A 54,704-nucleotide genomic window follows, 5' to 3' on the forward strand; every position below is an offset into this window, starting at 1 on the left:
GAAGCTTGCAGCATCCGGTTTTTTGCGACCGCTCCAGAAGCCGGTGAGGCACTCCGCTGCGGTGACACCCCTCTAGGCGGGGTTCCGATTCGCGTCAAACACAATCTTTCACATTTGTGGCAATTTTCTCGGATTGGCGCGTTTAGGACGCCCCACACCCCTTCCAAGCCGCTGATCACAATACGTTCGACGATCGCGTCCCGCGCCTTTGCCGCTGCACGTCACGTCCGACGCCTTGGCTCGATCGTCCCTACGTCATCGCCTTAAGCGCTCTACGTCATCGCCTTAAGCGATTGTGAAGGCCATTACCGCTACATGCCCGATACGATGGACACCGTGAGCCCCGCACCTGTCGCCGCCACTCCCGTTCCCGGCGAGCCAAGTTCGCTCGCCGGACAGGTACGTAGCGCGTTGATCTGGCGGTCGGGGAGCCAGATCGTCGCGCAGCTCGTGCAATGGAGCGCCACGTTCCTCGTCATTCGTATCCTGGCGCCTTCGGATTACGGGCTGTTCGCGATGTGCCAGGTCATCCTGACCTTCATGGGGATGCTCAACGGCTATGGCCTCGCCAGCGGATTGATCCAGCAGAAGACGATTACCGAGCGCGAAGTTCGCCAGCTGTTCGGCATGCTGATCCTGCTCAATGTCACGCTGGCGATCATACAGGTATCGTTGGCGCCGCTTGCGTCGGCCTATTACCGGCAGCCGATCGTCGGCGAGATGCTCCGAGTACAGGCTTTGCTATACCTGACGACGCCCTTCATCGCGCTGCCGTACGCGCTGCTGTCCAGGTCGATGGACTTTCGCCATCAGGCGAAGGCGAACATCACCGCGTCGATCGCCTCCGCCAGCGTGGCTTTGGGTGGTGCGCTGTACGGCCTTGGCGTCTGGACGCTCGTGATCGCGCCGATCGTGCTGTTCAGCGTGCGCGGCGCGATGATGACGTGGAGCGCGCGGTCCCTCGTATGGCCGAGTTTCGACTTTCGCGGTGCTGGGACGATCGCGCGCTATGGCGGCGTGATGGCGGCGGGGCAGCTGTTCTGGTTCCTGCAAAGCGAGACCGACGTGTTCATCGCCGGACGCAGCTTCTCGGCGCATACGCTCGGGATTTACACGACGAGCCTGTTCCTGACGCAGATCTTCGTTTCGAAGTTCGTGCCGCCGCTGAACGAGGTCGCCTTCTCCGCCTATGCGCGGATGCAGGCCGATCCCGATGCGATCGGGCGCGCGTTCGTGAAGGGCGTCCGGATGGTGATGATCGTCGCGATGCCGTTCTACATGGGGTTGGCCGCGACCGCCGAGCCGCTGGTACTGACCGTGCTGGGTGACAAATGGCGCGAGACGGCGCCGATCGTCCACCTGCTCGCGCTGGCGATGCCGTTCATGACGTTGCAGGTGTTGTTCACGCCCGCGTCCGATGCGCGCGGCCGACCAGGGATCGGCGTCCAGAACGGCGCGGTCGGAGCGCTGATTTTGACCACAGCATTCCTGGTCGGTGTCCAGTGGGGTCCGACCGGGATGGGCGTGGCGTGGATCGCGGCCTATCCCCTTTACCTGGGGATCAGCGCTTGGCGGACGCTGCCGGTGATCGGCGTTCGTGCACGCGACGTGGCGCGCGCGGTCGCATCGCCGGCACTGGCGGCGATCGCGATGGCGCTGATCGTCGGGCTGGTGGATCGCGCGCTGCCACCGCTCGATGCGCATTGGCGGCTGATGATGCTCGTGGCGATCGGCGCGGCGGTCTATGCGGCGTGGATGCTGGTCTTTGCGCGGGCGACCGTGCGCGAACTGATCGCGGTCGCGCGGAAGCAGCCGGTCGCCGCCTAGTTACGCGGACTGGATATATTCGCGCATCGCCGCGGCATCGGCCTCGATCCGGTCGATGCGGTATTTGACCAGATCGCCGATCGAGACAAACCCGACCAGCGTTTCGCCCTCGATCACCGGCAGGTGACGGATGCGTCGCTGGGTCATCAGCGACAATGCGCCGATCGCCGACTCGTTGGGCCCGATCGACTTTACCGCGGTGGTCATCACGTCGCCGATCCGCCGTTCGAGCGCCGCTGCGCCATCCGATTGCAGGCAGTGGATGACGTCGCGTTCGGAGAAAATGCCGACGACCTTGCCGCCATCGAGCACCGGCGCCGCGCCGATCCGCTTCTCCGCGAGCAGGGCCACCGCCTGGGCCACGGTAGAATCGGGGGTCAGCGACTGTATGTCGCCCTTGTCCTTCAGGATCGCCGCGATCGTCATCTTCGCCTCTCCTCAACTGCGTCTAGTGCGCCCGGCTTGAGGAAACCATGTTTGCGCGGCAATGTGAAGCGATGACCGATCGACTGCCTGAACCGCCGGCCGGGTTGGACGACCCGCAATACGCTGCATTCGCATGGGCGCGGTTCCGGGCGATCATGGCGTGGATGGTGCTGGCGGCAGCGATATGCGTCGCGGCGATCATTGCGGCGATGGCGCATGTGCAAGGTCCGCTGCACCTCGTGACGATGCTCGCGGTGATCGGCGGGGTCGGCGGATCGGTGATGATGGCCGGACTGTTGATGGGGCTCGCGTTCCTCAGTTCGGGAAGCGGGCATGACGAGGACGTGACGCGGCTCGATTGAGCGCGCGGCGCTGATATGGTCGGGCATGAAAAAGGCCGGTGTCGCGTGAAGCGGCACCGGCCTTTTCAAGTCTCAGCGTGATCCCGGAAAAGGCCGGGATGACGGCTTCAGCCTGCGACCTCGTCCGGTACCGCACGAACGCGGCGACGGCGGGGCTTTTCTTCGGGCGCAGCATCGGCGGCGGGCGAGTCCTTCGCAGGTGCTGGCGCCGGCGTTATTGCCGAGATCCCGAGCGATGGCGGCAGGCGGTCCGCGTCGAATGCGGTCGGTGCCGCATCTTCGGTCGCGCCCTGGTCCTGTGCGACAGGTGCGTCGAGGCTGCGATCGCGGCGCGGGCGACCGCGACGGCGGGGCTGTTCCTCGGTCGCAGCGACCGGCATCGCCGTCTCGACGGTTTCGGTTGGCTGAGCCACCTGCTCGGGGGCTTCGGTTACCGAACGGACCGCATCGGCTTCCGAATCCTGGTTGGCGTTGGCGACCGGTGCGCTCACGCGGGGCGTGCGGCGGATCGTCTCGCGCTGCGGCGCATCGCGGTAATCGCTGCGGGGTTCGCGGACCTGCTCGTCACGGGGCTGGGTCTCGTGCGACTGAGTCTCGCGTGCCTGGGCCTCACGGGCCTGATCCTGCTCTTCGCCGTTGCGGTCGTCGCGGGGCTGAGCATCACGCGACTGGGCGTTGCGCTGGTTGCGCGGATTGTCGCCACGGACGCGATCTTCGCGCTGACCCTCGTTGCGCGGCTGAGACTCGTTACGCTGACCCTCATTACGCTGGCCCTCGTAGCGGTTGTTCTCGTACCGCGGGCGCTCTTCGCGCTGCGGACGATCTTCACGCTGAGGGCGGTCCTCGCGGTTCTGGGTGTCGCGAGGCTGGTTCTCACGATTCTGACGGGGCGCGTTCTGGTACTGGCCGTTCTGCTGGCCGCCATTCTGCTCGCCACGCGACTGCTCGGGCGTACCCTGCTGCTCGCCGGAACGGATCGGTTCGCCCTCGTCGCCGTAATCGTCGTCGCCGTCGAGATCGAACGGCTGCTGGCGGCGCGGCTGCTGCTGCGCCTGCGGCTGGCTCTCTTCGAAGCGGGCGCGGGTTTCGCTCAGGACGCGGAAATAATGGTCCGCGAACTGGAGGTAATATTCGATGTTGACGCGGTCGCCCTGCTGCTGCGCGTCGCGCGCGAGGTTCTTGTACTTCTCGTACAGCTGGCTCGCGTTGCCGCGCGCGCGGCTGTCGATGCGGTTGCCGGTATCGCGACCACCCTGGCCGCCGCCGCCGCCGCCACCCTGGCGTTGACCGCCACCACTACCGCCGCCGCCATTATTATTGTTGCCACGACCGCGACGGCGGCCGGCTTGCCGGTTGTTGATCAAGCTTGTGTCCTCAGTCGTCGAACCAAAATCTGGTCGTGCTCCGAAATGCGGTGCAAACCCCCGTCGCGCACCGACGATCTAGACGAGATCGGTACGTCGAACTTGCCAGGGCCGCCGGACTGCAGCGACCTCAAAGCGAAGGATGCGGGTCATCGCTCTAAACCGACCAATCGTCGAGAGTGCGTGCCCCTGCCCGCGTGATAGCGTCCGCAAGGGACCTACTACAAGCGAAATGTGAGGTTTAGCGCCATATTGTTCAAGTCGCGGGGGCGTGGGTTGCGACCAGCGCGCGCGGGTTGTCGCCATAGTCGTGGTGAAGCGCGACGTGCAGGCCCTGCGCTTCGAGCAGCGCCGTGACGGGGGGAGCCTGCGTCGAACCGATCTCGATCACCGCCGCGCCGCCGGGGGCGATCAGTGCGGGGAGCTGTTCGGCGAGGATGCGGTAGTCGTCCAGCCCGTCTGAGCCGGCGTAGAGCGCGGCGTGGGGTTCGTGGTCGTGGACTTCGGCTGGGAGGCGTTCGTCGGTGGCGATGTAGGGGGGGTTGGCGAGGATCAGGTCGAACTGGCCGGCGATCGCGCTGGCCCAACTCCCGCGGATGAAGCGCGCGCGGTCGGTGACGCCGAGGGTTGCGGCGTTGGCGCGGGCGTAAGCGAGCGCTTGGGGGGAATAGTCTACGCCGAGGCCTTGCGCCGGCCATTCGTCGAGCGCGGCGAGGAGCAATGTGCCGGGGCCGGTGCCCAGGTCGAGTATTGTCGCGGGGGCGCGGCCGGCGAAGTGCGCTTGGGCGGCGATCAGGAGCGTTTCGCTGTCGGCGCGGGGGACGAGCGCGCCGGGGCCTACGGCGAGGTCGATCGACCAGAAGCCGCGGGTGCCGGTGATGTACGCGATCGGTTCGTGGTTGAGGCGGCGTTCGACGAGCGCGGCGAAGGTCTCGGGGACGGTGTAGCGATCCGGATCGAGGAGGATCGCGTTACGCTGGACGCCAAGTGCGTGCGCCATGAGGAGTTCCGCGTCGAGGCGGGGGGTGGTGGAGAACGCGAACTGTGCGGCGGCAGTGGCGAGCGCTGCACTTACTGCTCCCCTCCCGCTTGCGGGAGGGGTCGGGGGAGGGGCTGTCACCGAGCGATGCCCTTAGCAAGAAGCCCCTCCCCTAACCCCTCCCGCAAGCGGGAGGGGAATGCCGTTGCGGCTGGGGAAAGCTCAGCCATCCAGCTGCGCCAGGCGGTCCGCTTCGTCCTGCGCGACCAGCGCGCCGATCAGTTCGTCCATCTCGCCCGCGACGATCTCCGGCAGGCGGTGCAGCGTCAGGTTGATGCGGTGATCTGTCACGCGGCCTTGCGGGAAATTGTACGTCCGGATCCGCTCCGAACGATCTCCTGAGCCGACCATCGACTTACGCGCCCCTGCCCGCTCGGCATGCAGTCGGTCGCGTTCCGCCTCGTACAGCCGCGTCCTGAGCACGCGGAGGGCCTTGGCCTTGTTCTTGTGCTGCGACTTCTCGTCCTGCTGGATCACCGTCAGCCCGGTCGGGATGTGGACGATCCGCACCGCGGAGTCCGTCGTGTTGACCGACTGGCCGCCGGGGCCCGACGAGCGATAGACGTCGATGCGCAGGTCCTTGTCGTCGATCTTGACGTCGACCTCCTCCGCCTCGGGCAGCACCGCGACGGTCGCTGCCGAGGTGTGGATCCGGCCGCCGGCCTCGGTGGTCGGCACGCGCTGGACGCGGTGGACGCCGCTTTCGAACTTGAGCTTGGCGAACACGCCCTGGCCGGTGACGCTGGCGACGACTTCCTTGAAGCCGCCCGCGTCGGACGACGATCCGGAGATCATCTCGACCCGCCAGCCCTGGGATTCGGCATAGCGCTGGTACATCCGGAACAGGTCGCCCGCGAACAGCGCCGCCTCGTCGCCACCGGTGCCGGCGCGGACTTCGAGCATCGCCGAGCGCTCGTCGGCGGAATCGCGCGGCAACAGCGCGAGCGCGAGTTTGCGGTCCGCGGTCTCGAGCAGCGTGCGGTTCTCGTGCAGTTCGTCCGACGCCATCGCGCGGAGTTCGTCGTCGGCATCCTCGGCCATGAACGCGAGGCTCTCCGCCTCCTGCCGAAGCCGGCGCACCTCGGTGGCGGCTTGGGCGACGGGTTCGAGCTCGGCATATTCCTTGGACACCGCGACGAAACGGTCGGAGGGGAGATCGCCGGTCGACATCAGCGCCTGCAGCTCGTCACGCCGCGCTTCGATCGCGCGGATGCGGTCGGGGGAGATTTGGGTCATTCAAGACCGCCGGTAGCCGAGTCGATGATCGCCCTGAACTGGTCCGGCTGGAATTTAGCTCGTAAGCCACGTTCGCTAACGCTCACGAGACCGTCTCTGCGAGACAATGAAATAGCGTAGGCCGGGTTTGTCTTAAGCGCCTTTTCGTACCGCTTTTTCGGGTTTCCGGTGACACTCGCTTCCACAGTAAAGCCTGCTCGCCGAAGTGCTGCCGTCAGCTTAGTAGCCGCAGACTCAAACTCTTGAGCTTCGGCAACAACCGCGACGTCGACCTCGGGCACCGCTGGCTCATCAATCAGCATAGCGAGACGCTCGACACCCGCAGCCCAGCCAACGCCTGCCGTCTCGGGCCCACCGAGCGACCCGATCAGCCCGTCATACCGGCCGCCGGCTAGGACCGTCCCCTGTGCACCCAGCTTGTCGGTCACGAACTCGAACGCGGTGTGACGGTAGTAATCGAGCCCCCGCACCAGCCGCGCGTTGCGCTCCCACGCGACACCCGCCGCATCGAGGCCGGCGGTCACCGCCTCGAAGAACGCCCGTGCCTCGTCCGTCAGATACGCGTCGATATCGGGCGCGCTGTCGGCGATCGGGCGGTCGCGCGGGTCCTTCGAATCGAGGATCCGCATCGGGTTCTTCTCGAGCCGGGTCAGGCTGTCCTCGGACAGTTCCCCGCGATGCGCCTCGAAATGCGCGACCAGCGCCTCGCGCCATGCGTCGCGCGTCGCCGCGTCGCCCAGCGTGTTGAGCTGCAACGTCACGCCCTCGGAAATCCCGAGTTCGCGCAGCAGTTGGTCCGCCAGCACGAGCAGCTCGACGTCCGCCGCTGGTTCAGCAGCACCGATCACCTCGGCGTCGATCTGGTGGAACTGGCGGAAGCGCCCCTTTTGCGGGCGCTCGTAGCGGAACACCGGACCGCTGGTGGTGAGCTTCAGCGGCGCGAACTGCTGCCAGCCTTCGGTCAGGTACGCGCGCGCAATACCGGCGGTGAACTCCGGGCGGAGCGTCAGCGAATCCCCGCCGCGATCCTCGAACGTGTACATCTCCTTCGACACGACGTCGGTCGTCTCGCCGAGCGAACGCGCGAACACCGCCGTCGACTCGAACACCGGGATATCGACGCGCTGGAAGCAATACAGCGCCCGCACGCGTTCGAACGTCGACAGGACATGCGCGAACCGGCGCTGCTCGTCGCCGAAAATGTCCTGGGTGCCACGGATGCGGCGCGGGGTTTCTGTCTTGGCCATGATGCGCGCGTATCTAGGCGACGTCCCCGCTAAGCGCTAGCGCTGTGGCATGAACGACAAACCCAGATATTGGGGCCTCGGCCAACGAGTCGCCCCGCCGCGGTTCATCCTGTTCGTGCTGGTCTTCGCGATCGGGCTGGCCGCGCTGATCCCGCGGTTCGGGCTCGGGCGGGGCACGATGGCGGCGTTCGACGTCGCCGCGGTCGTGTTCCTGATCGCGGTCTCGACCTTGTTCCGCAACGCCACCGCCGAGCGGATGCGCCGCGCGGCGGAAGAGAACGATGCCAACCGTGCGGTGCTGCTCGGGTTCAGCGGGACGATCATGCTGGTCATCCTGGTCGCGGTCGCCAAGGAATTGCAGGGCAAGAACGACGCGGTCGGGATCGCGTTGACGATCTCGACGCTGGCGCTCGCGTGGCTGTTCTCGAACATGATCTACACGCTGCATTATGCGCATCTGTTCTATGTCGACGATCCGGACGGCAAGGATGCGAAGGGCCTCGATTTCCCGAGCTGCGACGAGCCCGATTACTGGGACTTCGCCTATTTCGCCTTCACGCTGGGGATGACGTTCCAGACCTCGGACGTCGAGATCACCTCGCGCCGGGTGCGGAAAGCCGCGCTCGGCCAGTGCATGGCTGCGTTCGTGTTCAACATCGGCGTGCTGGCGTTCACGATCAACGTGCTCGGGAGTGCTGGCTGAGGATACCGGGTAAAGGACTGGACGGCTGCCCTTTATCGCGATTACACCTCGTGTCATCGTCTCTCAGCCGGAAGGCCCTTCCTTGATCCGCAAGCTTCTCGTCGCGTCCCTGCTCGCATCCGCCGTACCCGCCTTCGCGCAAGTCCCCGCCGGCAATACCGCGCCGCAGCCCGTCCCGTTCGTCGACACCATTCCCGACGCGGTCGACACGCCCTATCCCGGCACGCTGTTGCTCGACGTCGATGCGACCGATACCGAGCGTGGCATCTTCCGCGTGAAGCAGACCATCCCGGTCGCCAAGTCCGGCCCGATGGCATTGCTCTACCCCAAGTGGCTGCCCGGCGCGCATTCCCCGCGCGGCGAGATCGAGAAGCTCGCGGGCCTCGTGATCCGCGCCAACGGCAAGATCGTGCCCTGGACGCGTGATCCGGTCGACGTCTTCGCGTTCCACATCGACGTGCCTACCGGCGCGAAGTCTGTGGTGGCCGAATTCCAGTTCATCTCCGCGACCAAGGGCGACCAGGGCCGTATCGTGATGACGCCGACGATGGTCAGCCTCGAGCCAAACCTCGTCAGCCTCTATCCGGCGGGCTATTTCACGCGCCAGATCCCGATCAAAATGACCGTCACCTACCCGGCCGGCTGGACTGCGGCGGGTGCGGTGCCGGCCAAGGTGTCGGGCTCGACCTACAGCTACGACACGACCAACTACGAGATCCTCGTCGATTCGCCGACGCTGGCAGGCAAGTACGGCAAGGTCTGGCCGCTCTCCCCCCGCGTCGACCTGAACGTGTTCGCCGACAGCCCCGACCAGCTCGCTGCCAAGCCCGAGCAGATCGATGCACACAAACGGCTCGTCGACCAGGCGGTGAAGACCTTCGGCGCGCAGCATTACGATCATTACGAGTTCCTGCTGTCGATCACCGACCAGCTCGGCGGGATCGGCCTGGAGCATCATCGCAGTTCGGAGAACGGCGTTCGTCCGGGCTATTTCACCGAATGGGAAACCGGCGCAGCTGCGCGCAACCTCCTGCCGCACGAATACACGCATAGCTGGGACGGCAAGTTCCGCCGCGGCGCCGACCTGTGGACGCCCGATTTCCGCACGCCGATGCGCGATTCGTTGCTGTGGGTGTACGAAGGCCAGACGCAGTTCTGGGGCTATGTGCTTCAGGCGCGCTCGGGGCTGGTCAGCAAGCAGGACACGCTCGACGGTTACGCCTCGATCCTCGGTATCTACGACACCGCGAAGGGTCGCGAGTGGCGTCCGCTGATCGATACGACCAACGATCCGGTGATCTCGGCCCGCAAGCCGAAGGGCTGGACCAGCTGGCAGCGCTCGGAGGATTACTACAACGAGGGCCTGATGGTCTGGATGGAAGTCGACGCGATGCTTCGCCAGAAGTCGAACGGGACCAAGTCGATCGACGATTTCGCGCGTGCCTTCTTCGGCGTCCGCGACGGCGATTACGGCGAGCTGACCTACACCTTCGCCGACGTCGCGAAGACGCTGAACGGCATCGTCCCCTATGACTGGGCGACGTTCCTGAATACGCGCCTGACCGAGACGGGCAAGCCCGCGCCGATCAACGGCTTCGCGATGAACGGCTACAAGCTGGTCTATGGCCCCGAGCAGAGCCCGTATCTGAAGCAGGCCGAGAAGACCCGCGGCACCGATGTCAGCTATTCGCTGGGCATGGTGATCAACAAGGACGGCGTCGTGACCTCGTCGATCTGGGACAGCCCGGCATTCAAGGCGGGGCTAGACGTCGGCACCGAGATCGAGGCGGTCAACAGCGAAGCCTATTCGTCGGACCGGATCAAGGCGGCGATCCTGGCCGCTAAGGGTACGAAAGTGCCGATCCGCCTGACTGTAAAGAACAACGACCGTTTCCGCGACATCTTGCTCGATTACCATGACGGCCCGCGCTATCCGCGGCTACAGAAGGTGGGTACAGGTGACGGCGGACTGGACAAGCTGCTGACGCCGCGCTGACCAGAGACTAATCCAACGTGGTGCCGGCCGCTCCCCAGACGAGGAGCGCCGGCATCGTCATATCGAAAGGACCGCCATGCGTATCGACCTCATCCCGACCGGCAAAAACCCGCCTGAGGATCTGAACGTCATCATCGAAGTGCCGACCGGCGGCGAGCCCGTGAAGTACGAGTTCGACAAGGCATCGGGCGCGCTGTTCGTCGATCGTATCCTGCACACGCCGATGCGCTATCCGGCGAACTACGGCTTCGTGCCGCACACGCTCAGCCCCGATGGCGATCCGTTGGATGCACTGGTGATCGCGCGCTCGCCGTTCATCCCCGGCTGCGTCGTTCGCGCGCGGCCGATCGCGGTGCTGAACCTGGAAGACGAAGCTGGCGGCGACGAAAAGCTCGTCTGCGTCCCCGTCGATGCGGTCTTCCCGTACTACGCCAACATCGGCGAGCGCGGCGACATGCCCGAGATCGTGTTCGAGCAGATCGAGCATTTTTTCACCCACTACAAGGACCTTGAAAAGACGAAGTGGGTCCGCGTCGGCAAGTGGGGCGACGCCGAAGAAGCAAAGCGCGTCACGATCGAGGCGATCGAGCGCTACAACACCGAGAAGGCCAAGGGCGAAGAGCCGATGAACGCGGACGACGCCGCAGGACGCTGATAGCATGACGACGGCGTCTCGCCCGTTCGACGGTATCCGCGTCCGCGCGGCGCAGATCGGACTGTACGAGACGCCGATCCTGCACGGACGGCTGGCCGACGCCGCCGCCCTGACTGCGGCATTGCGCACCGCGATCCTCGATCGCTACGCCGCCGCGCCCAGCTTGGCTCGATCGAATGTCGGTGGCTGGCATTCCGCTACCGACATGCTCGACTGGGGCGGGCCGGCAGCGGTCGCGCTCGCCGATACCGCGGTAAAGATGGCGAAGCGCGCCTCGCATTTCGATGGGCGCGATGCGGCGACCGTCGAGTGGACCGTCAAGATGTGGGCGAACGTGTCGCCGCCCGGCGCGCTCAACATGAGCCACGCGCATCCCGGCGTTTTGTGGGCCGCTGTCTATTATGTCGACATGGGTACCCCGCCTGCGGAGGGCGAAGCGGGCGGCGAGCTGTTCTTCGAGGACCCGCGCTTCCCGGTGCCGTTCATGCGGCTGCCGGGGTTTCGCCTCGTCGGGATCGACGGCCAGCCGCAGCCCATCGAACGCCGCCTGCCGACCGAGGCGGGCGACCTGATCCTGTTCCCCGCCTGGCTCCGCCACGGCGTCCGGCCGCACTTGGGCACAGGCGACCGCATCTCAATCGCGATGAATATCGACGTGAAGGGCTAGGCGGGCGCAACGGACAATCCTCCCCCGCCAGGGGGAGGTAAGCGCCGACCGACGTTCCGTGTCCTCCCCCTCCGTCACCTGCGGTGACACCTCCCCCTGGCGGGGGAGGATCGTTTGCTGCCCTACCGTCCAGCGAGCTTCACCAAAGCATCCCCCGACATCCGCTGGATCGTCCAGTCCTCCATCCCGACCGCGCCGGCCTTCCGGTAAAACGCGATCGCGTCGGCGTTCCAGTCAAGGACGGACCATTCGAACCGTGCACAACCGCGATCGAGCGCCACGCCAGCGAGATGCGCCAGCAGCGCACCCCCGACCCCCTGCCCACGCGCTTCCGGCGTCACGTAGAGATCCTCCAGATACAGGCCGAGCTTGCCCGTCCAGGTCGAGAAATTGTGGAAGAACAGCGCGAACCCGAGGGGGCCTTGCGCGGTCTCTGCAATCACAGCTTCCGCGGCAGTCCGCTCCCCGAACAGCGCCTCTTCCAGCATGGCCTCGGTAGCCTCGACCGCATCCGGTTCGCGTTCGAACGCGGCGAGTTCGCGGACGAAGCGCAGGATCGTGCCGACATCGGCGGCGGTGGCGGAACGGATGACGGTCATACAGTGGCCTCGATCGATGTCTGCGCGATGTCACGCCGCCGCGCCGCGTACAGGCACGCGACGACGATGATCGCCGCGCCCGCCAGCGTGAACGCCGATACCCGCTCGCCAAACACCAGGAAACCCAGCACTGCCGCATAGACGAACGACGTATATTCGGTGGTCGCAAGGAACCCGGTATCGCCGTGCGCATAGGCCCAGCCGAGCAGCCACAGCGACGCGGTCGCGAGCCCCGCGGCGAGTATGAGCTTCGGCCATTGCGCCGCTTCGGGCATCACCGCCAGCCACGGCGCGGCGAGCCCCAGCGTGACGGTGATAACGAGCGCCTGGAAGAATGCGATCTCCCCCGGCCGCGCCGCCTGGCTCTGCATCCGCGCGATCACCAGGTTGACCGCATACAGCACTGCCGAGCCCAGGATCGCCAGCGTCCCGTGGAACGTTCCGGGTCCAGGCACCTCGCGCCCCTGCCCGATCATCACCACCAGCACGCCACCCAGCGCGGCGATCGAGGCGACGAACGTTTTCCACCCGACCCGCTCACCGAGTGTCACCGCCGCGAGCAACAGCGCGAGAATTGGCGCGATGTAAGTCAGCGAAATCGCCTGCGCCATCGGCACGCGCGCCAGCCCCCAAAAGAACAGCACCGCCATCGCCGTCGTCACCAGCCCGCGCGCCAGATGCAGCTTGAGCGCCCGCCCGCTCGGTCGCCCGCTATTGCCCAGCTTCCACGCGACGGCACCGAGCCCTACGCTGATCATCTGTCGCCAGAGCAGTGCATTATAGACGCCGATCGCCAGGACGAGCGACTTCATCACCGCATCCATCATGGAGAACAGTCCGATGCCCAGCGCGGCAACCGCAAAGGCCAAGGCCGGCGAAACGCCGCGAGGGGTCACCGGACTAAACCGCATCGTACACGATCAGTGTTTGGATCATCCGCATGCAATCCGCATAACCGGCATCCCATCGCTACGCTATCGTCGGCGCGGGAACCGCCGTTGCGGTTCCGTTTCGCTGGAGCGGTCTCCACGCTTTTTAATCGTTGTTCCCTCGCGAACGCGGGGCCCCAGGACCACGAACGCTATCGTCTCTTACCCTGGACTCCCGCTTTCGCGGGAGAACGAGAAAAGGCGCCTGCCTCCACACGGCGTCATCCTGACGGGATTCAAAATAACGGATGTTGGAGCCGCTCGCGTAAATCGTTATTCCGCCGCCATCTCCGGCACCAGCGCGGCTATCGCTTCATCCGCCGCGTCGATCTCCGCCGCCTTCGCCTCGACCAACCGAACGATGTGGTCGACCATGTCGGCGTCCTGGACGTGGTGGTCGGTAACGCCCGACAGATACACCATGTGCTTGCCGTTGCCGCCGCCGGTGATGCCGATATCGGTCTCGCGCGCCTCGCCGGGACCGTTCACCACGCAGCCAAGCACCGACAAGGACATCGGCGTGCGGATGTGCTGCAACCGCTCCTCGAGCGCCTGCACCGTACGGATCACGTCGAAACCCTGGCGGGCGCATGACGGGCACGACACGACACGGACGCCGCGGTTGCGGATGCCGAGCGCCTTCAAAATCTCGAAGCCGACGCGGACTTCCTCCTCCGGTTCGGCAGAGAGCGAGACGCGAATCGTGTCGCCGATGCCGTACCAGAGCAAACTCCCCATCCCGATCGCCGACTTGACCGTGCCGCCGACGAACCCGCCTGCCTCGGTAATGCCGAGATGCAGCGGGCAATCGACCTGTTCGGCGAGCTGCTGATACGCCGCCACCGCGAGGAACAGGTCGGATGCTTTCACCGCGACCTTGAACTCGTGAAAGTCGTGGTCCTGCAACAGCTTGATATGATCGAGCGCCGATTCGACCAGCGCATCGGGGCACGGCTCGCCATATTTCTCGAGCAGGTGCCGCTCAAGCGAGCCGCCATTGACGCCGATCCGGATCGCGCAGCCATTGGACTTGGCTGCATCGACGACTTCCTTCACGCGCGCCGCCGAGCCGATATTGCCCGGATTGATGCGCAGGCAGGCTGCACCCGCATCGGCGGCTTCGAGTGCGCGCTTGTAGTGAAAATGGATGTCCGCGACGATCGGCACGCGGCTCGCGCGGACGATCTGCTTCAGCGCAGCAGTCGATTCGACGTCGGGGCAGCTCACGCGGATGATGTCGACGCCCGCGTCTTCGCAGCGCCGGATCTGGTCGACCGTCGCGCGCACGTCGTCGGTCGGGGTATTGGTCATCGTCTGCACCGTGACCGGCGCATCGCCGCCGACGGGGACGTTGCCGACCATGATCTGGCGGCTCTTGCGGCGGGTAATATCGCGCCAGGGACGAAGGGACATGGAGATTCCTCGGGAGTTCGAGGCCTATATAGCGACTTGCGCGCTGGAACGGAACATCGCTGGCCGGAGTAGCGATCGTCGGCCATAGCGGCGCACGGCCTTTGGAGCGAACGCGATGACCCTGTCCCTGTACGATGCGACGATTCCCTCGAACCTCCAGATTCTTCGTGCGGTCGACGCGCTGCTCGACAAGGCGGAAGCGTTCGCCGTCGAGAAGGGTATCGAACCGGCGACGCTGATCGATGCAAAGCTTGCCGACGACATGCTGCCGTTCGGCTACCAGGTGAAGTCGTGCGCAGCGCATTCGGTCGGCGGGATCGAAGGCGTCCGCTGCGGCACCTTCTCGCCCGATCGATCGGCCTGGCCGACCGACTTCGCGGGTCTCCACAGCGTGATACGCGATGCGATCGCAACGCTGGAGGGGATCGATCGGGAGACGTTCGACGCGCTTGCCGACAACGACACGACATTCGAGTTCGGCACGTTCGTCATGCCGTTCACTGGCGCGAACTTCCTGCTCTCGTTCTCGCAGCCCAACTTCTATTTCCACGCCAGCACCGCCTACGCGATCCTCCGCGGGCAGGGCGTGCCCATCGGCAAGCGCGACTTCATGGGCACGCCGCGCATGAAGGCGTGAACCGGCGCGGGGAACGCCTTAGCCGCCCGACGCTTGCGGCACCGGCCCCCGCCCCGTAGGGCCGCGCGATGATGCGGCATTATGGCATGGACTGGCTGCGGATCGGGGCGTTCGCGCTGCTGATCCTCTACCATATCGGCATGGTCTTCGTGCCGTGGAACTTCCATGTGAAGTCGCTCCATGTCGAGGACTGGGTGCGGTTGCCGATGCTGGCGAGCAACGCGTGGCGGCTGACGCTGCTGTTCGTCGTCTCGGGCTATGCCAGCCGCGCGCTGCTCAACCGGTCGAGCGGCACAGGCGGATTCTTCGCCAATCGCTGCTACCGCCTGCTGGTGCCGCTGCTGTTCGGCATGGCGGTGATCGTCCCCCCACAACCCTGGGTCGAGCTGGTCACCAAGCACGCCTATGCCGGCAGCTATCTGACGTTCTGGAGCCACGACTATTTCCGGTTCGGCAAGCTTGTGGGGCTGTCGCTGCCGACCTGGAACCACCTCTGGTTCGTCGTCTATCTCTGGGTATACACGAGCGTTTTGACGCTCGGGCTGGTCGTCGTCCGCGGCGACTGGCTGCAACGCGCGTTCGACTGGGTCTTCGGCAGCTGGGCGGTGCTTGTCCTCCCCGTCGCGTGGCTCGTGTTCGTCCACGCCTGGTGGTTCCAGATGGCCGCCGAGAGCCAGGCGCTGTTCGGCGACTGGGTCGCGCACGTCACCTATTTCCCCGTCTTCCTGTTCGGCTTCGGCCTCGCCCGTTCCGAGCCCGCGATGGCGGCGATCGCACGCTGGTGGAAGGTCGGCGCGGTCGCCGCGGTGCTCGGCTATGGCGCGATCATCGGCGTCGAGCTCGAATGGCCGGGCGACATCGTCGCGCCGCGCTGGATCTACCCCGGCTACGGCGTCGCCCACGCACTGGAGCAATGGGGTGCGATCGTCGCGCTGATCGGGATCGCCGAGCGCCACTGGAACCGCGACCATCGCTGGCGCCGCACGCTGACCGAGGCGGTATTCCCGTTCTACCTGATCCACCAGACGATCATCGTCCTTGTAATGTACGCGCTGCTCCCCGCCGACCTGCCGGGCTGGGCGGAGTTCGCCTGCCTGCTCGGGGCGACGACGATCGGCTGCATCGGCTTCTACTGGATCGGCCGCTGCATCGCGCCGCTCCGTCCCCTCATCGGCCTCCGCGCCCTACCCTCGAAAGACACAGCATGACCTGGACCCTCGTCATCCACGGCGGCGCCGGTAAACTCGACAGCGAGATGGTCTCGCCCGAGCAGGATGCGGGCGCGAGAGCCGGCCTGTCGCGCGCGCTCGACGTCGGGTCGAAGGTGCTGGCGGACGGCGGCGGCGCGCTGGATGCGGTCGAAGCGGCGGTGCGCGTGCTGGAGGACGACCCGCACTTCAACTCGGGGCGTGGCGCGGTCTTCACGCATGACGGCACGCTGGAGCTCGACGCCGCGATCATGGACGGTCGCACGCGGGCGGCGGGGGCAGTCGCTGCAGCGACCGCCACGCGCAACCCCGTCGGCCTAGCCCGCGCGATCCTCGACGACGGGCGCCACGTCTTCCTCGCCGGCAAGGGCGCGGATGCGTTCTCGCTCGAACACGACCTTCCCCAGGCCGATGCCGACTGGTTCGCGACCGACGAACGCCGCCGGCAATTCGCCGAGTTCCAGGCCGATGGCGGAGGGTTCGACGTCGACATGAAATACGGCACGGTCGGCGCAGTCGCGTGCGACACGCACGGCCATGTCGCCGCCGCCACATCGACCGGCGGCGTGACCGGCAAGCGCTGGGGCCGGATCGGCGATACGCCCGTGATCGGCGCGGGGACCTTCGCCGACGATCGCGCGTGTGCCGTGTCGTGCACCGGCTCGGGCGAGTTCTTCTTCCGCGTCGGCGTCGGCCACGAGATCGCCGCGCGCGTCCGCCTGTCCGGCGAGTCGCTTCAGATCGCCGCCGACGCGGTGCTGGCCGAAGTGAAGGCGCTTGGCGGCACCGGCGGGGTGATCGTCGCGGGGCCGGACGGCGACATGGCCTGGGGTTTCAACACCGTCGGCATGTACCGCGGACGCGCGTCGTCCGAGGGTAGCCGGACGGTCGCGATCTACGCTAACGAGCCGACATGAAGCGCTATCTCCTCGCCGCCCTGGCCGCTACCGGCCTCGCCTCCCCCGCCACCGCGTTCTGGGAGTATGGCCACCAGACCGTCGCGCAGATCGCCTATGCCAACGTCACCCCGAAGACCAAGGCTGCGATCCGCAAGCTGCTCGCGCAACAGGCATTGCTGGATACGCCGACCTGCCCCGCAGGCACGATCGAGGAGGCCAGCGTCTGGGCGGACTGCATCAAGCCGCTGAAGCTGAACGACGGCTCGACGCGCTTCGGCTTTGCCTACAGCTGGCATTACCAGAACGTCGATATCTGCGCGCCGTTCGACCTGACGCCGGCGTGCAAGGAAGGCGACTGCGTCTCGTACCAGATCGACCGCGACGTGAAGATGCTCCGCGACAAGTCGACGCTGCCCCGCGACCGCGTCGTCGCGCTGGCGTTCCTGATCCACTTCGTCGGCGATCTCCACCAGCCGCTGCATGCCGGCGACCGCCACGACAAGGGCGGCAACGACGTGAAGGCGGACTACGGGATCTACGGCCCTGCGCGGTTCAACCTGCATTCGATCTGGGACGGGCCGCTGGCCGAGCGCGCAATCTCGACGCCGCCGTCTTTGGTAAGGCGCTATCCCGCGGCTGAACGCGCGAAGATCGGCGCGGGGACGGTCGTCGACTGGAGCCGGGAGAGCTGGGAGGCCTCGCATGAGGCGTATGCGGCGGCGCTTGGCGGGGACGCGTGTGGTGCGGTGCCGGCGCGGGTGAAGATGGACGATGCCACGATCGCCAGGATGGTGCCGGTGTCGCGCGAAGAGGTTCGCCGTGGGGGTATTCGGTTGGCGAAACTGCTCGACAAGGCGCTGGGGTAACCTGCTTTCCCTCGCCCCTCCGGGGAGAGGGAGGGGCCCGCGTACGCTTGTACGTGGGAGGGTGAGGGGCTTGAGGCTCGGACCGTCGGTCCCAAAGCCCCTCACCCTTCCGTCGCCAAGCGGCTCCTCCCTCCCTCTCCCCGGAGGGGAGAGGGACAAGTCAGATCAGTTCAGCACCACCGTGACCGCGCGGCGGTTCGCCGCCCAGCTCTGGTCGTCCGAGCCCATCGCCACCGGGCGCTCCTTGCCGTAGCTGATCGTCGTCATCCGGGACGACGACACGCCCTTCGCTGCCAGATAGTTCTTCGTCGCGTTGGCACGGCGATCGCCGAGCGCGAGATTATACTCGCGCGTGCCACGCTCGTCGGCATGGCCTTCGATCGTGATGCGCTGGTTCGGGAACTTGGCCAGCCACTGCGCCTGGCTGTCGAGGATCGCGCGCGCGGTCGGATCGATGTCGTACATGTCGAGCCCGAAATTCACCGTGTTCGAGCTGACCGAGCGCTGGAAGTCGGCATCCGACCCCGGCACGATCGCCCCGCCGACATTGCCGTTGTTCTGGCCCGCATTGGGATCGACCGCAGCGTTGTTGTCGACCGGTGCGGGCGGCAGCACCGCGGGGCGCTTCTTCGCGCAACCCGAAACGGCGATCAGCGCGGTGCACGCCAGCAAGATGTTGGAAAGCTTCGACATAGATAGTCTCCCGTAGAAAATCACGTTTCCCGTTAGTGCCCCCATAGCAGGTTCAGGGCCGCAGGGGGCCCCATGCCGGATCGGAGCCGTCGAGCGGCGTCGGGATTTTCCGCTCGTTCACGCCGGTCAGGTCGACCGACCAGAGGTCCGCCTTGCCGCCGCTGCCGCGTCCCGAGCGATAGAAGTTGATCACCCGGCCGTTCGGCGACCAGCTCGGACCCTCGTCCTGCCAGTCGTTGGTCAGCAATTTCTCGCCGCCACCGCTCGGGCTCATGATGCCGATCCGGAACCCGCCACCGAGCTTCGTGAACGCGATCAAGTCGCCGCGCGGGCTCCATACCGGCGTCGCATAGCGCCCGCCGCCGAAGCTGATCCGCTGCTGGTTAGATCCGTCCGCGTTCATCACGTAGATCTGCTGCCCGCCCGAGCGATCGCTCTCGAACACGATCTTCGAGCCGTCGGGCGAATAGCTGCCGCCGGTATCGATCCCCGGCGAGTTGGTCAGGCGTTGTGGGGTCCCGCCCTGCGACGATACGCGGTAGACGTCGGTGTTGCCGCCCTGCGCCATCGAGAACAGGATGTTGCGCCCGTCCGGCGAGAAGCGCGGCGCAAACGTCAGGTTCGCGTTCGCGACCACCAGCCGCTGCTTGCCCGAGCCGATATCGTAGACATAGATCGCCGGGCGATTGTTAAGATAGCTCATATAGACGATCGACTGCTGGTTCGGCGCGAACCGCGGCGTCAGCACGATCGACTGGCCATTGGTGAGGAAGCGGTGATTGGCACCATCCTGATCCATGATTGCGAGCCGCTTGATGCGGCGCCCCTTGGGTCCGGTCTCGGACACGTAGACGACGCGGCTGTCGAAATACGCGCCTTCGCCGGTCAGGCGGGTGTAGACCATGTCGGCGCACTTGTGCCCTGCGCGACGCCAGTCCGATGGCGGCACGACGAATCCGGTGCGGGTCAGTTCGGCCTTCGACGATACGTCGTAGAGGTAGCAGCCGACGGTCAGATTGCCGTCGCCGTTCGCGCGAATGAAGCCTTGCACGAGTGCCTGCGCGCCGGTGCTGCCCCAGTAGTCGAACCCGGGTGCGGTGACTTCGGGGAAGGTGATCGGGCGGAGCTGACCGGGGGATAGCGGCGTGAACAGGCCTGAGTTGCGGAGATCGTTGGTGACGATGTCGGCGAGCTGGCGGCCGAGCACGTCGGTCGAGCCTGCCGGGGTGGAGACGACCGCGGACGTCGGCATGACGGGAATCGCGATCGGCATCGGCGCGGAGATACCGCCGGTGACGTCGACCACGAGGCCTCCGGACTGATCGCCTGCCGGGGCTGGGGCGGCTGGATCGGCGGGGGTTTGCTGTGGTGCTGGAGCGGGTGCGTCCTGTGCATATGCTGCACTGCCCGAAACGAAGGCCATCAAGCCAACCGAAGCCAGAACCGATCGAGCCTTACGCCCCCCTAACACCACCCCGGCGAAGGCCGGGGCCCAGTTGGGGGACGCCGCTGATGTAACGTTGCGCATCGTTACATCGACCATTCCAACTGGGCCCCGGTCTCCGCCGGGGTGGTTACCGCGCGATGGGTGGTCACCCGCAACCAAAGTTGGGCGCAAAGGGAAAAACCCCAGGATCGATCGAGTCATAACGGACATCCTCAGCCGGGAAGTTTGTAGCGCAGGCTGAAATTGCTCCAGCCGTTCTGCACGTCATACAGGTCGTCGGGCAATCCGCGTAGCGGCGAACACCCGACGAAGGTCGCGATCGCCAGATCGTCGACGCGGTCGACATAGCGCCGGTTGTCGTCGTCGACGCCGGCGTGACCACTGATCGTCGGCCGCGACTTCAGCGTGCCGTCGCGGTTGAGCCGCAGGTTGATCGTCACGCGGATCCGCTCGGCGCCCGGCCCCGGCGTGACCTGGCGGTTGGCGCAGGGCTGTACCTGCCGCAGGATCGCCGAGCCGATGTTCGCCGCCGCCTGCGCGCCGAGCTTGGCCGCCTTCGGCGCTTCCGACTTGCTCGGCGACGGATCGGCCGACAGACCCTTGAGGAAATTGTCGCCGAGCCGCGAACCGCGTGGCCGCGAGGTCTTGGCCTCGGCGGTCGAGCCGCTGCCCTTGGTGGAGGACGGTTTCGCGGGCTTGGCCGACGATGCGGAGGACGTCTTCGCGGGCGCGGCGCTCGGTTTCGCCGCGGCCTTAGTCGGCGCGGACTTCGCGGGCGCGACCTTGGCGGGTGGCGCCTTCTCGGCCTTGGGCTGTGGCTTCACGACGGGCTTCGGGACCGGCGCGGGCTTTGCGACGGGTTTCGGCGGCGCGGGCTTGGGTTTGGGCTGAGGCTTCGGCTCGGGTGCCGGTTGCGGCTTGGGCGCAGGTTTCGGTGGCGCGGGCTTTGGCTGGGGCGCAGGCGGCACGGGATCGGGCTTCGGCTCGGGATCGGCTTCTTCCGGAGCAGGCGGCGCGGCATCCTCGGGCGCACCTTCGTCCGGCGCGACCGACTCGGCCGGCGTCTCCACCGATTGCGGCGCGGTCGCTTCCAGCGCGACATCGGGCACGAGGCTCACGTCGATCGGCTGCTGCTCGATCTTCTTCGGCAGTTCGGGCGCGCCGAGAAAGCCGAGCGACAGCGCGCCGAACAGCAGGACGTGCCCGACGACCGCGACGCCTAAGCCGATCTTCTCCGAACGGTCCATCAGCCAGCCATCAGTTCTGGTTACCCTCGACGGTCACCAGCGCGACGCGGTTCAGCCCAGCGCGGTTGAGCTCGCCCATCACGCGCATCACGCGGCCGTAATCGAGTTTCCGATCCGCGCGCAGCAGCACCTGCGGTTCGTCCCCGACCGCCCGGCTGGCGGCGATCGACGCGAGCCGGATCGGCAGCGCGTCGTCGGTCACCTGATCCTTGTCGATGAACAGTGCGCCTGTCCCGTCCATCGAGATCTCGACCGGCTTCTGCTCCTGGTCGAGCGCTTTCGCACGCGCATCGGGGAGGTTCACCGGTACGCCCGCGGTCATCAGCGGCGCCGTCACCATGAAGATGATCAGCAGCACCAGCATCACGTCGACGAGCGGCGTGACGTTGATATCCGCCATCGGCGCGCGACGGCCGCGTCCGCGAGAGGAAGGAAGGTTCATCGCCATTCTACTCCCCTCCCGCTCGCGGGAGGGGTCGGGGGAGGGCAGCGCCGCGAATGCCGCTGTCGGAGGAGAAGGTAGAAGCCCCTCCCCTGACCCCTCCCGCAAGCGGAAGGGGAATGAGAAGGCCGCTCATCGCGAGCCGTCCAGCTGGCGGCTCAAGGTCGTGTGGAAGCCGTCGGCGAACCGGTTGAGGCTTGCCTCGATCCGGTTGATGCCGTGCGAGAAGCGGTTGTACGCGATCACCGCCGGAATTGCCGCGAACAGGCCGATTGCAGTCGCGAACAGCGCCTCCGCGATCCCCGGCGCGACCACCGCCAGCGACGTGTTCTGCGCCGCCGCGATGCTGGTGAAGCTCCGCATGATGCCCCACACCGTGCCGAACAGCCCGACGAACGGTGCGACCGAGCCGACCGTCGCCAGCACGTTCAGCCGGTCCGACAGCTTGTCGATCTCGCCCGCGACCGCAGCACCCATCGTCGTCGCCAGCCGCTCGCGCGTGCCGCTCTTGTCGATCGTGCCACCCGCGGTGGAGCGCCGCCACTCGGTCACGCCGGCCGCGAACACACGCGCCGACGGAAGGTCGTTCTCGCCCTCCGCCTTGTAGAAGACGTCGATATCCTCGGCCTTCCAGAAATCGCGCTCGAACCGGGTCATGCCCTTGCGCGTCTTGCCGATCCGCCGCCAGAACGCGACGATCAGCGCCCAGGTCCAGATGCTGGCGAGCAGCAGCCCGATCATCACGCCCTTCACCACCCAGTCGGCCTGGAGGAACAAGTGGATCGGCGACAGCGTCGCGCTATCCATAGTCAACACCGGATTCATGCTTCCCCCTGCCAGACAAGGCGTTCGTAGATATCGATCCAGGCGCGCGGCTGGCGGCGTGGGCGGCCATTGGGAGCGACCAATGCCGCCACAATATCCGCCTCGGCCAAGACAAGCCCGTCGCGCATGACCCTTTGATGAATGGTGACCCCGGCCGAGCGGACACGGCGTATCCGCGAGACGACCAGCAAGGCGTCGTCGAGCTTCGCCGGCGCGGCATAGCGGATGGCGACGCTGGCGATCGCGTAGGAGCCCTCGCCCGCCTCGAACGTCGCGCGCTGGTCGATCCCGCCCACGCGCAGCATGTCCGAGCGGGCGCGCTCCATGTAGCGCAGGTAATTGGCGTGATAGACCGCACCCGACAGATCGGTGTCCTCGAAATAGACGCGCACCGGAAACCGGTGCTCGCGCCCGTCGAAGCGGCCTTCCGCCGGACGATCTGAAACCTCAGCCATTCCGGCGGCTGTTAACCCAGTCTTTGCAGGGAAGCCAAGCTTTGCTGCACGATGCCGGTGATGGCGAGGAAAGGGTTAACTCGATCCTCCCCCGCTAGGGGGAGGTGGCTGGCGCTTGCCAGACGGAGGGGGAGGCAAGCGGTCACGCCTGCCCCGTGTCCTCCCCCTCCGTCGCTTCGCGCCGCCTCCCCCTGGCGGGGGAAGATTCAAGGGTCTTACTGGAAAACGCTCGCGTCGAGTTTCAAGCGTGGCTGCGCGGGCGGTACCGGCTGCGAGATTGGCTGGAGACGGGCCTGCGTGACCGTCTGCACCGGCATGTTCGACGCATATTGGCGCGAGACCATCAGCTGCGGCTGGACCGGACGCACCGTCCGCCCGCGCCACGCATCGACCGCGCGGTAAAAATCGGTGAACGGCCGCTCGAGCACGGGCAAATTCTGGGCGGCGAAGGCGGGTAGCGCCTCCGCGGTCAGACCGGCGCTCTGCGCGAGAACCGTCTGCGCCGCGGCGCAGAACTCGTCGCGTGCGGGCGACTGCGAGAAGAAGTTGTACAGCCGCGTCATCGAATCGTCGTAGCGATCCTGCCAGTCGCCGCCGCCCGACTTGTATTCGCTGGCGTAGGTCGCCTCGGCCTTGGCGAGCACTGGCTTCTGCGCCGAGAGCAGCGCGTTGTAGCCCGCGACGATCGTCAACTCCTGCGGACCGCGGCACGCCAGCGCGGCGACGTTCAGCGCAGCGCGGAGGTGCCAGACCTTGGCGGACGTCGTCAGGTTGCGATTCGGAGTCGGATACGTGCCGTCGGCGAGCGCGACCGGAATGACGATGGTCGGCGACGCGCCCTTCGGCATCGTCGGCGCGGGCACCGGCACCATGATCACGGGTGGCGCGACGGCGGCCACGGTTCGTGGCTTCTGCGCGCAACCGGCCAGCAGGCCCAGCGCGGTAACGGACAGCAAAGCAAACCGACGACTCATCGCAACCACCTCATGACGTCCCCCGACGGGACACTCTATGCATGGGTTAGGTTAACGAGACGTAAGCCGTACGGGGTTTGCGGTGAGCTGAGAGGGGATGGGGTTGGGGATGGGGTTGGGGTTGGCGGGAGCGCTTTGGCCGTTCCCCAAGTTACCTCCACCCCGGCGAAGGCCGGGGCCCAATTGGAAGGTCGCAGTAACGAAGCGCGACCTCAGTCAGCGACGTCCCTCAATTGGGCCCCGGCCTTCGCCGGGGAGGTGCTTGGTGGAAGTCAACGGACCCAAGATCACCGTACAATGAAGACGCTGCCTTTCTCGATCCTCCCCCGCCAGGGGGAGGTGGCGCCATAGGCGACGGAGGGGGAGGACACGGAACAGACGTTTCGCTACCCTCCCCCTCCGTCAGGCAATAGCCTGCCACCTCCCGCTTGCGGGGGAGGATAAAAGTATCTTAAACCGCGCGCGCTTCCAGTGCCGCCGCGGCCTGCGCCATCAGCCCGCCGATGATGTCCGCGACCGGCTCCTCGCGCTTGACCATGCCGACCGACTGGCCCGCCATGACCGAGCCATGCTCGACATCGCCGTCGATCACCGCACGACGCAGCGCGCCTGCCCAGTAATGCTCGATCTGCAACTGCGCCTCGGCCATCTCGACCCGGCCACCGTCGAGATGCCCGGCGACCTCGCGCTGCTTTGCCGTGAACAGCTCGCTCGACGCGTTCTTCAGAGCGCGAACCGGGATTACCGGCAAGCGTGCGTCGATCTGCACGCTGGCGATCGCATCGCGTGCCGACGCCCGGATGAACGCCTTCTTGAAATTGGCATGTGCGATCGACTCGGTCGCGCACACGAACAGCGTGCCGAGCTGAACGCCCGCCGCGCCCATGTCGAGATACCCCGCGATCGCCTCGCCGCGGCCGATCCCGCCGGCGACGAACACGGGCACCTGCTCGGCGATCTCGGGCAGCATTTCCTGCGCCAGCACGCTGGTCGAGACCGGACCGATATGGCCACCGGCCTCCATCCCCTCAATCACCAGCGCATCGACGCCGCTGCGGATCAGCTTCTTCGCGAGCGCCAGCGCCGGCGAGAACGCGATCAGTTTCGCGCCCGTCTCCTTGATCGCCTCGATGCTGCCCTTGGGCGGCAGGCCACCGGCGAGCACGACGTGGCCGACCTGATGCTTGGCGCAGACCGCGATCAGCTCGAACAGGTCGGGGTGCATCGTGATCAGGTTCACGCCGAACGGCTTGTCCGTCATCGCCTTGGTCGCGGCGATCTCGGTATCGAGCAGCGCAGGCGTCATCGCCCCGCACGCGATCACGCCGAACCCGCCCGCGTTCGAGATCGCCGAGACGAGGTGACGCTCGCTCACCCACGACATCGCGCCGCCGAGAATAGCGACCTCCGACCCGAGGAACGCGGCGCCGCGCGCCATCCGGCGTTGCAGCCGCTCAGTACCGATCGTCATGCATCCATCCCCGTCGTCCCGGCGCCTGCCGGGATCATGTCGTTATCTATCAAGCTCAAGCCGCATCCTCGGCATCGAGCCCGTATGCCGTATGCAGCACGCGCACGGCCAGCTCGGTATAATCCTCTTCGATCAGCACGCTGACCTTGATCTCCGACGTCGCGATCGCCTGAATGTTGATGCCGCGCTCGCCGAGCGTCGTGAACATCGTCGAGGCGACGCCCGCGTGGCTGCGCATCCCGACGCCGACCACCGACACCTTAGCGACCCGCGTATCGTGGACGATCGTCGCATAGCCGATCGCGTCCTTCGCCTTGTCGAGCACGTCGAGCGAGCGCGCGAGATCGGCCGCCGGCACCGTGAACGTCACGTCGGTCGAGCCGGTCGAATGCGCGACGTTCTGCACGATCATGTCGACGTTGATCCCTGCATCTGCAAGCGGCGCGAAGATCGCGGCGACCGAGCCGGGCCGATCGCTGACCTGCGTCAGGGTGATCTTCGCCTCGTTCTTGTCGTGGGCGATGCCGGTGATGAGCTGGCGTTCCATATCGTCGATTTCCTCTTCGCCCACGATCAACGTGCCGCGGTGACCATCATTGGTGTCGCCATCCTCGAACGAGGACAATACGCGTACCCGCACATTCTCTTTCATCGCCAAGCCGACAGACCGCGTCTGCAACACCTTGGCACCGACGCTGGCGAGTTCCAGCATCTCTTCGTACGTGACCTTGCTCAGTTTCCGCGCGCGCGGCACGATCCTGGGGTCGGTCGTGTAGACGCCGTCGACATCCGTATAGATGTCACAGCGATCCGCCTTCATCGCCGCCGCCATCGCCACCGCCGACGTGTCCGAGCCGCCGCGGCCGAGCGTGGTAACGCGCTGGCCGTCCGCGACGCCTTGGAAGCCCGGGATCACGGCTACGACGCCGTCCGCGAGGCTCGCGTCGAGCGCGGCCGTATCGATCTCGCCGATGCGGGCCGAGCCGTGCGCGTCGGACGTGTTGATCGGCAACTGCCAGCCAAGCCAGCTCCGCGCCTTGCAGCCCGCCGCCTGGAGCGCGATCGCGAGCAAACCACTCGTGATCTGCTCGCCGGCCGAGACGACGACGTCATATTCCTTCGCGTCGTACAGCGACGACGCCTCGCGGCAGAAGCCGACCAGCCGGTCCGTCTCGCCGGCCATCGCGGAGACGACGACGGCGACCTGGTTGCCGGCGTCGACTTCGCGCTTCACGCGCGCGGCGACGTTGCGGATACGCTCGATCCCAGCCATCGACGTCCCGCCGAATTTCATTACGATACGGGCCATTGGCAGCGCAAATCCCTTTGGGTCGAAGCGGCGGCCCTGATAGGTAGCGCGCATGATACTGGCAAGCGACACCGTAATGAACGCAACAATCGATCCGCGCGAGGCCGCGCATTTCGGCACGATGGCGAAGGACTGGTGGGATCCGAAGGGCTCGTCCGCCCCGCTCCACAAGCTCAACCCGCCGCGGCTGCGCTACATCCGCGAGCAGGTCGATGCGCATTGGGGCGGTGATGGGGCTAGCTTCACGCCGCTGGAGGGGAAGACCGCGCTCGACGTCGGCTGTGGCGCGGGGTTGCTGTGCGAGCCGTTGGCGCGGCTTGGGGCGGCGGTGACGGGGATCGATGCGGCACCCGAGAATATCGCGGTTGCGGAGATCCATGCGGCGCAGAGCGGGCTTGCGATCGATTACCGCGCGGGGGGAGTCGAGGGACTGGTGGGACAGTTCGACCTCGTCACCAGCCTTGAGGTGATCGAGCATGTCAGCGACCCTGCGGGCTTCGTGCGCGGTCTAGCGCGGACTTTGGCAGAGGGCGGGTTGTTAATCCTGTCGACCCCCAACCGCACGCCGTTGTCACGGCTGGCGATGATCACCGTGGCGGAAGGTGCCGGCGTCATTCCTAAGGGCACGCACGACTGGAACAAGTTCCTCACGCCGGAGGAACTGACCGCGCTGCTGAAGGATTCGGGGCTGCGCGTGAGGGATACGCGAGGGCTGAGCTTCTCGCCGGCGACGGGGTTCACGCTGAGTGACTCGACGAGCCTGGATTACTTCCTAACCGCGGTGAAAGCCTGACTCGTGCCCACGGTTACACCACCCCGGCGAAGGCCGGGGCCCAATTGGGAAGGCCAATGTAACGGAGCGCCGCCCTCAACCATAACCGTCCCCCAATTGGGCCCCGGCCTTCGCCGGGGTGGTGCAGAATAATGGGCGACAGTCTCAGCCAACACTGTTCACCCGCGAAGGCGGGTGCCCAGTCTGGACACCCGCCTTCGCGGGTGAACAATCCTCTGGTGCTTGCAGCGCTGGCGATCTTCCTAATCACCCTCGCACTGCTCCGCCCCGTCGATCACGACGAGAGCCAATACGTCGCCGCCGCCCTACTCACCGCGCATGGCTTCCTGCCCTACCGAGACTTCGCCTACCTCCAGACCCCGCTCCAACCCTATCTCTTCGCCCCGATCACAGCGCTAGCCGGCACTTGGACATGGCCAGCCCTCCGCATAACCAACGCCCTCCTTGGCACAGCCACCATCGCCGCAGTCCACCGCGCAGCCCGCATTGGCGGCGCCAGCACCCGCGCCGCCACCATAGCAACCGCGCTGTTCGCCACCTGCGACATCCTCCTTTTCAGCATCGGCACAGCCCGCAACGATGCGCTCCCCGCGGCCTGCCTAGCGCTGGCCCTCCCCGCGATCGTCCGCACCGCCCGCGACCAGGCAAGCCGGCGCGATGCGATCCTGATCGGCGCGCTGCTCGCCGCCGCCGCGACCGCGAAAATCTCCTATGCCCTCCCCGCACTCACCTACGGCGTCTGGACGCTACTCAGCCACAGCCGGCGTCCGTGGTGGACGCTGCTCGGCGGTTTGCCGTTCGCCGTCTTCACCCTGGCGTTGTTCGCCGCATCGCCCGAAGGCTTCCTGTTCGGCGTGCTCGACTTCCCTGGCCGGGCGCCCACCGAATGGTACCAGGCCCGCCCGTGGAAGCTGTCGAACGCGGCCAAGATCATCGACACTCTCAAGTTCCTCGCGCTCGGCCCTGCCCTGCTCGCGATCGTCGCCACCACCGGCAGGCGGCAACGCTGGCACCTGATCCTCGACCTGCTGATCCTCGCCGGCCTGATCGCCGCGCTCGCGCCGGTGCCGACATGGCGGCAATATCTGCTGCCGATGTTGCCGGCGCTGTTCGTGCGGCTGGCGCTGGTCTGGCATGCACACCCGCCGGGCAAGGCGATGCGGATCGGCACGGTCGTGTTCGCCTGCGCTGGGCTAGCCCCCACCGTCGAAGCTGTCGCGAGCGGCGGCATCCCAATGCTCGCCGCGATGCGAGACGCCGCCGTGGTACGCGAGATCCTGGACCGCGAACACGTCACCCGCCCGGTCGCGACGCTCTCCCCGCAATTCCTGCCGGGGCAAGCGATCGACCCGCGCTTCGCCACCGGCCCCTTCTATTTCCGCAGCACCGCGTTGCTCGACGCGCGTCAGGAGTACGCCCTCCACCTCGTATCGCAGGCCCGGACGCATCTCCTCGGCTATCCGTCCGCCATCCTCACCGGCGGTGAAGGCGCCTGGAGCAGCGGTGACGATCGGATTGATACAGTCCTAGCCGCCTACGCCCGACACCACGGCTATCGCGCCGTCCCCGTCCCCGGCACGCGCTTCACGCTGTACGTCGCACGCCGTGCTTCGCCGCGACCAGTCCCGCGTAATAATCCATAAGCTCGACCGCATGCTCGCGGTCACTACGGACATGCCGCGCCGCCACCGCAGCCGCCCGCCGGAGCAACGCCGGATCGCGCGCGAACAACCGCCCGATTGCCGCCGCCGCGCTCTCCGCATCGCGCGCCGCGTAGAGCTCGCTCGCATGGCGGTCCGCGACTTCCGCGCACCCGCCCGTATCCGGCACGATCAGCGGCAGGCCCGACGCCATCGCCTCCGACGCGACCAGCCCGAACGGCTCCGCCTCCGACCCGTGGATCAGCGCATCGCAACTCGCCATGATCCGCGCGAGTCGCTCGCGGTCGTACACCGGCGCGAACATCCGGATATGCGGCGAGCCACCGATCCGGCGTTGGATCGCCTTGGTCTGCGCACCCGCACCGATCAGCACCAGCCCGACCGGCAGAGTCGCTCCCGCACGCGCCACCGCGTCGACCACCAGCGGCCAGCGCTTCTCGCCGTGATGCCGCCCGAGCCCGAGCAGCAGCATCCCGTCCTCGGGCAACCCGCACTGTCGCAGCAACGCCGCGCGCAACCGGGCATCGCGCAGGTCCGGCGAGAAATGCCCGCGCTCGATCCCCAGCGGCATCGCCGCATCGATCCGCAGCCCGCGCGCGCGCAATCGCTTCTCCAGCGCCGGGCCGTTGGTGACGACGACATCGTATTTCTCGAGGAATCGTCGCATGTACCGACTGTACCAAGCGAACCCGCGCTCGATCTGGTCGTGGCTCGCAACGCCCGCGAACCAGCGCTGTGCATAGGCGGCGATATTGTCGTTGTGCATGAAGAACGCCTTCACCGCGCGTCCCTGCCAGTCGCCGACGAACCACGCGGGCCGCCACGGCGAGCAGCATTCGACCACGTCCGGATCGAGGTCATCGAGCACCCGGTGCATCGCCGCCCGATCCCAGAACAACCCGTAGTTGCGATCGAACGGCATCCCCGGCGACTTGAGGTAGAGGATCCGCCCGCCGCCCGGCCGTTCCTCGACGCGGTCTTCCTTGCCGGGCGCGACGACGATCAACTCATGGCCCATGTCCGCCATGATCCCCATCTTGCGGTCGACATAGGTCCGCACGCCGCCGCCAGTCGGCGAGTAGAACTCGTTGACGTCCACCACTCTCATCGCGCGACAGGCCCAAAGCCACCGAGCCCGCGCAGATACTGCACGGTGATCCGCACCGTAGTCACGCCCGCGCCGACCTCGACCAGTGCCTGCTCCACCTTCGGCCGCGACCGCCCGAGCTTCATGTTGCTCGCGAACCCGGCACCATCGGTCCAGAAACTGAACTTGTTCTTCCCGTCGCGATTATGCGTCAACAACAGCGCATAGCGGCCCGGCCGCGGCACCCGGATGCACAGCATCGGCGCGCCGCTCGGCGGCGTCGGCACCACCACCCGCCGAAACGTCTTTCCCGCCGCGATCAGCACGTGGTCGTCCTTGAGAAAGCCCGCTTCGTCATCAGGATAGAGTTCGAGCTTCAACTCGCCCGTACGATCCTTCAGCCCGGTGACCTCGACCGCGATCGCCGGCCCCTCGCCCGGCCGGCACGCCGCCGCATCGCTGCCGAGCACCTGTGCCCCGGCCGGTCCCGCAAGCGCAACGATCGCGGCCAGCGCGACACAGGCGCGGATCACGCGCGCAACCGGGTGAGCCCGGCGTGGATGCCGAACAGGATGATCAGCGCGACATGCACCAGCAACGTCAGCGCGGCGGTAAACGCAATCAGCTCCGACAAGGCCTGGTCCTGCCCGATCAACAGGATCGCGGCGTTGGCGAACAGAAGGTCCTTGTTCGGCACCAGCGGCAGGCGCGACACCAGCAGGCGCCCGGCGGCGAGGAACAGCCACATCCCCACCGGTACGCCCGGCAGCGCGAAATGCCACGCGAACGCGATCAGCACCGATCCGCACAGCAACCGGATGCAGTGGATCCCGAACACCCACCACAGTTTCGCGCGCGGCAGGGAGAACACGCGGCGCGAGAAGATCAGGAACGGCAGCGAGATCGCCAGCGTCACGCCCGCCGACGCCAGCACGGTGCGGAACTGGTCATGCGTCAGCAGATGCCGGCCGAGCGGCAACGCGATCGCCACCAGCAGCAGCGTGACCGCATTGCCCGCGATCGCCGACAGGATCGACACGTCCTTCACCGCGCCGAACGGCGACGCCACCATCCGCGCCTTGGCCCGCGCCCAGGCGTAGAAATACGCATCGCCGGAGTATCCGAACACGACTTCGTTCGCGATCCGCTTCTTGATCAGCGCAACGAGGCCGCCGAGCGGAATACCCCAGAGGCGCCGGAAGATGACGTAATCCCCGGTCGGTGGCGACATGTAGAGCAGGCCGAAGCAGACATAGAAGCGCGGGTCCTGCGGCACCGAGCGCGACAGCCCGGCAAGGCCATGCCCGAGCAGTTCGCGTCCCAACCCAACGATCATCGCCAGCGTGAGCACCGCACCGATGATCGCGGGCCAGCGGCTGCCGAGCGCCTTCAGCGGCTCGAGCCCGGCGCGCGCGATATCCGCATAGCCTTCGGATTCGGTCGACTTTGCACGCGTGTTCAATTGCCTGTCCTCAACCAATCGCTCTCAAGCCGTTCCACCGTGTGTCGGTCGGCCCAATAGCCGGCCGTCAATGTGCGTGCACGCAAAGTCGGTTTCATTCGGTCGCGATCTCCGCTTTATCCATCGCGCACTATGATGACCCCCATATGTCACCCGTGAGCGAGCCGCCGACCGCCCGGCACATCCTGACCTATGCCGAGGATCTGCGCGGCGGCGGGGTCGAGCGCGCGCAACTGCGCCTCGCACGCGGCTGGCTGGCGGCGGGGCGTCGCGTGACGCTGGCGATCGAGGATATTTCCGGGCCGCTGGCCGCGGAACTGCCAGAGGGGCTGGAGATCGTTACGCCGTCGCAGCTGCTCGCGTTGCCGAATGTCGTGCGACGTCTCGGGCCGGACATCATATTCTGCCCCGGTAATTTCTATACCGGCATCGCGGCATGGACGAGGCTGCGGCTCGGCAAGACGTGTCCGCCGATCGTCGCCAAGATGTCCAACGCCCCCGCGCGCGCCGATCATGGCCGACTGATGCACGCGGCGCACCAGGTCTGGCTCGCGCGGCACGGTGGCTTCCTCGATCACCTCGTGGCGATGACGACCGCGACCGCGGACGAGGCGGCGCTGGCGACCCGAATGATCGGGCGAACGAGCGTCATCCCGAACCCGCCAGCGGTGCCGATCCCCGGTGCACTGCCCGACCTTCCACCCCGCTATATTCTCGGGGTCGGCCGGCTCGAACCGCAGAAACGCTGGGACCGCCTGATTGCCGCGCTGCCGTTGCTGGCGGACCAGACGATACCGCTCGTCATCCTCGGCGATGGAAGCGAGCGGGGAGCGATCGAGGCGCAGATTCGCGCGTTCGGCTTGGGGGAGCGCGTTCACCTGCTCGGCCACAGCAGCGATCCGCTCCCGGTCATGGCCCGCGCCGCGGTACTGGTGCTGACGTCGGATTACGAAGGCGTGCCCGGTGTGTTGCGCGAGGCGCTGTCGGTTGGGACGCCGGTAATCTCCACCGATTCGAGCGCGGCGGTTGCGGAGATCGTTGATAGGCCGGAGCTTGGGACGGTGATTGCGAGGAACGACACTGCTGCATTGGTTGGAGCGCTGGATGCGTGGCTAGCGCCGACTACGCAGCGACCAGCCCCAGTCGCCCAACCGGGTGCGGACTCAGCCAACCGCTACCTCGCACTCTTCGACCAACTGGTGAGGCGGTAACTCCCTATCGATTACCCGCCCCATTGACGTCCCCGGCTCTCACCCCCCGTCATCCCCGCGGACGCGGGGACCCATACTGGCAAACCTCGGAGGATATGGGTCCCCGCGTCCGCGGGGATGACGGAATGGGAGCTTGAACCCCGAGCAAGTAGTAAGAGGAACGTCAGGCCGTAGCTTGATGGTCCGCCGCCTTCTCCTCTTCCCGCTCCGACCGTCGCTCGAGCGCGGTCTTCAACATCGCGGTCATCGGATCGGCCAGCGCCAGCCCCAGGATCCCGAACAGCGCGCTCGCCAGGATCTGCGCACCCAACGTCAACGCCGGCGGCAAATCGACCGTGCGCTTGGCGACCATCGGCACGATCACATACCCGTCGATCGTCTGCACGACGAGGTACGTGCCGATCGCCCAATACCCCGTGTCGACGCCCGCGCTGAACCCGACCGCGACCATCAGCACGCCGGTCACGATCGCGCCGACGTTCGGGATGAACGCCAGGATCCCCGCGATGATACCCAGCAGCATCGCCATCGGCACGCCGCCGACCGCCAGCGCGATGCCGCTTGCGACGCCCTCGACCGCCATCCCAAGCAGGCGCCCGGCTAGCAACCGCCGCAACGTCGCGCCCATCTTGACCAAAGTCTTGCCGAACTCGGGGCGGAGGTCGCTCGGCACCATCCACTGCATCCCGCGGGAATAGGTGCCGGGGTCCATCGCGATGAACAGCCCGAGGATCAGGATCATGAACATGCTGGTGATCGCGCCGATCGCGCTGCCCACCCACGACGTCACGCGCCCGACCGAGCCGAGCGCCTGCTTGACGATCCCGTTGACGTCCGACGCGCCCGGCATCAGCCCCTGCGAGGTCAGATAGCCCGTGAAGCGATTGGCCTGCGATTCCAGCGTCGAGCGCAGCTGCGTGACCTGCTCGGTGACCTGCACCCCGGTCAGCACGAACGTGCCGACGAGGAACGCGAAGGTCAGCAGTACGACGATCAGCAACCGCCAGCCACGCCCGATCGGCAGCACCCGCCCGAGCAACCGCACGCCGCCATCGAGCAAGGCTGCGAACACGACGCCGGCAAAGATGATCAGCAACGGCTGCACCAGCACGATCAGCAACGCGATCACGCAGGCGAGCCCGAGCCAGATCGCCGCGCGCTTCAGTTCCTTGCGCAGGAACGGATCGCGCATCTCGACCGGGCTCAGTTCGTCTACCGTCTTCGTCTCGGCCATCTCAGTTCACCTTGGCGGGATGCAGCGAGGTGCCCGCGCGATCCGGGCGCAGCGAGCTCCACCACGTCAGCGGATTGAACGTCGCATCGCCGTCGAGGCTGAAGGTGATGAACTCCGCACGGCCGCCGAGATTCTCGTACGGCACCGGCCCGCCGAGCCCGAGCTGGCTCAGCGCGAACCGGCTGTCGGCCGAGCGATCGCGGTTGTCGCCCATCAGGAAGACGTGGTCCGCGGGGATCGTAATCTCGGCAAAATTGTCGCCCTGGCTGTCCGATTCGAGATCGATCGTCTCGTAGCGGCGGCCGTTGGGCAGCGTCTCGGTATAGGTCGGCAGGCGGCACATCTCGCGACCGTCGGGCAGCGTCTCGCGCGCGCCGGGATAGTCGATCTCGCTGCACGGGCTGTTGGTGTCGACCGGGATCAGCGTGTCGTGGAGCGGGCCGCGCTTCACTGCCACGCCGTTGAGGAACACTATCCCGCCGCGCACGGCCAGCTTGTCGCCCGGCAGGCCGATCACGCGCTTGATATAGTCGTTGTGCGTCCCCGGCGGCGTCACGATCACCACGTCGCCGCGCGTCGGCAGCGAGCCGAACAGCCGGCCGTGAATGAACGGCGGCGACACGCTCCAGCTGTCTTCCTGCTGGCGCAGCACCACGCCCTTGAAGATCGCGACCGGATTGGGGATCGTCGGCGAGACGAACGACCAGCCGTATGCGAACTTCGTCACCACCAGCCGGTCGCCGATGCGAAGGCCCGGCAGCATCGATTCGCTGGGGATATAGAAGGGCTTGGCGATGAAGCTGTGGAAGCCGAGCACGACCAGAATCAGCCAGAAGATGCCCTTCACCTCGCCCCACCAGTCGGTGCCGCGGCGGCGGGTCGTTTCGGAACCAGTTTCGGGAGTAGTGCTGGCCGAGGGCGCGGGATCGACCGTGGTGGTCTGCGCGAGGGGCTTTTCGGGGAACTCGTTGCCGTCCAACGCCGCGTCCTTCATCGGTTCGTATCCTGGCGCATGTCCGGGGATATCAGAGGTATAGCTTCGATGATCACGAAGGCCTGCGCCCACGGATGATCATCGGTCATCGTCAAATGCACGCGCGCGGCGTGGCCTTCGGGGGTCAACGCGTCAAGCCTCGCTTTGGCGCCCCCGGTCAGCGCCAGCGTCGGTGCGCCGCTGGGGGCGTTGACCACGCCGATATCGCTCATGAAGACGCCCGCGCGAAACCCGGTCCCGACCGCCTTCGAAAACGCCTCCTTGGCCGCGAACCGCTTCGCCAGCGTGCCGGCTTTCGTGAAAGGCCGCCGCGCCGCCTTCGCCCGCTCGGCATCGGTAAACACCCGCTGCTCGAACCGATCCCCGAACCGCTCGACCGACGCGGCAATCCGCTCGATGTTACACAGGTCGGACCCAAGCCCGATGATCACGAGGCGGCCTGGAGTCGGAAGACAGATTTGGTTCTCGCGAAGGCGCTAAGGCGCGAAGAGAACAAGAAGGGAAGCGAACTATGGGCTCTCTCCTTCCTCTTCGCGCCTTTGCGCCTTTGCGTGAACAAATTCTGAAAGCTATCGCGCCGCATCCATAGCCTCACGCATCAGCCGAACCGCTTCACCAAGCCCGACGAACAGCGCCTCGCCGACAAGGAAATGCCCGATGTTCAGCTCCCGAACCTGCCGGATAGCCGCGATCGGCGCGACATTGTCATAGGTCAGCCCGTGCCCCGCATGCACCTCGATGCCGTTCTTCGCCGCCAACGCAGCCGCGTCGCTCAGCCGTCGCAGCTCGACCGTTCGCGCCTTGCCCGACAGTTCCGCGTACAACCCGGTGTGCAGCTCGACCACCGGCACCTTGAGCCGCACCGCCGCCTCGATCTGGCGCGCGTCCGGCTCGATGAACAGCGACACGCGGATGCCCGCCCCCGCCAGTGCATCGACCAGCCGCGCCATCCGGTCGTAATGCCCGGCGACGTCGAGCCCGCCCTCGGTGGTCAGTTCCTCGCGCTTTTCCGGCACGATGCACGCGGCGTGCGGCTTGTGACGCAGCGCGATGCCGAGCATCTCGTCGGTCGCCGCCATCTCCAGGTTGAGCGGGATCGTCAGCTCGGCCGACAGACGCGCGATGTCGTCGTCGGTGATGTGCCGGCGATCCTCACGCAGATGCGCGGTTATCCCGTCAGCCCCCGCTGCCGCCGCGACCAGCGCCGCGCGCACCGGATCGGGATACCCTGCCCCCCGCGCATTCCGCACCGTCGCGACGTGATCGATGTTGACGCCTAAACGCAGGTCCCGATTCATGCCGCCGCCCTGCTGCCGGGCTTGATCGCAGGGATCGTGGCCAGTTCGGGGGGCAGCGCGTCCGCCGGGTAGGTCGGCACGTCGAGCCAGATCAGCGGGAAGAACGGCACGCCCAGATCCGCCGTCCCGTTCGAGCGATCGACCAGGGCCGCCGCCGCAACGGTCACGCCGCCCGCGCGCCCGATCGCCGCGATCGCTTCGCGCGACGACAGCCCGGTGGTGACGACGTCCTCCATCATCAGCACGCGCTGGCCGGGCGCGAGCCGGAACCCGCGGCGCAGCTCGAACACGCCGTCGGGCCGCTCGAGGAATACCGCCTCGACACCCAGCGCGCGGCCCATTTCGTGGCCGGCGATCACGCCGCCCATCGCTGGCGAGACCACGATATCGATCTGCGCACGCAACTCGGCCGGGATCGACGCGACCAGCGCTTCCGAGAGCCGAGCGCCTCGCGCGGGGTCCATCAACACCCGCGCGCATTGCAGGTAGCGCGAACTGCGCAGGCCAGAGGACAGGATGAAATGCCCTTCGAGCAACGCTTCGGCAGCGCGAAATTCGGCGAGCACGTCGTCTTCGGTCATCGCGGGTCATCGCTCCAAATGGTCTGCCCGCGCTGATACGAGCGCACGAAACCACGTGCAACGAGAACCGGCGGCTTAATACCCGCCGTCATCCTGACGAAAGTCAGGATCCAGGGCCAAGAGCGATACTGTTCGTTACCCTGGATCCTGACTTTCGTCAGGATGACGGGCGGTTAGGGAAGGCGCTTAAAAGGCCAATGCCAGACAAGGCTTGAGGCGAGCCCCCCCGCTGGGTATAGCTCTTCCCAAATCATAAGCAGACATCCGCGCGTCCGGAATCGGGTTCGCTATAAACCGGGGTCAAGAAAAACGATGCGCAAGATGGGGATGAGAGGATTTGCGATGGCAGCGGGGCTCGCAGTGGCGAGTCTCGGTGGCGTTGCCGGGCACGCGGCCCAGCCTGCAAGCACGCCGACGTCAGCAGCACCCGCGCCGCAAGCCGCTGCCGCTCCGGGGGGCGTGTCGAACACTGCGCCGACGACCGCCGCAGCGACGCCCACCGCCAACCCGTCCAGCCCCGAGCTCGCGATGGACGGTGCGCCCGCGATGACGGTCAAGCCGATGATCGGCCAGCCCACGGACGGCCGGTTCGGCCTCCAGCCACAGGTCACCAAGAACGGCCAGTTCGCGCACTGGATGCACAATTCGATCCTGGTGCCGACGATCACGATCATCTCGCTGTTCGTCCTCGCGCTGCTCTTCTGGGTGTCGTTCCGCTATCGCAAGGCGCGCAACCCGGTCGCGTCGAAGACCAGCCACAACACCTTCATCGAGATCATCTGGACGCTCGCGCCGGTCGTGATCCTTGTCCTGATCGCGGTTCCGTCGATTGGCCTGCTGCAAGCGCAGTTCAAGCCCGCCCCCTCCGGCGCGGTGACGCTGAAGGCGATCGGCAACCAATGGTATTGGACCTACCAGTATCCGGACAATGGCGGGTTCGAGATCACCGCCAACATGCTGAAGGAAAAGGCTGACGTCGCCGCTGGCGAGCGTGGCCGTACCGATGCCGACGGCCCCAAGTTGCTCGCCACCGACAACCGCATCGTTCTCCCCGTCGGCGTGCCGATCCGCCTGATCACCACGTCGAACGACGTGATCCACAGCTGGGCGGTCCCGGCGTTCTGGATCAAGCTCGACGCGATCCCCGGCCGTTTGAACGAGACCAGCTTCACGATCGACAAGGCCGGCCTGTATTTCGGCCAGTGCTCGGAGCTCTGCGGCGCGCGCCACGGCTATATGCCGATCGCGGTCGAGGCGGTTCCGCCCGCCGAATACGCGGCGTGGGTCAAGGCCAAGGGCGGCACGATGCCGACTCCCGGCAAGGCGTCCGACAAGGTCATCCCGCAACCCGGCGCCGACGGCTCCGCGGCGAAGGTTGCCGAAGCGGCGGAAACCGCCAACGCCACCGGCCCGGTCGAGAACGTGACCACGACAGCCCCCGCGACGACGCAGGGCGCGACCTCAAACCCGGCCGGCGCCGGCAACGCGGGACAGTAAGATGACCGACACCGCTCTCACCCCGTCGGCCTTCGTGTCCCACGAAGCGCACGACCATCATCACGATACCGATCACAAGCCGGGCTTCTTCGCGCGTTGGTTCATGTCGACCAACCACAAGGACATCGGCACGCTGTACCTGATCTTCGCGATCGTCGCGGGGATCATCGGCGGCTCGGTCTCGGGGCTCATGCGCGCCGAGCTCGCACATCCCGGCATCCAGTATCTCCAGGGCTGGGCGAGCATGCTCCACGGCGGCCCCGCCAGCCTGGACGAATCGCTCCATCTCTGGAACGTGCTGATCACCGCGCACGGCCTGATCATGGTGTTCTTCATGGTCATGCCGGCGATGGTCGGTGGCTTCGGCAACTGGTTCGTGCCGATCATGATCGGCGCGCCGGACATGGCGTTCCCGCGCATGAACAACGTGTCGTTCTGGCTGCTGATCCCCGCCTTCACGCTGCTGCTGGCCTCGCCGTTCTTCGGTGGCGCGGGTAATGGCTGGACGCTCTACGCACCACTCTCGACCTATGGTGAGCCCGGGCCGTCGACCGACATGGCGATCCTCGCGCTCCATCTCGCGGGTGCGTCGTCGATCCTCGGCGCGATCAACTTCATCACGACGATCTTCAACATGCGCGCGCCGGGCATGACGCTGCACAAGATGCCGCTGTTCGTGTGGTCGATGCTCGTCACCGCGTTCCTGCTGCTACTGGCGCTGCCAGTCTTGGCCGCGGCGATCACGATGCTGCTGACCGATCGCAACTTCGGCACGACGTTCTTCGATCCGGCCGGCGGCGGCGATCCCGTCCTGTATCAGCATCTGTTCTGGTTTTTCGGCCATCCCGAAGTCTACATCATGATCCTGCCGGGCTTCGGCATCGTCAGCCAGATCATCTCGACGTTCAGTCGCAAGCCCGTGTTCGGCTATCTCGGCATGGCGTATGCGATGGTCGCGATCGGCGTGGTCGGGTTCGTCGTGTGGGCGCACCACATGTTCACGACGGGTCTGTCGGTGAACACCAAGATGTACTTCACCGCGGCGACGATGGTCATCGCGGTGCCGACCGGCATCAAGATCTTCTCGTGGATCGCGACGATGTGGGGTGGTTCGCTCACCTTCAAGACGCCGATGGTGTGGTCGATCGGCTTCATCTTCATGTTCACCGTCGGCGGCGTGACCGGCGTCGTGCTCGCCAACGGCGGCATCGACGATTACATGCAGGACACCTATTACGTGGTGGCGCATTTCCACTACGTGCTGTCGCTGGGTGCCGTGTTCTCGCTGTTCGCCGGGTTCTACTACTGGTTCCCGAAGATGACGGGCAAGATGTACAACGAGTTCCTCGGCCAGCTGCACTTCTGGGTGTTCTTCATCGGCGTGAACGTGATGTTCTTCCCGATGCACTTCCTGGGCCTCCAGGGCATGCCGCGCCGCATCCCGGACTACACGCCGCAGTACGAGCATTGGAACACGGTCGCCTCGGTCGGCTACATGATCATGGCCGCGGGCATGGTGGTGTTCTTCGTCAACTTGATCTGGTCGCTGCTCGCGGGCAAGCCAGCCGGCGACAACCCCTGGGGCGACGGCGCGACGACGCTGGAGTGGACGATCTCCTCGCCGCCGCCGTACCACCAGTTCGAGACGCTGCCGCGGATCGATTGAGGCGGAAAAGGGCCATCAGGCCCCCGCCCGGCCGGCGCGGCACCGCCGCGTCCGACGACACGGGACTTGCTCCCGTGTCGGGGCCAGCCAAGCCAGAGAACGCCTCGGGGAAACCCGGGGCGTTTTCTCGTTAAATGACCGCCCCCAGCCCACCCTGTTTCCCCGCGAAGGCGGGGACCCAGCCTGGGCTCCCGCCTTCGCGGGAGAACAAGGAGCAGGAGGGACTCACGTGGCTCACCCCCCTTCCGTCACCCCAGCGAAAGCTGGGGTCTCATCGTGGGACTCTCGTATCGCCCAACGCGGGAGACCCCAGCTTTCGCTGGGGTGACGGCGGGGGTGACGGCGGGGGGGGGTGACGGTGGTAGAACGCGCATCTTAGCATCCCCATGACCAGGAGCATGCGCGCGCCACCCAGCCACGCCGCTTTCCTCAGGCCTTTCCACCGCGTATAGCGTACCCGAACCATGACTCCCGCCACCCCCCTCCTGCCACCGGCGCATTGGCGCGATTTCCTTGCGCTGACCAAGCCGCGCGTGATGACGCTCGTCGTCTTCACTGGCCTTTGCGGCATGCTCGCCGCCCCCGTGGGCGTGCACCCGGTGATCGGCTTCACCGCGATCCTCTGCATCGCTCTCGGCGCGGGCGCGGCGGGTGCGCTCAACCAATGGTACGAGTCGGACATCGACGCGGTCATGCGCCGCACGCAGAAACGCCCGCTCCCCGATGGTCGGATGGAACGCCAGGCCGCCCTCCATTTCGGCGTAGGCTTAGGCGCGTTCTCGGTCCTGTTCATGGGATTTGCGGTCAACGCGGTCGCCGCGGCGATCCTGACCGTCTCAATCCTGTTCTACGTCCTTGTCTACACGGTCTGGCTAAAACGCCGCACGCCCCAGAACATCGTCATCGGCGGCGCCGCGGGTGCGTTCCCGCCACTGATCGGCTGGGCCGCGGCGACCGGCGACATCGCGCTGCTGCCCGTCCTGCTGTTCCTGTTCGTGTTCCTGTGGACGCCGCCGCATTTCTGGGCGCTCGCGCTGTTCATGAAGAGCGATTACGCCGCCGCGGGCGTGCCGATGCTCCCCGTCGTGTCGGGCGAGCGGACGACGCGGACGCAGATCGGGCTCTACACGATCCCGATGGCGGCGGTCGCGATCCTGCCCTGGCCGCTCGGGTTGACGGGTGCGATCTACGGCGTCGCGGCCGTCCTGCTGACCGGCTGGTTCGCGTTGCTCGCCGTCCGCGTCGCGAAGCGCACCACGCATGTCGACGATGCGATGAAACCGGAGAAGGCCTTGTTCAAATACTCGATCCTGTATCTGTTCGTGATGTTCGGCGCGCTGGTCGTCGACCGGTGGTTCGCATGAGCATCCCCGATCCCGACCTGATCCGCAGTCGCCAACGCGGTCGCGCCCGCGTCATGGCGCTCCTGCTGGGTGCATTCGTAATCCTCGTCTTCGCGATCTCGATCGCCAAGATCCGCGCAGGCATGCCTCACTGATGGCCGGCTGGAAGGCCATGTCGCGCACCAACCGTACCGCGGCGCTCGCGGTGCTCTTCATCTGCTTCATGACCGGGCTCGCCTGGGCCAGCGTCCCGCTCTACCGGCTGTTCTGCGCCGCGACCGGCCTCAATGGCACCACCAACCGCGGGCTGGCCGCCCCCGGCGCGGTCAACCATCAGATCACGGTCGACTTCGACACGAACGTCAGCCCCAAGCTGCCGTGGAAGTTCTTGCCCGAGAATCGCTCCGACACGATCGACGTCGGCGCGCGCGACATGGCGTTCTTCACCGCTACGAACACCTCGGACAAGCCGCTCACCGGCACCGCGACGTTCAACGTCCAGCCCGCGCAGGCCGGCAAGTATTTCACCAAGATCCAGTGCTTCTGCTTCACGCAGCAAACGCTGAAACCCGGCGAGACCGCGCGGATGCCGGTGATCTTCTTCGTCGATCCGAAGATCCTGACGGACCCGGATGCGGCCGATATCCAGACGATCACGCTGAGCTACACGTTTTACCCGGTGGATTCTGCCAAAACAGCCAGCTAGAACGCTGCCAAAGAACATAGGGGAGTACCGATGGCCGGCGCCAAGAACCATGATTACCACATCCTGCCGCCGAGCATCTGGCCGCTGGTCGGCTCGTTCTCGGCGCTGATCATGGCGGTCGGCGGCATCATGTGGATGCACGGCGGTCATATCGACAAGCCAAACGGCGGCGGCTGGATCTTCTTCATCGGCCTGACCGGGCTGCTCTTCACCTTCTACAGCTGGTGGGCGCAGGTCATCAAGGAAGCGCATGCCGGCGATCACACGCCGGTCGTCCAGCTCCATTTCCGCTACGGCATGATCCTGTTCATCGCCTCCGAAGTGATGTTCTTCGTCGGCTGGTTCTGGGCGTTCTTCGACTTCTCGCTGTTCCCGACCGCGATGACCTATGCCGACGGCAGCGTCACGCGTGCGGTCGAAGGCGGTGCGGCGATCGTCGCGCAGTGGCCGCCCAAGGGCCTGACGGTGATCAACCCGTTCGAACTGCCGCTGCTCAACACGCTGATCCTGCTGACGTCGGGCACTACGGTGACCTGGGCCCACCATGCGCTGATCCACAACCAGCGCGGCGGCGAGAAGACCGGCGCCTGGGGCCTGATCGGCGTCGGCAACCGCGACGGCGTGCTCAAGGGCCTGTGGCTGACGGTAATCCTCGGCGCGCTGTTCAGCTCGATCCAGGCTTATGAATACGTCCACGCGCCGTTCCCGTTCAAGGGCATCAACTACGGCGCCTCGTTCTTCATGGCGACCGGCTTCCACGGCTTCCACGTCCTGATCGGCACGATTTTCCTGATCGTCTGCCTGGTCCGCGCGTACCGCGGCGACTTCACCCCGCGCCAGCATTTCGGCTTCGAGGCGGCGGCGTGGTACTGGCACTTCGTCGACGTCGTGTGGCTGTTCCTGTTCGTCACCGTCTACGTCTGGGGCGGCTGGGGTGCCCCCGTCCACGGGGGTTGAGGGTTACTACTTACCACCCCGGCGAAGGCCGGGGCCCAATTGGTGAGGTTGCGGTAACGAAGCGCGGTCCTCCGTTGGCAACGTCCCCCAATTGGGCCCCGGCCTCCGCCGGGGTGGTGGCGAATGGCACAGCACTGATTCAAGCCTATTCCCTCCCCTTGTTCTCCCGCGAAGGCGGGAGCCCAGTCTGGATCCCCGCCTTCGCGGGGAAACAAGCTTCTGGCGTACCCGGATTTTACGGGCGGGAAAGCTGACCCCATGACCGAAGATCCCTACCCGCTCGCCAACGCCCCCACGATCGCCCAGGTCGCGCTCAAAGGCCTGTGCCCCCGCTGCGGCAAGCCCACGCTCTTCGCCAAATGGTCCAACTTCGCCGACCGTTGCCCGAACTGCGGGCTCGACTTCAGCAAGTTTAACGTCGGCGACGGCCCCGCCGCCTTCCTGACCCTGATCCTCGGCGCGCTCGTCGTAGCGCTCGCGATCACGCTCGAACTCAAGGTCCACCCGCCACTCTGGCTCCACATGCTGATCTGGATCCCCTTCACCGCCGGCGGAGTTGTCCTCTCGCTCCGAGCAGCCAAGGGCGCGCTCATGTCCGCCGAATACCGCAACGCAGCCCGCGAAGGCCGAATCGACCCGTGACCCGACGCATTCCGATAATCCCGACAATCCTCGTCACGCTCGCGATCGCGGCGATGATCGGCCTCGGCCTGTGGCAACTCCTCGACCGCCTCCCGAAAAAGGAAGCGTTCCTCGCGCAGCTCGCCGCCAATCCCGCCAAGCCGCCAATGGCGTTCCCGCGCTTCCCCGACGAAGCGCTGCTCTTCCGTCGCGCCTCGGGCCTCTGCCTCCAGCCGACCGCCATCAAGCTCGCCGGCGCCGGCAAGTCCGGTTTCCGCGCGATCGCCGAATGCAAGACGGGCGCAGAAGGCCCCGGCATGATCGTCCAGCTCGGCACGACACGCGACCCGATGGCCAAGGTCGCCTGGGCAGGCGGCGAAGTCTCCGGCTTCATCAGCCACGCCCCCGACGGCCGTTCGCTGATCGGATCGCTGTTCGATCACACGCCGCAACGCCTGATGCTGGTCGCGGACACGCCGCAGGCGGGGCTCAACCCCAACGGTAAACCTGACATCGCCTCGGTCCCGAACAACCACCTCGCTTACGCCGGCCAATGGTTCTTCTTCGCTGCCATCGCCGCGATCATCTACACCCTCGCGCTCCGCCGACGCCCTCGCTAGCCGTTCTCCTGCGAACGCAGGAGTCCAGGGTACCGCGCGCATTGCTCCGTAACCCTGGATTCCTGCGTTCGCAGGAAAACGGAAAGCGCGTAGCTTGTTCCCTTCCGCTCAGCCCGCTAACCGACGGAACATGCGTTACATCAGCACCCGCGGCTCGGCGCCGATCCTCGATTTCGAAGCGGCAACGCTCGCCGGCCTCGCCTCCGATGGCGGTCTCTACCTCCCCGACGCGTGGCCGACGATGACTCGCGACGAGATCGCCGCACTCGCGGGCCTGTCGTACGTCGACACCGCGGTCGCCGTGATGGCCCCGTTCGTCGGCGACGCGATGACGCGCGAGGAACTGAAGGCGCTCTGCGAACAAGCCTATAGCCGATTCTCGCACGCCGCAGTCGTCCCGCTCGTGCAGCTCGACCACGACCAGTGGCTGCTCGAACTCTTCCACGGCCCGACGCTCGCGTTCAAGGACGTCGCGCTCCAGCTGCTTGGCCTCTTCTTCGAGCGCTTCCTCGCCGGCACGGACAAGCGCCTGACGATCGTCGGCGCGACCAGTGGCGACACCGGCTCGGCGGCGATCGACGCGGTCGCGGGGCGCGAGGGCATCGACATCTTCATGCTCCACCCGGTCGGCCGCATCTCCGACGTGCAGCGCCGCCAGATGACCTCGGTGCTCAGCCCCAACGTCTACAACATCGCGATCGAAGGCAGCTTCGACGACGCGCAGGCACTCGTGAAGGCGATGTTCAACGACCGCGCCTTCTCGACCAAGTTCGCGCTGTCCGCGGTCAATTCGATCAACTGGGCCCGCCTGATGGCGCAGGTGGTGTATTTCTTCTACGCCGCCGTCCGCCTCGGCGCGCCCGATCGCGAAGTCGCGTTCGCGGTCCCGACCGGCAATTTCGGCGACGTGTTCGCCGGCTATGTCGCGGCGAAGATGGGCCTCCCAGTCGCCAAGCTGGTGGTCGCGACCAACGTCAACGACATCCTCCATCGCGCGCTCAGCACCGGCGATTATTCAAAGGGCGGTGTCCAGCAGACCCCGACCCCGTCGATGGATATCCAGGTGAGCTCGAACTTCGAACGCCTGTTGTTCGACCTCGGCGACCGCGATGGCGCAGCGCTCGCCGCCCAGATGGCCGGCTTCGAATCCTCCGGGGCCATGCGCCTGACCAACGCACAGTCACAGGGCGCCTCCGCCCTCTTCCAGAGCGAGCGCATCGACCTCGACGACATGACACTGGCGATGCGCTGGGCGCACGAGCACGCCGGCCAAGTGATCGACCCGCACACCGCGATCGGCCTCGCGGCTGCGCTGCGTACCGAAGTTCCGGCGGGCGTCCCCGTCGTGACGCTCGCCACCGCGCACCCCGCCAAGTTCGGCGACGCGGTCGAGCGCGCGACCGGCGTCCGTCCCTCGCTTCCCACCCGCGTCGGCGACCTGTTCGACCGCGAGGAACGCTACGCCACGCTGCCCGCGACGTTCGAAGCGATCACCGCCTACATCACCGAGCGCGCGAAGCCGTCGGCATGAAATTGCATACCCTCATCGGCGAACCCTGGGCGGATTACGGCCTGATCGACTCCGGCCACGGCAAGAAGCTCGAACGCTACGGCCGCTTCCGCTTCATCCGCCCCGAGCCGCAGGCGATGTGGGCCCCCGCCTCGACCGACTGGCAGGCGCAGGGCGAATTCGTCCCCGGCTCCGACGAAGACGGCGGCGGCCGCTGGGAATTCTCCGAGCCCGTCCCCCGCGAAGGCTGGACGCTCAAGTGGAACGAGGTGTCGTACACCGCGCAGACCACCCCGTTCCGCCATCTCGGCTTCTTCCCCGACATGGCGCCGGTGTGGAACTGGATGCGCGAGCGCGTCGCCGGGCTCGACTCGCCCGAATGCATGAACCTGTTCGGCTATACCGGCGTCGGCACGCTGGCGATGGCGACCAAGGGCGTCCGCATGGTCCACGTTGATGCGTCGAAGAAGTCGGTCGAGGCGGCCAAGGCCAACGCGAAATTGTCGGGCATGGCCGATGCGCCGATCCGCTGGATGACGGATGATGCGGCGAAGTTCGTCGCGCGTGAGGTGCGGCGGGGGCGGCGGTATGATGGAATCCTGCTCGATCCGCCGAAATACGGGCGCGGTCCCGAGGGCGAGGTCTGGCGCCTAGAGGAAGACTTGCCAAAGCTGATCGCCGATTGCCGGAAGCTGCTCGACGAGAACTCGCGCTTCCTGTTCCTGACGGTCTACGCGGTCCGGATGTCTGCGCTAGCGATCGGCGAGTTGCTGAACCAGGTGTTCGCGGATCTGCCTGGCAAGGTCGAAGTCGGCGAACTCGGCGTCCGCGAAGAAGCGCGCGGCCTGGTATTGCCGACGGCAATCTGGGCCCGCTGGAGCCGCTGAACTCGCCCTCATAGTACCACCCCGGCGAAGGCCGGGGCCCAATTGGAAAGGTTGGAGTAACGAAGGACGGTCTTCCGTTAGCTACGTCCCTCAATTGGCCCCCGGCCTTCGCCGGGGTGGTGGTTAGTTCAGGGGACCAGGCAAACACGACAACTCCCATACCGTTCGTGCCGAGTAGAGACCGCGTAGCCGGCTTGGGCGTATCGAGGGCTCGTATCGAGGTGCAGGTTCCGCGCGCCAACCTGTCCTTCGATACGCCGTCTCGATACGCTCCTTGCGGAGCTACTCGACAGCTACTCAGGACGAACGGCTGTAGGGGACCTACCCCGGGATCTGCTGCGAGATGCAGTGGAAGCTTCCGCCCCCGGTCAGGATATGATCCGCGCGCTGGCCGACGACCTCGCGGTCCGGGAACAGCGCCTGGATCGCTGCCACCGCCGCGGCGTCGTTCTCGGCGCCGTACAGCGGCACCACCACCGCGGCATTGCCGATGTAGAAGTTCATGTAGCTGGCCGGCACGACCTCCTCGTCGCGCAGCACGCGGCCCGGTGACGGGATCGTCACGACCTCCAGCCCGGCCGCCTCGGCATCCCGCGCGGCGTTCTGGTACACCTGCCAGTTCGGATCGTTGTCGGTCGCCTTTGGGATCGCCACGCGCCCCTTGCCGACGAACCGCGCGAGATTGTCGACATGGCCGTCGGTGTGATCGTTGACCAGCCCGTCGCCCAGCCACACCACGCGAGTGTAACCGAGATCGGACGCCAGCCGCGTCTCGATCTCCGCCTTGCTCAGCGACGGATTGCGGTTGCGGTTGAGCAGGCACTGCTGCGTCGTGACGACCGTCCCGGTGCCATCGCCATCGATTGCGCCGCCTTCGAGCACCCAGTCGCACGCCTCGACCCGCTTGTGCCGGCTTTCCGCCAGCCGCTGGCCGATCGTGTCGTCGCCGGGCAGGTCGTACTTCCCGCCCCAGCCGTTGAACCGGAAGTCCCGCGCGCTACCGTCGCCGACGATGATCGGCGCGGTATCGCGCAACCAGATGTCGCCGAACGACTCGACCACCACGTCCGCGAACGGGGCAAGACGCTTCGCCGTCGTCGCCGAACCGACATCGGCGGCTACCAGAATCACCGTCTCGCCCTTGCCATCCGCATGCACAGCCTTGGCAAACGCGACGACCTCGTCCCGCGCGGGCTCGAGATCCTCAAGCCACAGGTCCGCATGGCTCGGAAAGCCGATCCAGACGGCCTTGTGGTGCGCCCATTCGGCGGGGGTAGAGACGGTCGTGGTCACTTACTTGGCTCCTGCGCGATCGCGGTCACGGATGCCGCGGAATTCGGCGGTCTTATACCAGTTCGGCCACAGACTGGTATCGTCCGCGAGTTTCCGCCCGAGCCCGTAATAGATCGTAAGGTCCTCGACCGCGCCCGACCAGTCCCACTTCGCGTCATATTCGTCCGCCGGCTTGTGATAGCGATGCGCGACATAATCCTCGCGCGCCGCATGTCCCGCAGCCGTCCCACCGACGACAAGGTCCTCGCCGCTGCCGCCATCAAGCATCGGTACGCCCAGCTTGGCGAAACTGAAGTGATCCGACCGGTAATAGCCGCCGCGCTCCGGGTTCGCCTCGACACCGATCACCCGGCCCTCGGCAGCGACGAACGGCTTCACCAGATCCTCGATCTCGGATTTCCCCGCACCGGTCAGCACGAAGTCCTTCGCGCGGCCATCGACGTTCAGCACGTCCATGTTTACGCCGCCGACGGTGTGCGCGAGCGGATAGATCGGATGCTCGGCATAATAGCGCGACCCGAGCAGCCCGGACTCTTCCGCCGTCACCGCCAGGAACGCGATCGAGCGCTTGGCCGGCCCCGCCTTCACCTGAGCCTCCGCCAACGCCACTAGCCCGGCGACCCCACTCGCATTGTCCGCAGCGCCGTTGCAGATGTCGTCGCCATCGACCGCGTCGCACCGCCCGAGATGATCCCAATGCGCGGAGTACATCACATAATCATTGGGGGCCGCCGTCCCCGGCAGCACGCCGATGACGTTCTTCGACGCCTGCCGCTTGATCGTGTTGTCGAACCCACCGCCGAACTTCAGCCCGAGCGGTACCGCCTTGAACCCCTTCACCTTCGCCGCCGCCGCCAGCGTCGCGTAATCCTTGCCCGCGCTCGCGAACACGCGCTCCGCCGCCGGCTTCTGCATCCAGCCGACGATCTGCGACTGGTCGAGATGATCGCCCTTCTCGTCCAACTCGAGCTGCGGCCCGGTCCACGACGACTGCACCACCGCCCACGGATATGCCGCCGGCTCGGTATCATGGACGATGATCGCCGCCGCAGCACCGTGCTTCGCCGCATTCTCGAACTTGTACGGCCAGCGCCCGTACCACGTCATCGCGCGCCCCTCGAAAGGCCCCTCGCGCGACATCGTCTGCCAGTCGGCGTCGTTGATGAGGATGACCACGGTCTTCCCCTTCACGTCGGTGCCGGCATAATCGTCCCAGCCCTTTTCGGGTGCGGTGATGCCGTAGCCCACGAACACGACATCGCTGTTCGCCACCGCGGACTTGGGCGCCAAGCGGTACGTCCCCGCAACCATGTCGGTGCGGTACGCGAGGCTGACGGGCGCCTTGCCGCCGGTGAAGATGAACGGTGCGACGTTGCCCGCGGTAATCTCGACCATCGGGACGTCCTGCGTCCACGACCCCTTGTTGCCGGGCTTCAACCCCGCCGCCTTCATCCGCTCGACGATATACGCGACCGTCTTAGCCTCCGCAGGCGTAGTCGGCGCGCGGCCCTCGTAGGCGTCCGACGACAGCACCTGCGTAACGGTCTTCAACGTCTCGACCGAAATCGCGGGAGAAGTCTGCGCGGACGCAGCGGTCCCGAGCAGCAGGAGAGGCAGGATGGCAGCGCGCATGGTCATATCCCCGTTTGGTTGCGCGCGTTCTGGCAAAGCCGGGCGCGCATGTCCACGAAGCGACACGGGGCAACGAAAAAGGGCGGCCCCGCAGGACCGCCCTTTTCCTCGTATCGATCGTACCGAAAGATCAGCGCGAGTAGAACTCGACGACCAGGTTCGGTTCCATCTTCACCGGGTAAGGCACTTCGTCGAGCGTCGGGACGCGCGTGAAGGTGACCTTGGCGGCGCCGTCGGGCGCGACATAGTCGGGGATCTCACGCTCGGCGAGGCTCTGTGCTTCCATGACCAGCGCCATTTCCTGCGCCTTGGTGCCCAGCGTGATCTCGTCGCCGACGAAGCAGCGACGCGAGGCGATGTTGCACTTCACGCCGTTGACGCGGATGTGGCCGTGCGAAACGATCTGGCGGGCCGCGAAGATCGTCGGTGCGAACTTGGCGCGGTAGACGATCATGTCGAGGCGCTGCTCGAGCAGGCCGATCAGGTTCTGCGAGGTATCGCCCTTCAGACGCGCAGCCTCGTGGTAGCACGCACGGAACTGCTTCTCGGTCACGTCGCCGTAATAGCCCTTGAGCTTCTGCTTGGCGCGCAGCTGGATACCGAAATCGCTGACCTTGCCCTTGCGGCGCTGGCCGTGCTGGCCCGGGCCGTATTCGCGCTTGTTGACGGGCGACTTGGGACGACCCCAGATGTTCTCGCCCATACGGCGATCGAGTTTGTACTTCGCGCTTTGACGCTTCGACATAGTAAGTCCTTGGCAAATGCTAACAACGTTGGTCCCGGTATCGCTCTGCTGGCTGTACGAGACGGATGTCCCGACAGGGCAGGGCCACCGCTTCACCGGGGTGCAGGGCCATTGCGAAGGCGGGCGCCTAGACGGGGGGCGGTCCAGAGTCAAGCTGGACAGGCCGGATGGGGCTCGGCAAGAGACGGCGCATGACCATTCTCCCCGGCCCAGATTGCACCACCATGACCGACGTCCGCGCAGGCGTCGACGCGCTCGACCGCGACTTGGTCGCTCTCCTCGCCAAGCGGTTCGCGTACATGGACGCCGCCGCGCGGATCAAGCCCGAGCGTGGGCATGTGCGGGACGAGGATCGGAAGACACAGGTGATCGACAATGCGCGGGCCGAGGCGGTGAGACTGGGCGTTCCGGAGGCCGTGATCGCGGATCTGTGGGAACGCCTGGTCGAAGCCTCGATCGCCTACGAACTCGCCGCCTTCGACCGGCGCTAGGCTCGCGGCCTCTTCCCCGCCAGCGACGACAACACCCCGCGGAGGGTCCTGATCTCCTGGCTCGACCAGCCCGGTTTCGTCAGCAGCGTGCGCAGAGTCCGCCGCGTCGACTGCATCTTGTCGGGCAGGTGGAAGAACCCCGCCCCCATCAGCATCGCATCGAGCTGCCCGATCATCCCGTCGAGCTCCTCCTGCGGCGCAGGCGGCATGATCGGGTTGATTGACGGCTGCGACAGCTCGCGCTCGGCGGTGAGCCCCTTCGACCATTCATACGCGACCAGGATCACGGCCTGGGCGAGATTGAGCGAGCCGAACTCCGGATTGATCGGCACCGTAATGATCGTCCGCGCGACCGCTACGTCGTCAGTTTCGAGGCCGGAGCGTTCTGGCCCGAACAGGATCGCGGATCGGCCGGGGGCGGCGTGGATCTCGGTCGCGGCCTGTTCCGGGGTGATGACGGGCTTGGTCACGCCGCGCTTGCGGACGGTGGTGGCGAAGACCTGCGCGCAGTCGGCGGTGGCGGCGGCGACGCTGTCGTAGACCTTGGCGTTCTGGAGCACGATGTCGGCACCGCTGGCGGCGGGACCGGCGGAGGGGTTGGGCCAGCCGTCTCTGGGGGAGACGAGGCGCATTTCGGTGAGCCCGAAGTTGAGCATCGCGCGCGCCGCCTTGCCGATGTTCTCGCCGAGTTGGGGACGGACGAGGACGATGACGGGGGGTGGGGTCGAGACACCGACCGTCGCTTCCTTGCCCATACCAGCCTGCTCGCCCTCCCCATTCCGTTCGTCCCGAGTAGAGGTCGAGCTTGTCGAGACCTCGTATCGAGGGACTGGTTCGGAATGCTCAGGCTTCCTCGCCGCCGCCGAGACCGCCGCCCAATCGTCGCGGAACAGCGCTTCCTTCTTCTTCCGCGACCAGTCCTTCACCTGGAACTCCGCCGCGAGCGCTTCCTGCCACGAAGAAAATTCCTGGCTCCACATCAGCGTCACTGGCCGCCGGGTTTGCGTATACCCCGGGATTTCGCCAAGATTGTGCTGGCCGATCCTTCGCTCGAGATCGTCGGTATGTCCGGTGTAATAACTGTCGTCGGCGCAACGCACCACATAAGCCCAGAATGTCATGGGTGCGGCTTATCCCTCGATACGCCGTCTCGACAAGCTCGACGTCTACTCGGGACGAACGGGAGGGGGGGTGACGGGCCTTATTTTATAATGGGTATGAGGGCACGAATGCGCCGATGAGGATGGGGCCTCACGCCGATCCACTGTCGCTCATCCACTCCCCTACCCCGTTCGTCCCAAGTAGCGAGCGAGCGAAGTCGAGAGCGCGTATCGAAGGACAAATAAGGGAGCGCATCACTCCGCCCGCCCAACCTCCTCCACACTGCCGGCAAAAGCCTCGAAGTCCTTGGCCTCGCTAAAATCCCGATAAACACTCGCAAACCGGATATACGCGACCGAATCGAGCCCCTTGAGCCCATCCATCACCATCTCGCCGATCCGCTTCGACGTCACGTCGTTCTCGCCCAGCGTCTCCAGCCGCCGCTGGATCCCACTCACCAGCTTCTCGATCCGCCCCGCCTCGATCGCCCGCTTCCTGGTCGCGATAGACAGCGACCTGAGTAGCTTCTCCCGCTCGAACGGCTCCCTGCGCCCCTCACTCTTCAACACGAACAGCTCGCGCAACTGAATCCGCTCGAACGTCGTGAAACGCGCGGCGCACCCTTCGCACTGGCGCCGGCGTCGGATCGCCGCCCCGTCTTCGGTGGGGCGGCTGTCCTTTACCTGGCTGTCTTCATGTCCGCAGAAGGGGCAGCGCATTCAGACCTTCTTCTTGCCCTTGTAGTAGGCGTAGCCCGCGCCTGCGAGTGCGCCGAAGATCGGGCCGATCACCGGCACCGGGATCGCCACGACTGCGCCGAGCGCGCTCCACTTGGCCATGCTCTTGCCGAGGCCGGGGGTCGCCTTGATGTCGTTCTGGACGTCGTCGAACTTCGACATGCTGTTTATCCTTGATAGATCGGAAAGCGCGCGCAGAGTGCACGAACACGCGTCCGAACGTCCGCCTCGACTTCCGGGTCCCCATGCTCGCCCTTTTTCGCGAGGCCGTCCAGCACGTCGGCGACCATGTTGCCGATCTCGCGGAATTCCGCCGGACCGAAGCCACGCGTCGTGCCCGCGGGCGAACCGACGCGGATGCCGCTCGTCTTGACCGGCGGCAGCGGATCGTTGGGGATGCCGTTCTTGTTGCAGGTGATCCCCGCACGCTCCAGCGCCTCGTCCGCATCGCGGCCGGTGATGCCCAGCGGCGTGAGGTCGATCAGCGCGAGATGCGTGTCGGTGCCGCCCGAAACGACGTCCGAGCCACGCTCCTTGAGCGTCGCCGCCAGCACCTTCGCGTTCTCGACCACTGCGGCGATGTAGCTCTTGAAGTCGGGCTGGAGCGCCTCGCCGAACGCGACCGCCTTCGCCGCGATCACGTGCATCAGCGGCCCGCCCTGCAGGCCCGGAAACACCGCCGAGTTGATCTTCTTGGCCAGCGCCTCGTCGTTGGTCATGATCATGCCACCGCGCGGGCCCCGCAGCGTCTTGTGCGTAGTAGTGGTCACGACATGCGCGTGACCGAACGGCGTCGGGTGCAGGCCCGCTGCGACGATCCCGGCGAAATGCGCCATGTCGACCATGAAATACGCGCCGACCTTGTCCGCGATCGCGCGGAAGCGCGCGAAGTCGATGACGCGTGGGTAGGCCGAGCCGCCCGCGATGATCAGTTTCGGCTGGTGCTCGACCGCCAGCGCCTCGACCTGGTCGTAGTCGATCAGGTGCGTGGTCGCATCGACGCCGTACTGAACCGCGTTGAACCACTTGCCCGACATCGCCGGCTTGGCGCCATGCGTCAGGTGACCGCCCGCATCCAGGCTCATCCCGAGGATCGTGTCGCCGGGCTTGACCAGCGCGAGCATCACCGCGCCGTTCGCCTGCGCGCCCGAATGCGGCTGCACATTGACGAACCCGCAGCCGAAGATCTGCTTGGCGCGCTCGATCGCCAGCGTCTCGACCGTGTCCGACGGTGCGCAGCCCTGGTAATAGCGCTTGCCCGGATAGCCCTCGGCGTATTTGTTCGTGAACACCGAGCCCTGCGCCTCGAGCACCGCCTTCGAGACGATGTTCTCCGACGCGATCAGCTCGATCTGCGTCTGCTCGCGTTCCAGTTCGGCGGCCACGCCGGCGAATACGGCAGCGTCCGCATCGGCCAGGCCGCGCGTAAAGAAGCCGTCGGGCTGGACGTCGTGGAGTTCGCGCTGGAGGGCTTCGGGCTGAGTGCTCATGCGGGGACCTTTAACTTGTCGACACGGAGTTGATGACGGCCGCCAGCGAAATCGGCGGACAGGAAAGCTTCGACGCACGCCTTGGCCATTTCCTCGCCGATCAGGCGGGCGCCCATCGCGATAGCGTTGGCGTCGTTGTGGATGCGCGCAA

At 66.3% G+C, this 54,704-nt stretch carries 57 protein-coding genes (1 of these 57 running past the window's edge); 24 read left to right on the plus strand and 33 right to left on the minus strand.

What is annotated here, in order from left to right:
- Positions 1-327: 327 nt before the first annotated feature.
- Positions 328-1,827 carry a lipopolysaccharide biosynthesis protein gene (locus O6X71_RS16440; protein WP_435368509.1) on the plus strand — a complete coding sequence of 500 codons (1,500 nt, stop codon included), beginning with the start codon at positions 328-330 and terminating at the stop codon, positions 1,825-1,827.
- Here O6X71_RS16440 and O6X71_RS16445 read toward each other — a convergent pair whose 3' ends face one another.
- Entirely contained in the window at positions 1,828-2,253 is a 426-nt protein-coding gene (locus O6X71_RS16445) for a CBS domain-containing protein (protein WP_136189012.1), read from the minus strand.
- Positions 2,254-2,324: 71 nt separating this feature from the next.
- On the opposite strand from O6X71_RS16445, the gene O6X71_RS16450 reads away from it, so the two are divergent.
- Positions 2,325-2,615 carry a hypothetical protein gene (locus O6X71_RS16450; protein ID WP_353466800.1) on the plus strand — a complete coding sequence of 97 codons (291 nt, stop codon included), beginning with the start codon at positions 2,325-2,327 and terminating at the stop codon, positions 2,613-2,615.
- A 107-nt stretch (positions 2,616-2,722) separates the two neighbouring features.
- Here the strand turns inward: O6X71_RS16450 and O6X71_RS16455 are convergent, their stop codons facing one another.
- From O6X71_RS16455 to hisS, 4 genes are all read right to left on the minus strand, one after another.
- The gene (locus tag O6X71_RS16455; protein ID WP_353466802.1) at positions 2,723-3,979 is read right to left on the minus strand and encodes a DUF4167 domain-containing protein; all 1,257 of its coding nucleotides are present in this window, start codon (positions 3,977-3,979) and stop codon (positions 2,723-2,725) included.
- A 256-nt stretch (positions 3,980-4,235) separates the two neighbouring features.
- Positions 4,236-5,099, minus strand: a complete 864-nt coding sequence (prmC, locus tag O6X71_RS16460; protein ID WP_353466804.1) for a peptide chain release factor N(5)-glutamine methyltransferase — start codon at positions 5,097-5,099, stop codon at positions 4,236-4,238.
- Positions 5,100-5,180: 81 nt separating this feature from the next.
- On the minus strand, positions 5,181-6,254 hold the full coding sequence (gene prfA / locus O6X71_RS16465; protein ID WP_056053173.1) for a peptide chain release factor 1: 1,074 nt from the start codon (positions 6,252-6,254) through the stop codon (positions 5,181-5,183).
- Entirely contained in the window at positions 6,251-7,501 is a 1,251-nt protein-coding gene (gene hisS / locus O6X71_RS16470) for a histidine--tRNA ligase (protein ID WP_353466806.1), read from the minus strand. Before hisS ends, prfA begins: the two co-directional genes overlap by 4 nt.
- Positions 7,502-7,550: 49 nt before the next feature.
- Between hisS and O6X71_RS16475 the strand changes: the two genes are divergently transcribed.
- From O6X71_RS16475 to O6X71_RS16490, 4 genes are all read left to right on the plus strand, one after another.
- Positions 7,551-8,204: a DUF1345 domain-containing protein gene (locus tag O6X71_RS16475; RefSeq protein WP_353466808.1), complete on the plus strand. Its 654-nt coding sequence runs from the start codon at positions 7,551-7,553 to the stop codon at positions 8,202-8,204.
- 82 nt (positions 8,205-8,286) lie between these two features.
- Positions 8,287-10,200, plus strand: a complete 1,914-nt coding sequence (locus tag O6X71_RS16480) for a M61 family metallopeptidase (protein WP_353466810.1) — start codon at positions 8,287-8,289, stop codon at positions 10,198-10,200.
- Between the two features lie 76 nt (positions 10,201-10,276).
- Positions 10,277-10,855 carry an inorganic diphosphatase gene (gene ppa / locus O6X71_RS16485; RefSeq protein WP_353466811.1) on the plus strand — a complete coding sequence of 193 codons (579 nt, stop codon included), beginning with the start codon at positions 10,277-10,279 and terminating at the stop codon, positions 10,853-10,855.
- Between the two features lie 4 nt (positions 10,856-10,859).
- Positions 10,860-11,522: a TIGR02466 family protein gene (locus tag O6X71_RS16490; RefSeq protein ID WP_353466812.1), complete on the plus strand. Its 663-nt coding sequence runs from the start codon at positions 10,860-10,862 to the stop codon at positions 11,520-11,522.
- Between the two features lie 122 nt (positions 11,523-11,644).
- On the opposite strand, the gene O6X71_RS16495 is transcribed toward O6X71_RS16490, so the two are convergent.
- The 3 genes from O6X71_RS16495 to ispG all read right to left on the minus strand — a co-directional run bounded on the left by O6X71_RS16495 (position 11,645) and on the right by ispG (position 14,463).
- On the minus strand, positions 11,645-12,121 hold the full coding sequence (locus tag O6X71_RS16495; protein WP_353466814.1) for a GNAT family N-acetyltransferase: 477 nt from the start codon (positions 12,119-12,121) through the stop codon (positions 11,645-11,647).
- A complete protein-coding gene (locus O6X71_RS16500) occupies positions 12,118-13,017 on the minus strand; it encodes a DMT family transporter (RefSeq protein WP_353466816.1) in 900 nt (299 codons plus the stop codon). The genes O6X71_RS16495 and O6X71_RS16500 overlap by 4 nt, the downstream gene beginning before the upstream one ends.
- 306 nt (positions 13,018-13,323) lie before the next feature.
- Entirely contained in the window at positions 13,324-14,463 is a 1,140-nt protein-coding gene (gene ispG / locus O6X71_RS16505; protein WP_353466818.1) for a flavodoxin-dependent (E)-4-hydroxy-3-methylbut-2-enyl-diphosphate synthase, read from the minus strand.
- A 115-nt stretch (positions 14,464-14,578) separates the two neighbouring features.
- Between ispG and O6X71_RS16510 the strand changes: the two genes are divergently transcribed.
- The 4 genes from O6X71_RS16510 to O6X71_RS16525 all read left to right on the plus strand — a co-directional run bounded on the left by O6X71_RS16510 (position 14,579) and on the right by O6X71_RS16525 (position 18,073).
- Positions 14,579-15,100 carry a DUF1993 domain-containing protein gene (locus O6X71_RS16510; RefSeq protein WP_353466820.1) on the plus strand — a complete coding sequence of 174 codons (522 nt, stop codon included), beginning with the start codon at positions 14,579-14,581 and terminating at the stop codon, positions 15,098-15,100.
- A gap of 68 nt (positions 15,101-15,168) precedes the next feature.
- Positions 15,169-16,308 (plus strand): acyltransferase family protein, encoded by a 1,140-nt coding sequence (locus tag O6X71_RS16515; protein ID WP_353466821.1) that lies wholly within the window; start codon positions 15,169-15,171, stop codon positions 16,306-16,308.
- Positions 16,305-17,225: an isoaspartyl peptidase/L-asparaginase family protein gene (locus tag O6X71_RS16520; protein ID WP_353466823.1), complete on the plus strand. Its 921-nt coding sequence runs from the start codon at positions 16,305-16,307 to the stop codon at positions 17,223-17,225. The genes O6X71_RS16515 and O6X71_RS16520 overlap by 4 nt, the downstream gene beginning before the upstream one ends.
- Positions 17,222-18,073: a S1/P1 nuclease gene (locus O6X71_RS16525; RefSeq protein WP_353466825.1), complete on the plus strand. Its 852-nt coding sequence runs from the start codon at positions 17,222-17,224 to the stop codon at positions 18,071-18,073. Before O6X71_RS16520 ends, O6X71_RS16525 begins: the two co-directional genes overlap by 4 nt.
- Positions 18,074-18,238: 165 nt before the next feature.
- Here O6X71_RS16525 and pal read toward each other — a convergent pair whose 3' ends face one another.
- The 9 genes from pal to O6X71_RS16570 form a co-directional block, all read right to left on the minus strand.
- A complete protein-coding gene (pal, locus tag O6X71_RS16530; RefSeq protein WP_353466827.1) occupies positions 18,239-18,766 on the minus strand; it encodes a peptidoglycan-associated lipoprotein Pal in 528 nt (175 codons plus the stop codon).
- Between the two features lie 52 nt (positions 18,767-18,818).
- Positions 18,819-20,189 carry a Tol-Pal system beta propeller repeat protein TolB gene (tolB, locus tag O6X71_RS16535; protein WP_353466829.1) on the minus strand — a complete coding sequence of 457 codons (1,371 nt, stop codon included), beginning with the start codon at positions 20,187-20,189 and terminating at the stop codon, positions 18,819-18,821.
- Between the two features lie 236 nt (positions 20,190-20,425).
- Complete coding sequence (locus O6X71_RS16540) at positions 20,426-21,460, minus strand: cell envelope biogenesis protein TolA (protein WP_353466831.1); 1,035 nt, start codon at positions 21,458-21,460, stop codon at positions 20,426-20,428.
- Between the two features lie 10 nt (positions 21,461-21,470).
- The gene (gene tolR / locus O6X71_RS16545; RefSeq protein ID WP_307087538.1) at positions 21,471-21,908 is read right to left on the minus strand and encodes a protein TolR; all 438 of its coding nucleotides are present in this window, start codon (positions 21,906-21,908) and stop codon (positions 21,471-21,473) included.
- A gap of 126 nt (positions 21,909-22,034) precedes the next feature.
- Positions 22,035-22,727: a protein TolQ gene (gene tolQ, locus O6X71_RS16550; RefSeq protein ID WP_056053223.1), complete on the minus strand. Its 693-nt coding sequence runs from the start codon at positions 22,725-22,727 to the stop codon at positions 22,035-22,037.
- Positions 22,724-23,182 carry a YbgC/FadM family acyl-CoA thioesterase gene (locus O6X71_RS16555; RefSeq protein ID WP_353466833.1) on the minus strand — a complete coding sequence of 153 codons (459 nt, stop codon included), beginning with the start codon at positions 23,180-23,182 and terminating at the stop codon, positions 22,724-22,726. Before O6X71_RS16555 ends, tolQ begins: the two co-directional genes overlap by 4 nt.
- A 215-nt stretch (positions 23,183-23,397) precedes the next feature.
- Positions 23,398-24,156: a hypothetical protein gene (locus O6X71_RS16560; RefSeq protein WP_353466834.1), complete on the minus strand. Its 759-nt coding sequence runs from the start codon at positions 24,154-24,156 to the stop codon at positions 23,398-23,400.
- Between the two features lie 451 nt (positions 24,157-24,607).
- Positions 24,608-25,627, minus strand: a complete 1,020-nt coding sequence (locus O6X71_RS16565; protein ID WP_353466837.1) for an NAD(P)H-dependent flavin oxidoreductase — start codon at positions 25,625-25,627, stop codon at positions 24,608-24,610.
- A gap of 55 nt (positions 25,628-25,682) precedes the next feature.
- Positions 25,683-26,936 carry an aspartate kinase gene (locus O6X71_RS16570; RefSeq protein ID WP_056054666.1) on the minus strand — a complete coding sequence of 418 codons (1,254 nt, stop codon included), beginning with the start codon at positions 26,934-26,936 and terminating at the stop codon, positions 25,683-25,685.
- Positions 26,937-27,012: 76 nt separating this feature from the next.
- Here O6X71_RS16570 and ubiG point away from each other — a divergent pair, with 76 nt between their 5' ends.
- Positions 27,013-27,729: a bifunctional 2-polyprenyl-6-hydroxyphenol methylase/3-demethylubiquinol 3-O-methyltransferase UbiG gene (gene ubiG / locus O6X71_RS16575; protein ID WP_353466839.1), complete on the plus strand. Its 717-nt coding sequence runs from the start codon at positions 27,013-27,015 to the stop codon at positions 27,727-27,729.
- 203 nt (positions 27,730-27,932) lie between these two features.
- On the plus strand, positions 27,933-29,372 hold the full coding sequence (locus O6X71_RS16580) for a DUF2029 domain-containing protein (RefSeq protein ID WP_353466841.1): 1,440 nt from the start codon (positions 27,933-27,935) through the stop codon (positions 29,370-29,372).
- On the opposite strand, the gene O6X71_RS16585 is transcribed toward O6X71_RS16580, so the two are convergent.
- Genes O6X71_RS16585 through O6X71_RS16595 form a run of 3 tightly spaced genes read right to left on the minus strand, consistent with a single transcriptional unit; the run spans position 29,314 to position 31,939 of the window.
- The gene (locus O6X71_RS16585; RefSeq protein ID WP_353466842.1) at positions 29,314-30,498 is read right to left on the minus strand and encodes a glycosyltransferase; all 1,185 of its coding nucleotides are present in this window, start codon (positions 30,496-30,498) and stop codon (positions 29,314-29,316) included. The two genes, O6X71_RS16580 and O6X71_RS16585, sit on opposite strands and share 59 nt — an antisense overlap.
- The gene (locus O6X71_RS16590) at positions 30,495-31,010 is read right to left on the minus strand and encodes a DUF2141 domain-containing protein (protein ID WP_353466845.1); all 516 of its coding nucleotides are present in this window, start codon (positions 31,008-31,010) and stop codon (positions 30,495-30,497) included. Before O6X71_RS16590 ends, O6X71_RS16585 begins: the two co-directional genes overlap by 4 nt.
- A complete protein-coding gene (locus tag O6X71_RS16595; protein ID WP_353466846.1) occupies positions 31,007-31,939 on the minus strand; it encodes a hypothetical protein in 933 nt (310 codons plus the stop codon). Before O6X71_RS16595 ends, O6X71_RS16590 begins: the two co-directional genes overlap by 4 nt.
- A gap of 146 nt (positions 31,940-32,085) precedes the next feature.
- On the opposite strand from O6X71_RS16595, the gene O6X71_RS16600 reads away from it, so the two are divergent.
- Positions 32,086-33,150, plus strand: coding sequence for a glycosyltransferase (locus O6X71_RS16600; RefSeq protein ID WP_435368505.1), 1,065 nt, complete (start codon positions 32,086-32,088; stop codon positions 33,148-33,150).
- A gap of 163 nt (positions 33,151-33,313) precedes the next feature.
- On the opposite strand, the gene O6X71_RS16605 is transcribed toward O6X71_RS16600, so the two are convergent.
- From O6X71_RS16605 to pyrE, 5 genes are all read right to left on the minus strand, one after another.
- A complete protein-coding gene (locus O6X71_RS16605; protein WP_353466850.1) occupies positions 33,314-34,384 on the minus strand; it encodes an AI-2E family transporter in 1,071 nt (356 codons plus the stop codon).
- Position 34,385: 1 nt separating this feature from the next.
- The gene (gene lepB / locus O6X71_RS16610; RefSeq protein WP_353466852.1) at positions 34,386-35,378 is read right to left on the minus strand and encodes a signal peptidase I; all 993 of its coding nucleotides are present in this window, start codon (positions 35,376-35,378) and stop codon (positions 34,386-34,388) included.
- Positions 35,375-35,809 carry a holo-ACP synthase gene (acpS, locus tag O6X71_RS16615; RefSeq protein WP_353466853.1) on the minus strand — a complete coding sequence of 145 codons (435 nt, stop codon included), beginning with the start codon at positions 35,807-35,809 and terminating at the stop codon, positions 35,375-35,377. The genes lepB and acpS overlap by 4 nt, the downstream gene beginning before the upstream one ends.
- A gap of 138 nt (positions 35,810-35,947) precedes the next feature.
- Positions 35,948-36,676 (minus strand): pyridoxine 5'-phosphate synthase, encoded by a 729-nt coding sequence (locus O6X71_RS16620; protein ID WP_353466855.1) that lies wholly within the window; start codon positions 36,674-36,676, stop codon positions 35,948-35,950.
- Positions 36,673-37,257 (minus strand): orotate phosphoribosyltransferase, encoded by a 585-nt coding sequence (pyrE, locus tag O6X71_RS16625; RefSeq protein WP_353466856.1) that lies wholly within the window; start codon positions 37,255-37,257, stop codon positions 36,673-36,675. The genes O6X71_RS16620 and pyrE overlap by 4 nt, the downstream gene beginning before the upstream one ends.
- A 342-nt stretch (positions 37,258-37,599) precedes the next feature.
- On the opposite strand from pyrE, the gene coxB reads away from it, so the two are divergent.
- The 10 genes from coxB (at position 37,600) to O6X71_RS16675 (ending at position 47,064) form a co-directional block, all read left to right on the plus strand.
- Entirely contained in the window at positions 37,600-38,754 is a 1,155-nt protein-coding gene (gene coxB / locus O6X71_RS16630; RefSeq protein ID WP_353466858.1) for a cytochrome c oxidase subunit II, read from the plus strand.
- Between the two features lies 1 nt (position 38,755).
- Positions 38,756-40,420 carry a cytochrome c oxidase subunit I gene (gene ctaD, locus O6X71_RS16635; RefSeq protein WP_353466860.1) on the plus strand — a complete coding sequence of 555 codons (1,665 nt, stop codon included), beginning with the start codon at positions 38,756-38,758 and terminating at the stop codon, positions 40,418-40,420.
- Positions 40,421-40,884: 464 nt separating this feature from the next.
- Positions 40,885-41,784 carry a heme o synthase gene (locus tag O6X71_RS16640; RefSeq protein WP_353466862.1) on the plus strand — a complete coding sequence of 300 codons (900 nt, stop codon included), beginning with the start codon at positions 40,885-40,887 and terminating at the stop codon, positions 41,782-41,784.
- Positions 41,781-41,918 (plus strand): hypothetical protein, encoded by a 138-nt coding sequence (locus tag O6X71_RS16645; protein WP_165895280.1) that lies wholly within the window; start codon positions 41,781-41,783, stop codon positions 41,916-41,918. Before O6X71_RS16640 ends, O6X71_RS16645 begins: the two co-directional genes overlap by 4 nt.
- Positions 41,918-42,469 (plus strand): cytochrome c oxidase assembly protein, encoded by a 552-nt coding sequence (locus tag O6X71_RS16650; RefSeq protein ID WP_353466865.1) that lies wholly within the window; start codon positions 41,918-41,920, stop codon positions 42,467-42,469. Before O6X71_RS16645 ends, O6X71_RS16650 begins: the two co-directional genes overlap by 1 nt.
- 30 nt (positions 42,470-42,499) lie before the next feature.
- Positions 42,500-43,426, plus strand: a complete 927-nt coding sequence (locus tag O6X71_RS16655) for a cytochrome c oxidase subunit 3 (protein WP_353466867.1) — start codon at positions 42,500-42,502, stop codon at positions 43,424-43,426.
- 258 nt (positions 43,427-43,684) lie between these two features.
- Positions 43,685-44,068 carry a DUF983 domain-containing protein gene (locus O6X71_RS16660; protein WP_107964468.1) on the plus strand — a complete coding sequence of 128 codons (384 nt, stop codon included), beginning with the start codon at positions 43,685-43,687 and terminating at the stop codon, positions 44,066-44,068.
- Positions 44,065-44,667, plus strand: a complete 603-nt coding sequence (locus O6X71_RS16665; RefSeq protein ID WP_353466868.1) for an SURF1 family cytochrome oxidase biogenesis protein — start codon at positions 44,065-44,067, stop codon at positions 44,665-44,667. The genes O6X71_RS16660 and O6X71_RS16665 overlap by 4 nt, the downstream gene beginning before the upstream one ends.
- Positions 44,668-44,797: 130 nt before the next feature.
- Positions 44,798-46,198, plus strand: coding sequence for a threonine synthase (gene thrC / locus O6X71_RS16670; RefSeq protein WP_353466869.1), 1,401 nt, complete (start codon positions 44,798-44,800; stop codon positions 46,196-46,198).
- Positions 46,195-47,064 carry a class I SAM-dependent methyltransferase gene (locus tag O6X71_RS16675; RefSeq protein WP_353466870.1) on the plus strand — a complete coding sequence of 290 codons (870 nt, stop codon included), beginning with the start codon at positions 46,195-46,197 and terminating at the stop codon, positions 47,062-47,064. Before thrC ends, O6X71_RS16675 begins: the two co-directional genes overlap by 4 nt.
- Positions 47,065-47,385: 321 nt before the next feature.
- Here O6X71_RS16675 and O6X71_RS16680 read toward each other — a convergent pair whose 3' ends face one another.
- The 3 genes from O6X71_RS16680 to rpsD all read right to left on the minus strand — a co-directional run bounded on the left by O6X71_RS16680 (position 47,386) and on the right by rpsD (position 50,734).
- Positions 47,386-48,357, minus strand: a complete 972-nt coding sequence (locus O6X71_RS16680) for an agmatine deiminase family protein (protein ID WP_353466871.1) — start codon at positions 48,355-48,357, stop codon at positions 47,386-47,388.
- Positions 48,358-49,989, minus strand: a complete 1,632-nt coding sequence (locus O6X71_RS16685) for a M28 family peptidase (protein WP_353466872.1) — start codon at positions 49,987-49,989, stop codon at positions 48,358-48,360. It abuts the gene before it with no gap.
- Positions 49,990-50,119: 130 nt separating this feature from the next.
- Complete coding sequence (gene rpsD / locus O6X71_RS16690) at positions 50,120-50,734, minus strand: 30S ribosomal protein S4 (protein WP_121886315.1); 615 nt, start codon at positions 50,732-50,734, stop codon at positions 50,120-50,122.
- A 191-nt stretch (positions 50,735-50,925) separates the two neighbouring features.
- Between rpsD and O6X71_RS16695 the strand changes: the two genes are divergently transcribed.
- Positions 50,926-51,225, plus strand: coding sequence for a chorismate mutase (locus tag O6X71_RS16695; protein ID WP_353466873.1), 300 nt, complete (start codon positions 50,926-50,928; stop codon positions 51,223-51,225).
- Here O6X71_RS16695 and O6X71_RS16700 read toward each other — a convergent pair.
- The 5 genes from O6X71_RS16700 to rpiB form a co-directional block, all read right to left on the minus strand.
- Entirely contained in the window at positions 51,222-52,346 is a 1,125-nt protein-coding gene (locus tag O6X71_RS16700) for a TrmH family RNA methyltransferase (RefSeq protein WP_353466875.1), read from the minus strand. The two genes, O6X71_RS16695 and O6X71_RS16700, sit on opposite strands and share 4 nt — an antisense overlap.
- A gap of 234 nt (positions 52,347-52,580) precedes the next feature.
- Positions 52,581-53,045, minus strand: a complete 465-nt coding sequence (gene nrdR, locus O6X71_RS16705; RefSeq protein ID WP_353466876.1) for a transcriptional regulator NrdR — start codon at positions 53,043-53,045, stop codon at positions 52,581-52,583.
- Positions 53,046-53,225, minus strand: coding sequence for a hypothetical protein (locus O6X71_RS16710; RefSeq protein ID WP_056053298.1), 180 nt, complete (start codon positions 53,223-53,225; stop codon positions 53,046-53,048).
- A 5-nt stretch (positions 53,226-53,230) separates the two neighbouring features.
- Positions 53,231-54,553 (minus strand): serine hydroxymethyltransferase, encoded by a 1,323-nt coding sequence (locus O6X71_RS16715; RefSeq protein WP_353466877.1) that lies wholly within the window; start codon positions 54,551-54,553, stop codon positions 53,231-53,233.
- On the minus strand, positions 54,550-54,704 hold the end of the coding sequence (gene rpiB, locus O6X71_RS16720) for a ribose 5-phosphate isomerase B (protein WP_353466878.1). Its footprint extends 280 nt past the window's final position; 155 of the gene's 435 nt are visible here — the last part of the coding sequence; its start codon lies off the right edge, out of view — the gene reads right to left on this strand; its stop codon occupies positions 54,550-54,552. Before rpiB ends, O6X71_RS16715 begins: the two co-directional genes overlap by 4 nt.

Origin of the sequence: Sphingomonas faeni (assembly GCF_040407505.1) — a bacterium.
Taxonomy (GTDB): domain Bacteria; phylum Pseudomonadota; class Alphaproteobacteria; order Sphingomonadales; family Sphingomonadaceae; genus Sphingomonas; species Sphingomonas faeni_E.

What these genes read in the sequence shown, in the direction of transcription:
- O6X71_RS16515 (WP_353466821.1), top strand. Translation starts at nt 15,169, where the DNA reads ATGATGCGGCATTATGGCATGGACTGGCTGCGGATCGGGGCGTTCGCG.
- O6X71_RS16655 (WP_353466867.1), top strand. Translation starts at nt 42,500, where the DNA reads ATGGCCGGCGCCAAGAACCATGATTACCACATCCTGCCGCCGAGCATC.
- prfA (WP_056053173.1), bottom strand. Translation starts at nt 6,254, where the DNA reads ATGACCCAAATCTCCCCCGACCGCATCCGCGCGATCGAAGCGCGGCGT.
- O6X71_RS16645 (WP_165895280.1), top strand. Translation starts at nt 41,781, where the DNA reads ATGAGCATCCCCGATCCCGACCTGATCCGCAGTCGCCAACGCGGTCGC.
- O6X71_RS16475 (WP_353466808.1), top strand. Translation starts at nt 7,551, where the DNA reads ATGAACGACAAACCCAGATATTGGGGCCTCGGCCAACGAGTCGCCCCG.
- O6X71_RS16490 (WP_353466812.1), top strand. Translation starts at nt 10,860, where the DNA reads ATGACGACGGCGTCTCGCCCGTTCGACGGTATCCGCGTCCGCGCGGCG.
- coxB (WP_353466858.1), top strand. Translation starts at nt 37,600, where the DNA reads ATGGCAGCGGGGCTCGCAGTGGCGAGTCTCGGTGGCGTTGCCGGGCAC.
- tolQ (WP_056053223.1), bottom strand. Translation starts at nt 22,727, where the DNA reads ATGAATCCGGTGTTGACTATGGATAGCGCGACGCTGTCGCCGATCCAC.
- O6X71_RS16570 (WP_056054666.1), bottom strand. Translation starts at nt 26,936, where the DNA reads ATGGCCCGTATCGTAATGAAATTCGGCGGGACGTCGATGGCTGGGATC.
- O6X71_RS16495 (WP_353466814.1), bottom strand. Translation starts at nt 12,121, where the DNA reads ATGACCGTCATCCGTTCCGCCACCGCCGCCGATGTCGGCACGATCCTG.
- tolR (WP_307087538.1), bottom strand. Translation starts at nt 21,908, where the DNA reads ATGGCGATGAACCTTCCTTCCTCTCGCGGACGCGGCCGTCGCGCGCCG.
- O6X71_RS16650 (WP_353466865.1), top strand. Translation starts at nt 41,918, where the DNA reads ATGGCCGGCTGGAAGGCCATGTCGCGCACCAACCGTACCGCGGCGCTC.
- rpsD (WP_121886315.1), bottom strand. Translation starts at nt 50,734, where the DNA reads ATGTCGAAGCGTCAAAGCGCGAAGTACAAACTCGATCGCCGTATGGGC.
- O6X71_RS16565 (WP_353466837.1), bottom strand. Translation starts at nt 25,627, where the DNA reads ATGACGATCGGTACTGAGCGGCTGCAACGCCGGATGGCGCGCGGCGCC.
- O6X71_RS16715 (WP_353466877.1), bottom strand. Translation starts at nt 54,553, where the DNA reads ATGAGCACTCAGCCCGAAGCCCTCCAGCGCGAACTCCACGACGTCCAG.
- O6X71_RS16440 (WP_435368509.1), top strand. Translation starts at nt 328, where the DNA reads ATGGACACCGTGAGCCCCGCACCTGTCGCCGCCACTCCCGTTCCCGGC.
- O6X71_RS16660 (WP_107964468.1), top strand. Translation starts at nt 43,685, where the DNA reads ATGACCGAAGATCCCTACCCGCTCGCCAACGCCCCCACGATCGCCCAG.
- ctaD (WP_353466860.1), top strand. Translation starts at nt 38,756, where the DNA reads ATGACCGACACCGCTCTCACCCCGTCGGCCTTCGTGTCCCACGAAGCG.
- O6X71_RS16510 (WP_353466820.1), top strand. Translation starts at nt 14,579, where the DNA reads ATGACCCTGTCCCTGTACGATGCGACGATTCCCTCGAACCTCCAGATT.
- O6X71_RS16560 (WP_353466834.1), bottom strand. Translation starts at nt 24,156, where the DNA reads ATGAGTCGTCGGTTTGCTTTGCTGTCCGTTACCGCGCTGGGCCTGCTG.
- O6X71_RS16585 (WP_353466842.1), bottom strand. Translation starts at nt 30,498, where the DNA reads ATGAGAGTGGTGGACGTCAACGAGTTCTACTCGCCGACTGGCGGCGGC.
- tolB (WP_353466829.1), bottom strand. Translation starts at nt 20,189, where the DNA reads ATGGCCTTCGTTTCGGGCAGTGCAGCATATGCACAGGACGCACCCGCT.
- thrC (WP_353466869.1), top strand. Translation starts at nt 44,798, where the DNA reads ATGCGTTACATCAGCACCCGCGGCTCGGCGCCGATCCTCGATTTCGAA.
- ppa (WP_353466811.1), top strand. Translation starts at nt 10,277, where the DNA reads ATGCGTATCGACCTCATCCCGACCGGCAAAAACCCGCCTGAGGATCTG.
- O6X71_RS16555 (WP_353466833.1), bottom strand. Translation starts at nt 23,182, where the DNA reads ATGGCTGAGGTTTCAGATCGTCCGGCGGAAGGCCGCTTCGACGGGCGC.
- O6X71_RS16520 (WP_353466823.1), top strand. Translation starts at nt 16,305, where the DNA reads ATGACCTGGACCCTCGTCATCCACGGCGGCGCCGGTAAACTCGACAGC.
- ispG (WP_353466818.1), bottom strand. Translation starts at nt 14,463, where the DNA reads ATGTCCCTTCGTCCCTGGCGCGATATTACCCGCCGCAAGAGCCGCCAG.
- ubiG (WP_353466839.1), top strand. Translation starts at nt 27,013, where the DNA reads ATGAACGCAACAATCGATCCGCGCGAGGCCGCGCATTTCGGCACGATG.
- O6X71_RS16605 (WP_353466850.1), bottom strand. Translation starts at nt 34,384, where the DNA reads ATGGCCGAGACGAAGACGGTAGACGAACTGAGCCCGGTCGAGATGCGC.
- O6X71_RS16600 (WP_435368505.1), top strand. Translation starts at nt 32,086, where the DNA reads ATGTCACCCGTGAGCGAGCCGCCGACCGCCCGGCACATCCTGACCTAT.
- O6X71_RS16445 (WP_136189012.1), bottom strand. Translation starts at nt 2,253, where the DNA reads ATGACGATCGCGGCGATCCTGAAGGACAAGGGCGACATACAGTCGCTG.
- pyrE (WP_353466856.1), bottom strand. Translation starts at nt 37,257, where the DNA reads ATGACCGAAGACGACGTGCTCGCCGAATTTCGCGCTGCCGAAGCGTTG.
- O6X71_RS16620 (WP_353466855.1), bottom strand. Translation starts at nt 36,676, where the DNA reads ATGAATCGGGACCTGCGTTTAGGCGTCAACATCGATCACGTCGCGACG.
- O6X71_RS16695 (WP_353466873.1), top strand. Translation starts at nt 50,926, where the DNA reads ATGACCATTCTCCCCGGCCCAGATTGCACCACCATGACCGACGTCCGC.
- O6X71_RS16525 (WP_353466825.1), top strand. Translation starts at nt 17,222, where the DNA reads ATGAAGCGCTATCTCCTCGCCGCCCTGGCCGCTACCGGCCTCGCCTCC.
- nrdR (WP_353466876.1), bottom strand. Translation starts at nt 53,045, where the DNA reads ATGCGCTGCCCCTTCTGCGGACATGAAGACAGCCAGGTAAAGGACAGC.
- O6X71_RS16540 (WP_353466831.1), bottom strand. Translation starts at nt 21,460, where the DNA reads ATGGACCGTTCGGAGAAGATCGGCTTAGGCGTCGCGGTCGTCGGGCAC.
- pal (WP_353466827.1), bottom strand. Translation starts at nt 18,766, where the DNA reads ATGTCGAAGCTTTCCAACATCTTGCTGGCGTGCACCGCGCTGATCGCC.
- O6X71_RS16675 (WP_353466870.1), top strand. Translation starts at nt 46,195, where the DNA reads ATGAAATTGCATACCCTCATCGGCGAACCCTGGGCGGATTACGGCCTG.
- O6X71_RS16640 (WP_353466862.1), top strand. Translation starts at nt 40,885, where the DNA reads ATGACTCCCGCCACCCCCCTCCTGCCACCGGCGCATTGGCGCGATTTC.
- O6X71_RS16710 (WP_056053298.1), bottom strand. Translation starts at nt 53,225, where the DNA reads ATGTCGAAGTTCGACGACGTCCAGAACGACATCAAGGCGACCCCCGGC.
- O6X71_RS16450 (WP_353466800.1), top strand. Translation starts at nt 2,325, where the DNA reads ATGACCGATCGACTGCCTGAACCGCCGGCCGGGTTGGACGACCCGCAA.
- hisS (WP_353466806.1), bottom strand. Translation starts at nt 7,501, where the DNA reads ATGGCCAAGACAGAAACCCCGCGCCGCATCCGTGGCACCCAGGACATT.
- O6X71_RS16685 (WP_353466872.1), bottom strand. Translation starts at nt 49,989, where the DNA reads ATGCGCGCTGCCATCCTGCCTCTCCTGCTGCTCGGGACCGCTGCGTCC.
- O6X71_RS16700 (WP_353466875.1), bottom strand. Translation starts at nt 52,346, where the DNA reads ATGACATTCTGGGCTTATGTGGTGCGTTGCGCCGACGACAGTTATTAC.
- lepB (WP_353466852.1), bottom strand. Translation starts at nt 35,378, where the DNA reads ATGAAGGACGCGGCGTTGGACGGCAACGAGTTCCCCGAAAAGCCCCTC.